Origin of the sequence: Jeotgalibaca sp. MA1X17-3 (assembly GCF_021513155.1) — a bacterium.
GTDB lineage: Bacteria > Bacillota > Bacilli > Lactobacillales > Aerococcaceae > Jeotgalibaca.
Genome location: NZ_CP090983.1, coordinates 205,001 through 262,671 on the forward strand (window position 1 = coordinate 205,001; position 57,671 = coordinate 262,671).

At 34.8% G+C, this 57,671-nt stretch carries 53 protein-coding genes, 1 tRNA gene and 3 pseudogenes (1 of these 57 cut by a window edge); 25 read left to right on the top strand and 32 right to left on the bottom strand.

Translation table 11 applies throughout. The annotated features are described in order from the left end of the window. A protein-coding gene (locus tag LZ578_RS01055) for a sulfite exporter TauE/SafE family protein (protein WP_235145529.1) crosses the window boundary here: on the top strand, positions 1-748 show its 3' portion. The gene continues 32 nt to the left of window position 1, outside the view; only the last 748 of its 780 coding nucleotides appear in the window; its start codon lies beyond the left edge, outside the window; it ends in the stop codon at positions 746-748. 83 nt (positions 749-831) lie between these two features. Here the strand turns inward: LZ578_RS01055 and LZ578_RS01060 are convergent. The 14 genes and pseudogenes from LZ578_RS01060 to dnaA form a co-directional block, all read right to left on the bottom strand. After that, positions 832-904 (bottom strand) — tRNA-Lys (locus LZ578_RS01060). A 225-nt stretch (positions 905-1,129) separates the two neighbouring features. Next, positions 1,130-2,497 (bottom strand): replicative DNA helicase, encoded by a 1,368-nt coding sequence (gene dnaB / locus LZ578_RS01065; RefSeq protein WP_235145530.1) that lies wholly within the window; start codon positions 2,495-2,497, stop codon positions 1,130-1,132. A gap of 190 nt (positions 2,498-2,687) precedes the next feature. Continuing rightward, the gene (rplI, locus tag LZ578_RS01070; RefSeq protein WP_235145531.1) at positions 2,688-3,140 is read right to left on the bottom strand and encodes a 50S ribosomal protein L9; all 453 of its coding nucleotides are present in this window, start codon (positions 3,138-3,140) and stop codon (positions 2,688-2,690) included. Continuing rightward, entirely contained in the window at positions 3,137-4,732 is a 1,596-nt protein-coding gene (locus LZ578_RS01075) for a DHH family phosphoesterase (protein WP_396326696.1), read from the bottom strand. The genes rplI and LZ578_RS01075 overlap by 4 nt, the downstream gene beginning before the upstream one ends. After that, positions 4,715-5,166: pseudogene (locus tag LZ578_RS12650) on the bottom strand (hypothetical protein); the annotation flags it as partial. The pseudogene LZ578_RS12650 and the gene LZ578_RS01075, both read right to left, overlap by 18 nt. 394 nt (positions 5,167-5,560) lie before the next feature. Continuing rightward, a complete protein-coding gene (rpsR, locus tag LZ578_RS01080; protein WP_235145532.1) occupies positions 5,561-5,806 on the bottom strand; it encodes a 30S ribosomal protein S18 in 246 nt (81 codons plus the stop codon). Positions 5,807-5,846: 40 nt separating this feature from the next. Continuing rightward, positions 5,847-6,373: pseudogene (gene ssb, locus LZ578_RS01085) on the bottom strand (single-stranded DNA-binding protein). A 38-nt stretch (positions 6,374-6,411) separates the two neighbouring features. Beyond that, positions 6,412-6,702 carry a 30S ribosomal protein S6 gene (rpsF, locus tag LZ578_RS01090; protein WP_235145534.1) on the bottom strand — a complete coding sequence of 97 codons (291 nt, stop codon included), beginning with the start codon at positions 6,700-6,702 and terminating at the stop codon, positions 6,412-6,414. 220 nt (positions 6,703-6,922) lie between these two features. After that, positions 6,923-9,526: a DNA gyrase subunit A gene (gene gyrA, locus LZ578_RS01095; protein WP_235145535.1), complete on the bottom strand. Its 2,604-nt coding sequence runs from the start codon at positions 9,524-9,526 to the stop codon at positions 6,923-6,925. A 19-nt stretch (positions 9,527-9,545) separates the two neighbouring features. Further along, complete coding sequence (gyrB, locus tag LZ578_RS01100) at positions 9,546-11,483, bottom strand: DNA topoisomerase (ATP-hydrolyzing) subunit B (RefSeq protein WP_235145536.1); 1,938 nt, start codon at positions 11,481-11,483, stop codon at positions 9,546-9,548. Between the two features lie 99 nt (positions 11,484-11,582). Beyond that, complete coding sequence (gene recF / locus LZ578_RS01105) at positions 11,583-12,608, bottom strand: DNA replication/repair protein RecF (RefSeq protein ID WP_311198584.1); 1,026 nt, start codon at positions 12,606-12,608, stop codon at positions 11,583-11,585. Continuing rightward, positions 12,605-12,847: a S4 domain-containing protein YaaA gene (gene yaaA / locus LZ578_RS01110; protein ID WP_235145537.1), complete on the bottom strand. Its 243-nt coding sequence runs from the start codon at positions 12,845-12,847 to the stop codon at positions 12,605-12,607. Before yaaA ends, recF begins: the two co-directional genes overlap by 4 nt. A gap of 294 nt (positions 12,848-13,141) precedes the next feature. Next, entirely contained in the window at positions 13,142-14,293 is a 1,152-nt protein-coding gene (gene dnaN / locus LZ578_RS01115; protein WP_235145538.1) for a DNA polymerase III subunit beta, read from the bottom strand. A 171-nt stretch (positions 14,294-14,464) separates the two neighbouring features. Further along, entirely contained in the window at positions 14,465-15,796 is a 1,332-nt protein-coding gene (gene dnaA / locus LZ578_RS01120) for a chromosomal replication initiator protein DnaA (RefSeq protein WP_235145539.1), read from the bottom strand. A gap of 626 nt (positions 15,797-16,422) precedes the next feature. Between dnaA and rpmH the strand changes: the two genes are divergently transcribed. The 10 genes and pseudogenes from rpmH (at position 16,423) to LZ578_RS01165 (ending at position 23,994) form a co-directional block, all read left to right on the top strand. Then, a complete protein-coding gene (gene rpmH / locus LZ578_RS01125) occupies positions 16,423-16,557 on the top strand; it encodes a 50S ribosomal protein L34 (RefSeq protein ID WP_235145540.1) in 135 nt (44 codons plus the stop codon). A 114-nt stretch (positions 16,558-16,671) separates the two neighbouring features. Then, positions 16,672-17,025 (top strand): ribonuclease P protein component, encoded by a 354-nt coding sequence (gene rnpA, locus LZ578_RS01130; RefSeq protein WP_235145541.1) that lies wholly within the window; start codon positions 16,672-16,674, stop codon positions 17,023-17,025. 13 nt (positions 17,026-17,038) lie between these two features. Then, positions 17,039-17,842, top strand: a pseudogene (gene yidC / locus LZ578_RS01135) (membrane protein insertase YidC); the annotation flags it as partial. Positions 17,843-17,932: 90 nt separating this feature from the next. After that, positions 17,933-18,067 carry a Jag N-terminal domain-containing protein gene (locus LZ578_RS01140; protein ID WP_235146371.1) on the top strand — a complete coding sequence of 45 codons (135 nt, stop codon included), beginning with the start codon at positions 17,933-17,935 and terminating at the stop codon, positions 18,065-18,067. Then, positions 18,058-18,750: an RNA-binding cell elongation regulator Jag/EloR gene (gene jag, locus LZ578_RS01145; protein ID WP_235145542.1), complete on the top strand. Its 693-nt coding sequence runs from the start codon at positions 18,058-18,060 to the stop codon at positions 18,748-18,750. The genes LZ578_RS01140 and jag overlap by 10 nt, the downstream gene beginning before the upstream one ends. 665 nt (positions 18,751-19,415) lie before the next feature. Continuing rightward, the gene (locus tag LZ578_RS12375) at positions 19,416-20,210 is read left to right on the top strand and encodes an ABC transporter substrate-binding protein (RefSeq protein ID WP_255763900.1); all 795 of its coding nucleotides are present in this window, start codon (positions 19,416-19,418) and stop codon (positions 20,208-20,210) included. Then, on the top strand, positions 20,198-20,707 hold the full coding sequence (locus LZ578_RS12380) for an extracellular solute-binding protein (RefSeq protein WP_255763965.1): 510 nt from the start codon (positions 20,198-20,200) through the stop codon (positions 20,705-20,707). Before LZ578_RS12375 ends, LZ578_RS12380 begins: the two co-directional genes overlap by 13 nt. A gap of 38 nt (positions 20,708-20,745) precedes the next feature. After that, positions 20,746-21,654: a carbohydrate ABC transporter permease gene (locus LZ578_RS01155; RefSeq protein WP_235145543.1), complete on the top strand. Its 909-nt coding sequence runs from the start codon at positions 20,746-20,748 to the stop codon at positions 21,652-21,654. Between the two features lie 14 nt (positions 21,655-21,668). Beyond that, a complete protein-coding gene (locus LZ578_RS01160; protein WP_235145544.1) occupies positions 21,669-22,532 on the top strand; it encodes a carbohydrate ABC transporter permease in 864 nt (287 codons plus the stop codon). Between the two features lie 40 nt (positions 22,533-22,572). Continuing rightward, positions 22,573-23,994 carry a sulfatase gene (locus LZ578_RS01165; RefSeq protein WP_235145545.1) on the top strand — a complete coding sequence of 474 codons (1,422 nt, stop codon included), beginning with the start codon at positions 22,573-22,575 and terminating at the stop codon, positions 23,992-23,994. A 55-nt stretch (positions 23,995-24,049) separates the two neighbouring features. On the opposite strand, the gene gpmA is transcribed toward LZ578_RS01165, so the two are convergent. The 4 genes from gpmA to LZ578_RS01185 all read right to left on the bottom strand — a co-directional run bounded on the left by gpmA (position 24,050) and on the right by LZ578_RS01185 (position 26,757). After that, on the bottom strand, positions 24,050-24,736 hold the full coding sequence (gpmA, locus tag LZ578_RS01170) for a 2,3-diphosphoglycerate-dependent phosphoglycerate mutase (protein WP_235145546.1): 687 nt from the start codon (positions 24,734-24,736) through the stop codon (positions 24,050-24,052). 518 nt (positions 24,737-25,254) lie between these two features. Then, positions 25,255-25,662 carry an OsmC family protein gene (locus LZ578_RS01175; protein ID WP_235145547.1) on the bottom strand — a complete coding sequence of 136 codons (408 nt, stop codon included), beginning with the start codon at positions 25,660-25,662 and terminating at the stop codon, positions 25,255-25,257. A 193-nt stretch (positions 25,663-25,855) separates the two neighbouring features. Continuing rightward, positions 25,856-26,392: a TraX family protein gene (locus LZ578_RS01180; RefSeq protein ID WP_311198585.1), complete on the bottom strand. Its 537-nt coding sequence runs from the start codon at positions 26,390-26,392 to the stop codon at positions 25,856-25,858. Then, positions 26,311-26,757 (bottom strand): TraX family protein, encoded by a 447-nt coding sequence (locus LZ578_RS01185; protein WP_235145549.1) that lies wholly within the window; start codon positions 26,755-26,757, stop codon positions 26,311-26,313. Before LZ578_RS01185 ends, LZ578_RS01180 begins: the two co-directional genes overlap by 82 nt. 242 nt (positions 26,758-26,999) lie before the next feature. Here LZ578_RS01185 and treP point away from each other — a divergent pair, with 242 nt between their 5' ends. The 3 genes from treP (at position 27,000) to LZ578_RS01200 (ending at position 31,320) form a co-directional block, all read left to right on the top strand. Then, complete coding sequence (gene treP / locus LZ578_RS01190) at positions 27,000-28,445, top strand: PTS system trehalose-specific EIIBC component (protein WP_235145550.1); 1,446 nt, start codon at positions 27,000-27,002, stop codon at positions 28,443-28,445. Between the two features lie 88 nt (positions 28,446-28,533). Further along, positions 28,534-30,186 (top strand): alpha,alpha-phosphotrehalase, encoded by a 1,653-nt coding sequence (gene treC / locus LZ578_RS01195; protein WP_235145551.1) that lies wholly within the window; start codon positions 28,534-28,536, stop codon positions 30,184-30,186. Between the two features lie 315 nt (positions 30,187-30,501). Next, positions 30,502-31,320 carry a ZIP family metal transporter gene (locus LZ578_RS01200; protein WP_235146372.1) on the top strand — a complete coding sequence of 273 codons (819 nt, stop codon included), beginning with the start codon at positions 30,502-30,504 and terminating at the stop codon, positions 31,318-31,320. Positions 31,321-31,437: 117 nt separating this feature from the next. Here the strand turns inward: LZ578_RS01200 and LZ578_RS01205 are convergent, their stop codons facing one another. Beyond that, on the bottom strand, positions 31,438-32,013 hold the full coding sequence (locus LZ578_RS01205; RefSeq protein ID WP_235145552.1) for a MerR family transcriptional regulator: 576 nt from the start codon (positions 32,011-32,013) through the stop codon (positions 31,438-31,440). A gap of 184 nt (positions 32,014-32,197) precedes the next feature. On the opposite strand from LZ578_RS01205, the gene LZ578_RS01210 reads away from it, so the two are divergent. Beyond that, on the top strand, positions 32,198-33,304 hold the full coding sequence (locus tag LZ578_RS01210) for a GerMN domain-containing protein (protein ID WP_235145553.1): 1,107 nt from the start codon (positions 32,198-32,200) through the stop codon (positions 33,302-33,304). 68 nt (positions 33,305-33,372) lie between these two features. Here the strand turns inward: LZ578_RS01210 and treR are convergent, their stop codons facing one another. Continuing rightward, positions 33,373-34,092: a trehalose operon repressor gene (gene treR, locus LZ578_RS01215; RefSeq protein ID WP_235145554.1), complete on the bottom strand. Its 720-nt coding sequence runs from the start codon at positions 34,090-34,092 to the stop codon at positions 33,373-33,375. A gap of 430 nt (positions 34,093-34,522) precedes the next feature. On the opposite strand from treR, the gene mnmE reads away from it, so the two are divergent. The 3 genes from mnmE to LZ578_RS01230 all read left to right on the top strand — a co-directional run bounded on the left by mnmE (position 34,523) and on the right by LZ578_RS01230 (position 38,868). Beyond that, complete coding sequence (gene mnmE, locus LZ578_RS01220; RefSeq protein ID WP_235145555.1) at positions 34,523-35,914, top strand: tRNA uridine-5-carboxymethylaminomethyl(34) synthesis GTPase MnmE; 1,392 nt, start codon at positions 34,523-34,525, stop codon at positions 35,912-35,914. Between the two features lie 38 nt (positions 35,915-35,952). Continuing rightward, on the top strand, positions 35,953-37,854 hold the full coding sequence (gene mnmG, locus LZ578_RS01225; protein WP_235145556.1) for a tRNA uridine-5-carboxymethylaminomethyl(34) synthesis enzyme MnmG: 1,902 nt from the start codon (positions 35,953-35,955) through the stop codon (positions 37,852-37,854). A gap of 183 nt (positions 37,855-38,037) precedes the next feature. Further along, positions 38,038-38,868 (top strand): aldo/keto reductase, encoded by an 831-nt coding sequence (locus LZ578_RS01230; RefSeq protein ID WP_235145557.1) that lies wholly within the window; start codon positions 38,038-38,040, stop codon positions 38,866-38,868. A 45-nt stretch (positions 38,869-38,913) separates the two neighbouring features. Here LZ578_RS01230 and LZ578_RS01235 read toward each other — a convergent pair whose 3' ends face one another. Both LZ578_RS01235 and LZ578_RS01240 read right to left on the bottom strand, forming a co-directional pair. Next, on the bottom strand, positions 38,914-39,489 hold the full coding sequence (locus LZ578_RS01235; protein WP_235145558.1) for an NADPH-dependent FMN reductase: 576 nt from the start codon (positions 39,487-39,489) through the stop codon (positions 38,914-38,916). Positions 39,490-39,654: 165 nt separating this feature from the next. After that, positions 39,655-41,370: an ABC transporter ATP-binding protein gene (locus LZ578_RS01240; protein WP_235145559.1), complete on the bottom strand. Its 1,716-nt coding sequence runs from the start codon at positions 41,368-41,370 to the stop codon at positions 39,655-39,657. A 270-nt stretch (positions 41,371-41,640) separates the two neighbouring features. On the opposite strand from LZ578_RS01240, the gene nrdH reads away from it, so the two are divergent. From nrdH to LZ578_RS12385, 7 genes are all read left to right on the top strand, one after another. Further along, complete coding sequence (gene nrdH / locus LZ578_RS01245) at positions 41,641-41,874, top strand: glutaredoxin-like protein NrdH (protein WP_235145560.1); 234 nt, start codon at positions 41,641-41,643, stop codon at positions 41,872-41,874. Next, positions 41,871-42,248 carry a class Ib ribonucleoside-diphosphate reductase assembly flavoprotein NrdI gene (gene nrdI, locus LZ578_RS01250; protein ID WP_235145561.1) on the top strand — a complete coding sequence of 126 codons (378 nt, stop codon included), beginning with the start codon at positions 41,871-41,873 and terminating at the stop codon, positions 42,246-42,248. The genes nrdH and nrdI overlap by 4 nt, the downstream gene beginning before the upstream one ends. Further along, the gene (gene nrdE / locus LZ578_RS01255; RefSeq protein ID WP_235146373.1) at positions 42,235-44,406 is read left to right on the top strand and encodes a class 1b ribonucleoside-diphosphate reductase subunit alpha; all 2,172 of its coding nucleotides are present in this window, start codon (positions 42,235-42,237) and stop codon (positions 44,404-44,406) included. The genes nrdI and nrdE overlap by 14 nt, the downstream gene beginning before the upstream one ends. Positions 44,407-44,448: 42 nt before the next feature. Beyond that, on the top strand, positions 44,449-45,411 hold the full coding sequence (gene nrdF / locus LZ578_RS01260) for a class 1b ribonucleoside-diphosphate reductase subunit beta (protein ID WP_235145562.1): 963 nt from the start codon (positions 44,449-44,451) through the stop codon (positions 45,409-45,411). An 81-nt stretch (positions 45,412-45,492) separates the two neighbouring features. Further along, the gene (gene nrdD / locus LZ578_RS01265) at positions 45,493-47,682 is read left to right on the top strand and encodes an anaerobic ribonucleoside-triphosphate reductase (protein WP_235145563.1); all 2,190 of its coding nucleotides are present in this window, start codon (positions 45,493-45,495) and stop codon (positions 47,680-47,682) included. 1 nt (position 47,683) lies between these two features. Beyond that, positions 47,684-48,238, top strand: coding sequence for an anaerobic ribonucleoside-triphosphate reductase activating protein (gene nrdG, locus LZ578_RS01270; RefSeq protein ID WP_235145564.1), 555 nt, complete (start codon positions 47,684-47,686; stop codon positions 48,236-48,238). A 208-nt stretch (positions 48,239-48,446) separates the two neighbouring features. Then, positions 48,447-48,578: a hypothetical protein gene (locus tag LZ578_RS12385; RefSeq protein ID WP_255763901.1), complete on the top strand. Its 132-nt coding sequence runs from the start codon at positions 48,447-48,449 to the stop codon at positions 48,576-48,578. Between the two features lie 141 nt (positions 48,579-48,719). On the opposite strand, the gene LZ578_RS01275 is transcribed toward LZ578_RS12385, so the two are convergent. The 10 genes from LZ578_RS01275 to LZ578_RS01320 form a co-directional block, all read right to left on the bottom strand. After that, positions 48,720-48,992, bottom strand: coding sequence for a type II toxin-antitoxin system RelE/ParE family toxin (locus LZ578_RS01275; RefSeq protein ID WP_235145565.1), 273 nt, complete (start codon positions 48,990-48,992; stop codon positions 48,720-48,722). A 1-nt stretch (position 48,993) separates the two neighbouring features. Beyond that, positions 48,994-49,215, bottom strand: a complete 222-nt coding sequence (gene relB / locus LZ578_RS01280) for a type II toxin-antitoxin system RelB family antitoxin (protein WP_235145566.1) — start codon at positions 49,213-49,215, stop codon at positions 48,994-48,996. 237 nt (positions 49,216-49,452) lie between these two features. Further along, positions 49,453-49,863, bottom strand: coding sequence for a hypothetical protein (locus LZ578_RS01285; protein ID WP_235145567.1), 411 nt, complete (start codon positions 49,861-49,863; stop codon positions 49,453-49,455). A 22-nt stretch (positions 49,864-49,885) separates the two neighbouring features. Then, a complete protein-coding gene (locus LZ578_RS01290) occupies positions 49,886-50,215 on the bottom strand; it encodes a hypothetical protein (RefSeq protein WP_235145568.1) in 330 nt (109 codons plus the stop codon). A gap of 36 nt (positions 50,216-50,251) precedes the next feature. After that, entirely contained in the window at positions 50,252-50,623 is a 372-nt protein-coding gene (locus tag LZ578_RS01295; protein ID WP_235145569.1) for a hypothetical protein, read from the bottom strand. A 615-nt stretch (positions 50,624-51,238) separates the two neighbouring features. Next, the gene (locus tag LZ578_RS01300) at positions 51,239-51,610 is read right to left on the bottom strand and encodes a YbaN family protein (RefSeq protein WP_235145570.1); all 372 of its coding nucleotides are present in this window, start codon (positions 51,608-51,610) and stop codon (positions 51,239-51,241) included. Between the two features lie 462 nt (positions 51,611-52,072). Further along, on the bottom strand, positions 52,073-53,344 hold the full coding sequence (locus LZ578_RS01305; RefSeq protein ID WP_235145571.1) for an amidohydrolase family protein: 1,272 nt from the start codon (positions 53,342-53,344) through the stop codon (positions 52,073-52,075). A 116-nt stretch (positions 53,345-53,460) separates the two neighbouring features. Further along, positions 53,461-54,801 (bottom strand): amidohydrolase, encoded by a 1,341-nt coding sequence (locus LZ578_RS01310; protein WP_235145572.1) that lies wholly within the window; start codon positions 54,799-54,801, stop codon positions 53,461-53,463. Beyond that, entirely contained in the window at positions 54,798-56,510 is a 1,713-nt protein-coding gene (locus LZ578_RS01315; RefSeq protein ID WP_235145573.1) for an adenine deaminase C-terminal domain-containing protein, read from the bottom strand. Before LZ578_RS01315 ends, LZ578_RS01310 begins: the two co-directional genes overlap by 4 nt. A gap of 86 nt (positions 56,511-56,596) precedes the next feature. Then, on the bottom strand, positions 56,597-57,664 hold the full coding sequence (locus LZ578_RS01320) for a PotD/PotF family extracellular solute-binding protein (protein WP_235145574.1): 1,068 nt from the start codon (positions 57,662-57,664) through the stop codon (positions 56,597-56,599). Positions 57,665-57,671 lie beyond the last annotated feature (7 nt).

Genomic DNA, 57,671 nt, shown 5'->3' on the forward strand with positions numbered 1-57,671 from the left:
TTTAGCAAATAGTGTAGGTTCAGTTTCAGGTATGGGAGGTGGGGTGATCATCAAACCCATTCTTGACTTGGTTGGTGCACACGATGTTACCTCTGTTTCATTTTATTCAGCAGTGGCAGTTTTTACTATGTCCATTGTATCTACAACAAGACAATTAAAAAAAGGTGCCAAATTCGATTGGAAATTGCTTCTTTTGGTTTCTATTGGAGCAATCATCGGTGGATTTTCTGGAAATATAGCTTTTAATTCTTTTTTAACATTTTTTAATGATGAACGTATTGTTAATTTGATTCAAATTGTATTAACGATTATAACTTTACTATTTGCTTTCCTATATGCTAAGTACAATTGGAAGAACTTCCAATTTAAAAGCTTTTTATGGTATCTAGGTTGTGGTTTTATTTTAGGGTTTTTAGCTAGTCTGTTGGGGATTGGCGGAGGGCCAATAAACGTTTCTCTTTTAATGCTATTATTTGCAATGCCAATCAAACAAGCTACTTTCTATTCTATCGCTACGATTTTCTTTTCACAGTTTTCAAAATTAATAACCATCGCCAGTACTACTGGATTTGCACAGTATGACTTAACGATCCTCTACTATGTTATTCCAGCCGCGATTATTGGTGGTCTTGTTGGTGCACGTTTGAGTAATGTGTTATCAGAAGATAAAGTATTAATTGTTTTTCAATCTATTATTATTATTGTCTTAATGATTAATATTTTCAATGGCGTTATGTTATTTACTTAAAAATTTAATAGAAATAAAAAAACAGTATAATCATTAGTGCAAAAGCACTTTAAATGATTATACTGTTTAAGTTTTTAAACGAATGGGCTGTGAGGGGATCGAACCCACGACCCGATGATTAAGAGTCATCTGCTCTACCAACTGAGCTAACAGCCCGTTCCTTAATACTTTGTTATTTTAGCACCCGCTATTGTAAAGTGCAAGTATTTTCTATTGTTTTTCACTTTTGAAGAATAAAAAAAGAAGAAGGAATTCCTATTATTTAGGAGTTCCTTCTTCTTTCCTCTTTTATACACTTTAACAGAGAAATTAAACTCGTTACATACGTTCTATATCCTATTAAAAATATAGGATTTCCTAGAACCCTTCATTAATCTATCTCTACATTGGTTCTGGCATGTAAGACATCGATGAAAATTTATTAAACTCTTTTTTGAATAGAAGCTTAACGGTCCCACGAGCTCCACTTCTATTCTTTTCAATAATTACTTCGACAATGTTATTATCAAGCTCTTCCCCACTATTTTCTTCCGAACCTTCTCGGTCATAATAATCTTCTCGATATAAAAAAGCTACAATATCTGCATCTTGTTCAATTGATCCTGATTCACGAATATCACTCAAGACAGGGCGTTTATCCTGTCTTTGTTCTACGCCACGAGATAATTGAGAGAGAGCGATGACTGGTACTTTTAGCTCTTTTGCTAATTTTTTTAACTGACGGGATATTTCTGAAACTTCTTGCTGCCGATTTTCTTTACTATTTCCTTCTATTAATTGAAGATAGTCGATAACGATTAAGCCAATTTCACCTTGTTCTTGTTTTAATCGACGACTTTTTGCTCTTATTTCTGCTATTCGGATTCCTGGAGTATCGTCAATAAAAATTTTAGACTGCCCTAATGCCCCCATTGCCATAATCAAACTAGACCATTCTTCTTCCGTCAACTGCCCTGTTCGTAAGTTACTAGCATCAATATTTCCTTCTGCGCATAACATTCTGTTGACTAATGATTCTGCTCCCATTTCTAAACTGAAAATGGCTACCACTTGATTAGACTTTGTGGCTACATTCTGTGCGATGTTCAAAGCAAATGCCGTCTTCCCTACGGCAGGTCTAGCCGCAAGAATAATAAGTTCTTCTTTTTGCAATCCTGCTGTCATTTTATCTAAAGCAATATATCCCGTTGGAACTCCGGTAATGTCTCCTGTTTGTTGAGCTAGTAGTTCAATGTTCTGTAGTGAAGTAGCAACAACATCAGAGATACGAATAAATCCTGAACGGTTCCTTCTTTCGGAAACTTGAAGAATATTATGTTCCGCACTATCTAATATAGTAGAGAGTTCGTCTCCTTCTTCATATCCAATTTTCACTATATCAGTCGCAGAACGAATTAAATTTCTTAGTATTGATTTTTCTTCTACTATTTTTGAGTAATACTCTACGTTTGCTGCAGTAGGAACGGCAATAGCTAGATCTGCTAAGTATGCTAAACCTCCAACATTTTCTAACTGTCCTTTATTCTCAAGTTCATTTGCCAAAGTAACCACATCAATCGCCTCGTTACGATTATAAAGACGAACGATTGCATCAAAAATAAGCTGGTGACTTTTTTTGTAAAAATCAACTGCTTCTAAATACTCCAATACGTTGACAACAGTTTCTGTATCTAAAAAGATGGATCCTAATACAGACTGCTCTGCTTCTAAACTGTGTGGAGGTATTCGATTTTGGAATACTTCTTCCATAACTACTTCATCCTTCTCATGATTACTGGAGAGAATTACAACTCTCTTGTTTTTTTTATTGTACTCTAAAAAATCTGGTTAAACAATAAGCGTTTTCGAACGCATGTTCTTTCCGTTGTTTCTACTCCATTATTTGTCTAATAAACAATATAAAAAGCTGAGGTATTTTCCTCAGCTTTTTATATATACGTTATTCTTCTGTTATATGAACCGTTAGTGTGGCCATAACATCAGGGTGTAGTCGTACATTCATTCTTGTGAAACCTAAAGCACGAATTGGGTTTTTCAAATCAATTTTTCTTTTATCTAATTTAACTTTATATTGTTTTTTAAGTTCTGCAGCGATTTGTTTACTAGTAATCGATCCGAATAAACGTCCATCTTCACCAGATTTAGCCTTCAGTTCGATTACAGAATCTTCTTTTTCAAGAAAAGCTTTTAAATCTGTTGCTTCTTGTAATTCTTCGGCCATCTTTTTATCTTCAGCCATCTTTTGACCTTTTAAAGCTGATACATTAGATTTATTTGCTTCTTCAGCTAGCCCATTTTTAATCAAAAAATTATGTGCGTATCCATCCGCCACATTTTTTACTTCACCTTTTTTACCTTTACCTTTTACGTCTTCTAAAAAAATTACTTTCATTTTATTTCTCCTTCCATTTCTTCATTCTCTTCTTTTTTTAATACTTTAACTAATTTTTCTTTTGCTTCTGCAACTGTAGAGTCCTCAATTTGAGTGGCCGCATTTGATAAATGTCCTCCACCACCCAATTTTTCCATAATAGTTTGAACGTTAATTTTCCCTAAGCTTCTAGCACTAATTCCAATTCTACCATCACTTCTTTGGGTAATCACAAAAGATGCTTCAACTTTTTCCATAGATAACATCGTATCAGCTGTTTGTGCAGCTACCACGGTATCATATACCTTGTCCTCTTCGCCTGCCACTATAGCCATTCCTGGAATAATAAACTCCATGGTTTCCATCAAATGACTTCTCATTAGAAACGTATCCAAGTCTTCTTTCAATGATTGTTGAATTAGTATTGGGTCTGCTCCATTAGACTGTAAGTAGCTTGCTGCATCAAAAGTACGAGAACCTGTTCGTAGGCTAAAGTTTCGTGTATCTACTATAATACCTGCCAACATAGCCGTTGCTTCTATTTTATTAATGGTATCAATATCATTCGACTGATATTCAAAAAGTTCTGCAATTAATTCTGATGCCGATGATGCATATGGTTCAATATATACTAATACTGGATCCTCTGGAAACTCTTGACCTCTGCGATGGTGATCAATAATTACTAGTTTCTTTGAATAATCCATTAAATTAGGTGCTGGAATCATAGATGGACGGTGCACATCTACCATTACGATCAAAGAATCACTTGTCACCATTTCCTCTGCCTGCTCCGGAGAAATAATATGCTTAGAGATGGTAGCATCTTTATCGATAGTTTCCATCATTCGTTTAATATCCATTGAAAATTCATTTGTATTCATGACAATCCATGCATCTTTATTGTTCATTTGTACAATTCGCCGTATTCCTAAACAAGAACCCAGTACATCCATGTCAGGATAATTATGACCCATTACAAAAACTTTGTCAGAATTTACAATTAATTCTTCGAGTGCTTGACTGATCATACGTGCACGAATCCGCGTACGCTTCTCCATCGGGTTTGTTTTCCCTCCATAGAATCGTGCATCTTCATTTTCAGCACGAACAACCACCTGGTCACCACCTCTTGCTAAAGCTAAATCAATATTGGCTTGAGCCAATTGGCCAATATCTCTCCATTTCATCGGAACTGCACCAGCACCGTAGGAAAAACCCATACTTAACGTCAAGGGAAAGTTTTGTTTATATGTTCGTTCACGAATTTGTTCAATAATCTCAAACTTACTTTTTTCAATTTTACCTAGAGTACGCTTATTCATTAATGCAATAAAACGATCTTCATCTACTCTTTTTAAATACACATTATTTATATTCGCCCAATTTGAAAGTTGATTCGTTATATAATTATTTACATTTGATTTTTTTCTATCATTCATCGATTGAACTGCTTCATCATAATTATCAATAATAATATTTCCAAAAACAATACGCTCACTTTCATACTTTTCTTCAATGTTTGCGTATTCAGTAATATCCATTAAATAAATCACACCGATATCTTTTTGAATAATCATCTCAAAAAAACGATTTCCCCATGTGATTTCCATTTTATTATCGCTATCATACTCTTGAATCCATTTATAGAGTTCTGGATCTACTTCTTCGATTTTCCTACCCAATACTTCTTTTTTTCGAAGTACTTCATCAGGTATGGATTTGTCCATTGAATTTCTTCTTCTTTATTGTATAAAAGAATTCCGATTGGCATTTGTATTAATGCTTCCTGTTCTCCTTTTTTTATACGATAAGACAAATCGGCAATATATTTATTAGTTTCAGCAACAAGTAGTCCGGAAGAGCGATTAAGTATCCATATGATAAATAAAAGAATAACGGATAAAAGTAATCCTATTTTCCAATCTGCAATGAACGTTAATATATTAACCACAATCAAAGCTAGTCCTACTGTTAAGAAGAGGATTTTTATTTTCTCAGAACGTATGAATGGAGGAAGGTTTTTGATTTTTTCCTTTAGTTTCATTATTGCTCCTTTTCCCTCATAATATTGAATTTAGTCTTTATATTTTAACATACTGTTCCTTTAATAGCCACATTCCATAGTGTTACACCTCTCCTATAAATGTTCCACGTGGAACATTTATAGGAACTATCTTTTTATAAAGTATGGTTTAATTTTCAAATACACTCTCCGCTAATTTTTGTTATCCACAAAACGTAAGTTCACCCTGTGCATAACTTTTAAATAAACTCTTGTAACCTATGGTATCAATCGTTTTATTTCAAGTTGTCAACATGTGTGTAACTTTATTTTCATCTGGTTTTTTGATGTATAACACATTAAACTTGTTTTTATTTGTTAGAATTAAATAAAAAAAGAGAACCGAGATTAAAATCTCGGTTCTCCTCTAAATTAATTATTCTGCCATTGTAAAAGGCATCAAAGCCATGATGCGTGAACGTTTAATAGACACTGTCAAAGTTCTTTGATGTTTTGCACATGTACCTGTTACGCGACGTGGTAAAATTTTACCTTTTTCAGAGATATATCGTTTCAATAAATCTGTGTCTTTGTAATCTACATGATCAATGTGATTCGCGCAGAAGTAACAAACTTTTTTACGTTTCTTTCTTCCACCGCGGCCTCCACGTTGTTGAGCCATGTTTTTTTCCTCCTTTTTTGAGATCCTATATCAAGTTATTTTAGAATGGTAAATCATCATCAGAAATATCAATGGATTCGCCACTCGACAAGAAAGGATCATCATTCGATTGATAGTCAGTAAAGCTTTTTTGTTACCAGAAGTAGAGGATTGATTACCATTCTGATTGCTACTTTGATTTGACTGGTATGAATTGCTAGTACTAGAAGTGTTTTGAGAATTATCTCTTGGTCTTTGTTCTGTAACGCTTTTTGATTCCAAGAAAGAAAAAGTATCAACAACTATTTCGGTAACATACACTCGTTGTCCTTGTTGATTTTCATAATTTCTAGTTTGAATTCTACCTTGTAAACCAACTAATGAACCTTTACGAGTAAAATTCGCAAAGTTTTCAGCAGCTTTTCTCCAAATCACACAATTGATGAAATCAGTTTCTTTTTCACCTTGCTGATTCTTAAATGGTCGTTCTACGGCAATTGAAAACGAACCAACTGCAGTACCGTTTGAGGTATAACGTAAATCAACATCTTTTGTTAGCCTTCCAACTAATACAACATTGTTAATCATTTATCTTTACCTCCTCAAAATGTTTCACGTGAAACATTTTATACTTCTTCTTTGATAACAATATGACGAATAATATCGTTATTGATTTTTGAAAGACGATCAAATTCTTCAATCGCTGTAGCATTTTCGCAATTAATTTTCACGATATGGTAAATACCTTCGCGATAATCATTAATTTCGTAAGCTAAACGACGTTTTGACCAGTCTTTTGATTCAATAACTTCTGCACCATTATCAGTTAAAATAGTATCAAAGCGTTGAACCAATTCAGCTTTAGCTGCTTCCTCGATATCTGGACGGATAATATAGTTAATTTCGTATTGAGTCATTATGACTGTCACCTCCTTATGGACTTTGGCTCTTATATTTATAAGAACAAGGAGAGTATCTTTTTAAAATACTCACATCTAAAGATTTTAACATATAACCTTTTGAAATGCAATTTTTTCTAAAAAATTGTTTAGACTCGTAATAAAAATGAATATAGATACTAAATAATTCATAACAGTAAAAAAAGAGTGTATGAAAAATCCACACACTCTTTTTTAATTACTCTTTATCTATTTCTTCATCAGACCCAGACTCTTCAAATAGTTGATCAGCAAATTCTTGTATGTCTGTTTCCATTTTTTCATCTGTTATTTCAGAAGATGTAGGATCAGTAGTTTCTTCACCTTCAGAAAGAAGAGCATTCTCTTCTAATTCTTCATCTTCTGGTTCTACAATTGCCATAGTAGAAACAGTAGACTCATCATCTAATCGAATTAAACGAACTCCTAAAGTTGCACGACCTGTTTGAGAAACTGCTGCAGCGTGGAAGCGAATCATGACACCTTTATCTGTGATAATCATGATATCGTCATCATCTTTCACTGTAGCTAATCCTACAAGGTTTCCATTTTTCTTAGTGATATTGGCTGTTTTCACACCTTTACCACCTCGTCCTTTGATTGCATATTCCTCGATTGAGGTACGTTTCCCATATCCATTTTCAGTAATAACTAAAACTTCAGATTCTGGAGATAAGATATCCATACCTACGATATAATCATCTTTACGCAAACGGGCTCCTCTTACTCCTGTGGCTGTACGTCCCATTGAACGAACATCTTGTTCATTGAAACTCACTGAATAACCTAAATGAGTTCCTAAGATGATATTTTGTTCTCCATCAGTAAGAGTCACTTTGATTAATTCATCATCGTCTCGTAAGTTGATTGCACGTAATCCATTTTGACGGATATTTTGGAAATCAGTAGTTTCTGTACGCTTCACAACTCCTTGACGAGTAGCAAAGAATAAATATTCACCTGTTTTATGTTTTCCATCTTCCAAAGCAATGATTGCCTGGATTTTTTCATTTGCATCCAAGTTAAGGAGATTAATGATTGGCAATCCTTTTGCTTGTCTACCATATTCTGGAATTTCATATCCTTTGGTTTTATAAACTTTACCTTGGTTAGAGAAGTAAAGAAGGGTGTCATGAGTAGAAGTAGAAATAAGAGTTTCAATGAAGTCTTCATCATGCATTCCCATTCCCTGAACACCTCGACCACCACGTTTTTGAGTACGGAATTCACTACTTGCTAAACGTTTGATGTAGCCGTTATGAGTTAGAGTAATCACAACGTCTTCCACCTCTATCAAATCTTCATCTTCAAGTGAAAGAACTTCACCAATTAATAATTCTGTCCGTCTTGCATCACCAAATCGATCTTGAATCTCTAATAATTCAGTTTCAATAATATCAAAAACTCGATATTCATTAGCTAAAATATGAGTCCAATCAGCAATGGCATCCATTAAATTATTATATTCTGTATCAATCTTATCCCGTTCTAACCCTGTCAAGCGAACCATTCGCATATCAAGAATTGCTTGAGATTGCTTATCAGAAAGTCCATATTTTTCTACAAAAGTTTTCTTAGCTACATCTCCACTTGGAGAGCTGCGTAAAATACTTACAATTTCATCAATATGGTCTAATGCTATTTGTAAACCTGCTAAGATATGCGCACGTGCTTCTGCTTTTCTTTTATCATATTCTGTTCTTCGACGAATCACTACTTTTTGGTGTTCCAAATAGTGAACTAAAATTGATTTTAGGCCCAACACTTCTGGTATGCCATCTACAATTGCTAGCATATTGAAACCAAAAGATGACTGTAGAGGGGTTAGTTTGTACAAATTGTTTAAAACAACATTTGCGCTAACATCTCGACGGATATCAATAACAATTCTCATCCCATCGCGATCTGATTCATCTGCTAAATCGGTAATTCCTTCAATTCGTTTATCTCGAGCTAGTTCTGCAATTCTTTCTACTAACTTCGCTTTATTAACAATATATGGTAATTCATTTATTAAAATACGTTCTTTACCATTTTTTTGTGTTTCTATTTCTACTTTTCCACGAATCATTATGGATCCTTTACCGGTTTCATACGCCTTACGAATACCAGATTTTCCTAAAACGATTCCTCCGGTTGGGAAATCCGGACCTGGAAGAACCTCCATCAAATCAGTAGTAGTAACGTCTGGATCTTTCATAAGCATATGTAAAGCTGAAATTACTTCGCCTAGATTATGTGGAGGAATATTAGTAGCCATCCCTACAGCGATACCCGATGTACCATTTACTAGAAGATTAGGGAAGCGGGCTGGTAAAACATTTGGTTCGCTTTCTGTTCCATCATAGTTATCGTGATAATCAACCGTATCTTTATTAATATCACGTAGCATTTCCATCGCTATTTTTGACATTCTAGCTTCGGTATAACGCATGGCAGCTGCACCGTCACCATCAACAGAACCAAAGTTACCATGACCATCTACGAGAGGATAACGATAGCTAAAATCTTGAGCCATCCGTACCATTGTTTCATATATGGCACTGTCTCCATGTGGATGATATTTACCCATAACGTCTCCGACAATACGAGCTGATTTTTTATACGCTTTATCAGATGTAACACCTAATTCATTCATTCCATATAATATACGGCGATGAACAGGCTTCATTCCATCCCTTACGTCAGGAAGAGCACGAGCCACAATTACACTCATAGCATATTCCAAAAAGGATTTCTGCATTTCTTCGCTTAATTCTCTTTGTTCCATTCCTTGATCTAATTCAGGTGTGTTTTCACTCATTGCTTATCTTCCTCCTCTCTTATACATCAATATTTTCAACATATTCAGCATTGTCTTGAATAAAATTACGACGAGGCTCAACACGATCACCCATTAACATACTCAAAACAGTATCTGCTTCAATAGCATCATCAACCGTCACCTGAGCAAAGCGTCTATGTTCTGGATTCATAGTTGTATCCCAGAGCTGCTCTGCATCCATTTCTCCCAAACCTTTATACCTCTGAATAGACGGTTTAGGTGTGGCAGGAATTTTAGCAAGATAATTCGTTAATTCTTCTTCCGTTTGCATATATTCCATCGTTTTCCCTTGTTTTACTTGGAACAAAGGAGGCTGGGCAATATATACATAGCCTGCTTCTACCAATGGACGCATATAGCGATAGAAAAGAGTCAAGAGAAGGGTACGTATATGAGCACCATCCACATCAGCATCGGTCATAATAACTAATTTGTGATAACGTGCTTTGCTAACGTCGAATTCAGCACCAAAACCAGTTCCCATTGCAGTAAACAAAGCTCTAATCTCTTCATTAGCTAATATTTTATCTAATGTTGCTTTTTCTACATTTAAAATTTTACCTCGAATCGGTAAAATCGCTTGGAAAATACGTGAGCGTCCTTGTTTAGCAGAGCCACCCGCAGAATCTCCCTCTACAATAAATATTTCTGATTTTGACGGATCCTTACTAGAACAGTCAGCTAGTTTACCAGGTAAATTACTTATTTCTAATCCACTCTTTTTACGAGTCACTTCTCGAGCACGTTTTGCAGCCATTCGAGCTTTTGCAGCTAGAATACCTTTATCAACAATTAAACGAGCTGTTTGAGGGTTTTCCATTAAAAATTTATCTAGATTAGTAGAAAAAAGACGATCCGTAATCGTTCTTGCTTCTGAGTTACCTAATTTGGTCTTTGTTTGACCTTCAAATTGGGGATCAGGATGTTTGATGGATAGAACAAGCGTCAATCCTTCGCGGACATCCTCTCCTGTTAGGTTCTCTTCATTTTCTTTTAGAATTTTTTGTTTCTTTGCATAGTCATTAATAACACGAGTCAAAGCCGTTTTTAAGCCAGATTCATGAGTCCCACCTTCATATGTATGAATATTATTAGCAAAAGTAAACATACTAGAGTGATATCCGTCCGTATATTGGAAGGCGACCTCTACTTGAATATCATCTTGCATACCTTCTACATAGACTACGTCCTCATATAAAGGCTTTTTATTTTTATTTAAATATTCTACATAACTTTTAATTCCGCCTTCATACATAAATTCATGCACAACAGGTTCTTCTGGGCGGTTATCGGTAATAGAAATATGTAATCCTTTATTCAAGAAAGCTAATTCCCGTACACGAACCATTAATTTTTCAAAATCAAAAATAATCGTCTCATCAAATATTTGTGGATCGGGCCAGAAACGTACTACCGTTCCATGTTTTTCAGTTTTACCCACGATAGAAAGATCGTTGATAATTTTTCCGTATGCAAAATTTAGCTCATAAATATTACCATTTTTATATACCTGAACGGTCAGTTTCTTAGAGAGAGCATTAACTACAGACCCACCTACACCATGAAGGCCTCCAGAAACTTTATATCCTCCACCACCAAACTTACCACCTGCATGTAGTACCGTATAAACCGTTTCTACTGCTGGACGTCCCGTATTCATTTGTATGTCTACCGGAATTCCTCGACCATTATCCGTTACAATCACACTATTGTCTTTTTCTAAAGAAATAGAAATCTCATCAGCAAAACCAGCCAAAGCTTCATCAATAGAATTATCGACAATTTCCCATACTAAGTGATGCAAACCAGTTGAACTGGTAGAACCAATGTACATTCCTGGACGTTTACGAACTGCTTCTAATCCTTCTAGAACCTGTATCTGACTAGCATCATACTCTTGAGCCAATTCGGCTTTATTTTTTATGTGTTCATCCATTAGATGATGCACCTTCCTTTTCTACTTTTCCCGCTTCTACCCGAAAGACGGTTGGCTCTTCAATCTGATTACGTTTAATACCATCCAAACTTGTAGTCGTTAAAAATGTTTGAACTTTTTTTCAATCGTTTTCAAAAGATGCGTTTGACGGTCATCATCCAATTCGGATAAGACATCGTCCAATAAAAGAATAGGATATTCTCCCAAAACTTCTTTCATACACTCAATTTCTGCTAATTTTAAACTCAAAACAGTAGTACGTTGTTGCCCTTGACTGCCATATTGATGGACGTTACGTTTGTTAACATAAAAGACCATATCATCTCGATGAGGACCAAATAGTGTTTGTCCTTGATCTCTTTCTCGGTTTTTGACTCGTTCCTGTTCTTCCATCAACATCTGATAGATCTGTTGGTGATCCATTTCCCTTGTAAAGGCGATTGTGGATTTATAACGAATACTCAATTCTTCCTTATCATTGGAAATTTGATAGTGAAGTGCATACGCCCATTTTTCCAATTTCTCAATAAATTCCAAACGAAATTCGATAATATTAGCACCAGCAGTAACCATTTGTTCCGTTAAAACATCTAAATAAACCTTATCCTTAGCTTTGCCTATCAAAAGATGTTTGAGATATAAGTTTCTTTGTTTAAGAACTCGTTGATACTGAACTAATTCATGTAAATAGACTTGACTCATTTGTCCGAGTTCCATATCTAAAAACTTTCTACGATTTACTGGAGAACCTTTTACTAAATCTAAATCTTCAGGAGCAAATAAAACAACATTTAGCGTTCCAACGTACTGGCTGAGTCTCTTTTGCTCCAAATGATTCACTTTGGCCATCTTTCCTTTTTTGGAAAAATGAAGTTCCAAAGGATATCGAGAATTTTTTTTAACAATATTTCCCGAAACATGTGCATGATCTTCCTGCCATTGAATCATCTCTCGCTCGTTAGAAGTACGCGGGCTTCTTGCCATGGAAAGTGCATAAATTGCTTCCATGAGATTCGTTTTCCCTTGTGCATTTTCACCTAGAAAAACGTTAATACCATCCGAAAAAGAAAGAATTAATTCTTCATAATTTCGAAAATGACGAAGTGTGATGTCTTTTAAAATCATGGAGTACTTCCATTATCTGATTCTTGCTTCTGAATAAAAAAGACTCCCTCGTCTGGTATTTCTACCATTGAACCGGGATATATCTTTTTACCGCGACGATTCTCCTTTTCATGATCAATGAGCACGGTATATTCTGAAAGATACCACTTTGCCATGCCTCCGCTGGAGATCACGTTCACATGTTTTAGTAGCTTTCCTAGTGTTATGAAATCTGTATCAATATAGACAATATTTTTCAATGATTTCACCCTTTTCCAATAAAATAGGCGTGGAACTTTTAAGATCCACGCAGACACGCTTTTCAAGTATTATTATACTCTTTTTTTAGTAATAATTCAAATAGACGCAAAAAAAGCCGTTTCTAACAAATTTTTTACATAAAAGACTAAAATCAAATAAAAGGGCAGAAATAGATTCTAGCGAATATTTAAGTGATTTATGGATGATTCGCATTTTTACTTAAAAAATTAAAAGCTTGAAGAGTTTTGTCAAAATAAAATCTCTTCAAGCTTTTCATTATATTATTCTATTGATTAGTAGGTACGAACTGGGGTAATTAATTGAATGAATGCTTGTTCAATATTTGTATTATTTTCAGTTGGTACAACCGTAAAAGGTCGAATCGCTGAAGTAAAACTTACTGTGACATTTTGATGTCCAAATGTTCTTAATGCATCTTTCAAATAATCTGGGTTGAAAGAAATAACTAATGGATCACCCGTTGCATCTTCATAGTTTAAATCTTCTTCTACTGTTCCAATTTCTGGGGAATTACCAGATAACTCTACATTATCAGGAGAAATCGTTAATTTAATAACATTATTTTTTCCTTCATGAGAAAGCAAAGAAGATCGGTCGGTCGCTTGTAACAACTCTGAAGCGCTCATTACTAATTGAGTAGTAGAATTATTTGGAATTAAACGATTCGTATCTGGATAGTATCCTTCTAATAATCGAGAGTAAAAGTAAAGATTTTCAGCTTTAAAAAGAACTTGATTTTCAGTAACCATCATTTCGATCGTATCTTGATCTTCTACAATTCTTGAAAGTTCAACTAAACTTTTTCCAGGAATAATAACCTTATAGCTATTTTCTTTTAGATTTTCTGGCATCGTAATAGGAATAATTCGTTGACTCAAGCGGTGGCTATCTGTAGCTACTGCTTTTAATGTTCCATTTTCAATTGTAATGTTTACTCCTGTCAAAATAGGACGACTTTCTTGTGTAGAAGTTGCTATTACCGTATGTTGGATAACTTGTTTAAATAAATTTGTTGGTAGGGTGATGACTTCGTTTGAATCAATCACTGGAAAATATGGGTAATTTTCAACATTGATACTATTAATAGTAAAGAAAGCATTAGCAGAAGTAATTTTCGTCTGGAAATTCTCTCCTACTTCAATTGTTAGTTTCTCATCTGACATTTTTTTAACAATTTCACTAAAAATACGCGCAGGTAGAACAATTCCACCTTCTTCTTGTACTTCTAATTGATTTGTATCATCAGATATTGGAATAAAAATTTCGATTGAGATATCTGAGTCACTTCCACTTAACATTAATCCTTGTTTATCAGCAGTAATCTTTACTCCTGTCAATATAGGGATGGTTGTACGACTTGAGATAGCTCTTTGAACATCTGTTAAATATTTTATGAATGCAGGACGATTGATTGTAAACTTCATGTTGTTTCCCTCCGATGGTTATTTAATATAAGTATAAAAAGAATAGTAGTAGTAGTAGGGCATGTTGATAATGTGGATAACTTGAAAACACGTTTAAATACCTAAGTTTTCCACCTGTGGATAACCTGTGCGTAAAAAGCACTTCTTTTTTTATTCATCCACAGGCTCTTTTTATTTATTGGTTAAGGTTTCTTTTATGTTTTCAATTTCTCTTTTTAAAGCTGGATCATTTTTTATGGAAGTTGAAATTTTATCGTGTGCATGTAAAACCGTTGTGTGATCCTTCCCACCAAATTCTACTCCAATCTTAGGAAGAGAGTTATCAGTCATTTCTCGAGAAAGATACATAGCAATTTGACGAGGGACTACAATTCCACGTGTCCTTTTTTTCCCTTTTAATTGTTCTACTGTTACGTGATAGAATTTGGCAACGGTTTGTTGGATTACGTAGATGGACAATGCCATGGGCTTATCAGTAGGTAAGATACTTTTTAAAGCATCTGCTGCTAAACTAGTTGTAATATCTTTTCCTTGAATAGCAGAATAAGCCTGTACACGTACGAGAGCTCCTTCTAATTCACGGATATTGGAGTCAATTTGTCCAGCGATATAACTCAATGTGTCATCTGGTATTTCCAAACGTTCACTATTAGCTTTATTTCTTAGAATTGCAATTCGTGTCTCCAAATCTGGAGGCGTAATATCAACGGAAAGCCCCCAAGCAAAGCGTGATACTAAACGTTCTTGCAGTTTAGGAATTTCATTAGGGAGACGATCACTTGTTAGAACAATTTGCTTTCTTTCATCATACAAAGCATTGAATGTATGGAAAAATTCTTCTTGTGTTCCTTCTTTATCCGCGAAAAATTGAATATCATCTACTAAAAGAAGATCAACACTACGGTATTCATTCCGAAATTGTTCTTGAGTTCGATTTTGGATAGAATTAATAAAATCATTAGCGAAAGTCTCACTACTAACATATTTTATTCGAGCAGTGGGACGTAGTTGGAGCATTTGATGACCGATTGCATGCATCAAATGTGTTTTTCCTAACCCAACTCCTCCATAGAAGAACAGTGGATTATAAATGGTTCCTGGTTCTTCAGCTACAACTAAAGCAGCGGCATGAGCCATTTGGTTTCCTTTTCCAATTACAAAGGTATCAAATGTATATTTAGTATTTAACAAGGCATCCTTAAAGGGACGATTGGGTTTGTTTCTGGGTGTTGGTTGGGCGATATCAGGCATATCTTCATTTTTAATCATAAAAATTGGCGAAATTTCTTTTCCGCTAAATTCATAGATTCCTTCTACTATTCGTGTAGCTAGGTTATTTTGCCAATAATCTTTATGTAAGGAAGAAGGTACTTCAATGATAATATTTGTTTCGGTAAGACGAACAGGTACAGCACTATCAATCCAAGTATCGTAACTAACTTTAGAAAGAGATTCTTTAAATTTATCTTGTAGATAGCGCCAAAGAGAGTAAAGATCATCCAATAGGAGTTGCCTCCTTTCTATTTCATTTATTGATTTAAGAGGATTCATAATTGCAGAAAGAATACTTTTAAACAAGTCTCAACCATTTTATCATTTATTCCAGAAGTTTTCCACAACTGTTTCTATTGTGCATATCCTATCACCATGTGGATAAGAAGTTATCAACAGGCAAATATCACCTGTGTACAAAAATGAAGCAGCAATGTTTTGCACACAGAAAATGTGGATAACTATTCATTTATAAACGTTGATTTCAAAACGTATTTTATACTTATGCACAACCTTTGTGAGTTATCCTATTCACATTGAACACATCCTGTTTGTATGTGCATAAGTAGCTTAAAGAAAGTGTATAAAAGCTTTGATAAAAAAGTATTCCCCAAGAGTTGTGTATAAATATTTTTATTGTGGATAACTATTAAAGAAGAGAATATTAAAAAAAACTCTCATAAACATAAAAAAACATTCCCCTATAGAAGGAAGTGTGCTATTATTATTCAGTGAGTTTGTAATGGACCATTTTTTCTTGACAGATGGAGTAAGTATTCCTATAATATGAAAGACTGTCTAATAAGAATGTCAATAACAACGTCTAATAGAAGAATATACTAGGAGGTGTACGATCAATGAAAAGAACATTCCAACCTAAAAAACGTCATCGTCAATCTGTTCACGGATTCCGTCAACGTATGAGTACAAAAAACGGCCGTAGAGTTTTAGCAAGTAGACGCCGTAAAGGCAGAAAAGTATTGTCTGCATAAGATCACTGATCGTCAGTGGTCTTTTTTTTACAGAACAAGGGGAAAGAAGTATCTTTCTCTTTGGTTTCTTTGAAACGCTACTGTGTGTTATTTCCATTAAAGAGGGCTAAGAAAATGAAAAAATCCTTTCGAGTAAAAAAAGAAAAAGAATTTCAAAAAGTATTTCACAGCGGTTCCTCCAAAGCGAACCGTCAATTTGTGGTGTACGTTTTGGCTAAAGAGGATCAGAGTCATTTTCGTGTAGGTATCTCCGTGGGGAAAAAAGTAGGAAATGCAGTAATGCGAAATTCAGTTAAACGAAAGATTCGTCAAGCATTATTAGAATTAAAACCAACGATTCAATCTGAAATAGACTTTATTATCATTGCTCGTCCTCCGACCGTAAAATTATCTACAGAAGAAATAAAAAAAAGTCTTATACATGTGTTAAAATTGGCTCATGTATTATATGAACAAAAACAGATTTAAGGAGGAATTTCTCTTGTCTAAGCGTAAACGACTACTTTTTACACTAGGGTTGGTTACTGTTATGATGGTATTATCAGCATGTAGCAGTACACCAATTACTTCAGAAAGCACAGGTTTTTGGGACGGAATTGTAATTTATAATTTCTCTCGTGTTATTATTTGGTTTTCTAATTTGTTTTTTGGCAATTATGGGATGGGAATTATTGTTTTCACCATCATCATTCGTTTTATTCTAGCTCCACTAAATCATTTTCAAACACAAAGCACTAGAAAAATGTCAAAGATACAACCAGAAATAAAAGCATTACAAGAGAAATATTCTACTAAAGATACCCAAACACGGGAACTCTTACAGGCAGAAACTTCTAAATTATATGCAGAAAATAGTGTAAATCCTTATATGGGTTGTCTTCCAGCACTTGTACAGATGCCTGTTATGATTGCTTTGTATCAAGCTATTAGCCGAACAGAAGTGTTACGTTCTGGAAACTTTTTATGGATGAACTTAGGTGAACAGGATCCTTACTTTGTTCTACCAATTTTAGCTGCAATTTTAACGTATTTCACATCAAAATTGACCATGATGGCCCAACCAGATGGCGGCGGTCCTGGAAAATCAATGATGTATGCAATGCCAATCATGATTTTATTCATTGGGGTTAGTCTTCCGAGTGCGCTTTCTTTATACTGGGTAATTAGTAATGCCTTCTCAGTGGGGCAAACGATGCTTATGAATAATCCATATAAAATTATTCGTGAGCGTGAAGAAGAAGAGCAAAGACAAAGAGATTTAGCTAAAGCGCTAGAAAAAGCAAAAAATCCGAAAAGGAAAAAAGAAGATAATCATATTTTTGGAGCAGAAGGGATGGAACCTCTAATGGAAAAGGAAAAAATTACTGTGCGTGATATGACTGTTGAAAAGGCCGTGAGCAAAGGTTTGGTACAATTAGGTTTAGATTCTCAGGATGTTGATATTGAAATTATCTCAGAAGGAAAAAAGGCCTCTTTGGTTTTGGTTCAAGAGAAGCAATCGTGGAATTAACTCCTAAGCACGTACCTAAACTGGAAGAAGCAGGAAATATTTCTTTATTCGAAAATAAAGAACGAGCAGATTATATTTCCGATAACCAAGATGAGGAAAATTTAGGTTCTGATCAAAATAACTATGAATATTCGGAAACCATTGAATATGCTGATTTGGATGAGCCGAAACATTCAAATCTAGATCAGACAAAACCAATAATTGAAGATGATGAAACATCCTTATCTTCCCGTCAAGATGCCATTCGACATGTCATTACATACTTAGAAGATGTGGTAGAAGTGTATGGAGCGTCTGCTAAAGTATCTGTAGACGAAAAACATAATCTGATTACTTTTAATATTGATACAAATAAAGCGGGTCTGGTTATTGGGAAGCATGGTAAAATTATTAATTCCTTACAGACTTTAGCCCAGACGATTTTTCAGTATCACCAACAAAGACGTGTTGCGGTCGTCGTGAATGTAGGCGATTATCGTCAACGAAGAGAATCAATTCTACAAAATATTGCAGATCGAACGGCTGAACGTGTTTTACGAACCAAACAGCCTATCTTTCTTGAGCCGTTACCTGCTTTTGAAAGAAAGCAAATACATGCTCGTCTAAGTAAAGATACACGGATTTCTACCCATTCAGAAGGAAAAGAACCACATCGGTATCTAGTAGTAGAAGTGGCTAAATAAAATAAGAAGCAAGCGAGGAGATACTTTAAAAGTGCTTCCTCGCTTTTTCTGTTATTCTTTTAAATTATTATCTATCAAATTTGGATGCACGTTAAAGCGAAGAAAAAGATGGGTTTATATGTGAAAATAAAAGAATATTAACAAAAATGAAAGAATGCGTTTACAATTAAAGGTTTTTAGGCTATTATTAGACATAGGGTTAACACGTTAAGCGATTAGAAATCGTATATTCCTTTAAAAGCCTTTTGTGTTAATCATTTAATATACTTTTCAAAAAGTAAGACTTCATTACGATTTGCTATTTTGATGTTCTTTTGCTAAAAAAATTTAGATAGTTAAGAAGAGTTATTGTTTTATAACTCTTCTTAATCACAAAATTACAAAAAAGAAGAAAGGAACTCTATTAAATATCTACCCGTTTTTGATAACGTATTCAAAACGAATAAAAATAAAAAGTATTAGAAAGTATTAGCTAGTAATGAATGATTACGGACTATTTAGGTAAAAAAATATCTAAATTGAAAAGTATTAATATAAATTATCTGTTTCTCATAATCAGAAGGTAAAATGATATACATTAGATTAGGTGGAAAATGGAAGGATTTATATTTTTGTGAAATGCAAACGCCAACAAAAATAGAATTATAAAATAGGAGGAAAAAGAAATGAATAGAAAGATTAAAGCAATATTAGGAGTAGGTTTGGCTGGATTCGTATTGGCATCATGTGGAGGTAATGAATCAAGCGATGGCGATGTGAGTTCAGATGCATCAGATGTAGCAGTAGAGAGCGGAATTTATGATGGTGTAGAACTCGTATATTGGTCAGGTTGGGAATCATCAGAATCTCAAGGGTTGGTAATTTCAGAGGCTGTCAAAGAGTTTGAAAATGAAACCGGTGCTAAAGTTCAGCTAGAATTTAAAGGAAGAAAAGGAATCAAAGAAGGATTAATTCCAGCGTTGGATGCAAACCAAAAAATTGATATGTTTGATGGAGCCGCAAATAAAGCTAGTTTTGGTGACCGTGTCATTAGCCTGGAAGATCTAGTTAGTCAAAAAGACTACGAAAAAGATACAAATCCAGTTGTGATGGAATTGATGAGAAGTTATCATGATGGAGAGCTAAAAGAAATTCCTTATCAAGAAAAAGCAAATGGGTACTTGTACAATAAACAATTATTTAAAGATGCAGGTATCGATGAAGTACCAGAAACGACAGATGAATTACTTGAAGTTGCAAAAAAATTAAAAGATAGCGATGTTATTCCATTTACAACAGATGATGCTTATGCAATGCAAGCATTCGGAATGCACTTAGGTCGTTTATTAGGAAATGATGGAGCAACAGCTGTTGCAAGCGAGGGCAATTGGGATGCTCCAGAGGTTTTGGAAACTGCAGAGTATTTTGAAAAACTAGCAGCAGAAGGTTATTTCTCTGATAAAGTTGCATCCAATGTTTAGTAACAGGACAAAACACTGAATTTGCAACAGGAAAAGTAGCTATGTATGCATCAGGAACTTGGACTCCAAATGAAGTAAAACCAATTACTGGCGAAGATTTTGAATGGGGATTTTTCAACTATCCTGAAGTAGAAAATGGCGTAAATGGTTTAGAAACAATGGTTATTGGAAGTCAAAGTTTTGCTATTACTTCTATTGCAGAAAATCCAGAAGCAGCATTTGATTTGATTGAAAAACTAACACGTGGTGAATGGGATGAAAAAATAGCTAAAGAAACTCTTGGAATTCCAACAGATATTAATAATACTGAATGGCCAGAAGAACTAACAGATGTTCGATCATATTTTGAAAATGCTACTGGTATCTTCTCAAAATCTGCTGGAATAGAAGATAATCCAGAAATTGTTCCTGCTTTGAAAGAAAACTTGTTGAATTTATATGGTGGTAGACTAACAGCTCAAGAATTTGTAGATAACATGGAAAAAGCAGCTAAATAATTAATTAAAGTAAGTTCTTTTAGTTAGGAGAAAATAAAATGAAACGAAATAGAAATATGATTCTTGCTTTTACTGTACCTGCAACCGCTTTGTTCCTCATCATCTTTATCTATCCTATTATTAGGACAACTTTGATGAGTTTCTTCACAATTCAAGAAATTACTGATGTGTTCAGTAAATGGACATTCGTTGGCGTAAAGAATTATGTTGATTTAATGAAAAGCAGTTTGTTTGTACAATCCTGGATAAATTTATTCAAGATATTTGTACTAGGTGGGGTACTTACATTAGGAACATCACTTATATTAGCGGTGATTGTAGAAAGTGGTGTTAAGGGTAAGAGCTTTTTTAGAGCAGCAATTTATTTACCAAATGTTATCAGTTCTGTAGCAATGGCGACAATGTGGATCCAGTATGTATTCAATTCATCTTATGGCCTCCTCACTAACTTGTTTTCAGCTTTGGGCTTAGATTCTTTGGCAAGTATTCAATGGCTAGACAGTGAACATAAGTTCACTGCCTTACTGGTTTCCTATTGTTTTGGAATGATTGGACACTTCATGTTAATTTGGATTAGTGGGATTACACGTATTCCTACTGAATTATATGAAGCAGCGAGTATTGATGGCGCTAGTAAATTAAACCAGTTCATAAATATAACAGTACCTTTGTTAAAAGGGATTTTTAGAACAAACCTTATCATGTGGTCAATTAGTGTTTCGGGATTCTTTCTTTGGGCTAAACTTTTCTCACCATTAGTAGCTGACACACAAACAGTTGTACCAATGATCTATATGTATCAGCAACTATTTGGAACAGAAGATTTAGGTAAAGTTGCACGAGATGCTGGTAGTGGTGCTGCGGTGGGAGTCTTGTTGACTCTATTCGTTGTAACGGTATTTATTGTCGTTAATAAAACTCTCAAACATGATGATTTAGAGTTCTAAGGAGGGAAATCTAAGTGAAAAAAAATAAAAGTAAATTTGCAAAACAGTTAGAGCTTGTACCAGGCTATTTAGTGTTAATAGCCTGGGTCGGCTTTACAGCAGTGATTCTGTTCTGGGTAATCGCGGCTAGTTTATCTACTACAGGACAAATTTTTTCAGGTACTATTTTTCAATTTGAAACAGGGCTTCATTGGGAAAATTACGCTAAAGCATGGACTGCAGGAAATGTTTCTGTATTCTTTAAGAACTCGTTAATTTATGCAATTACATCTTGTATCTTATTAATTGTCATTTGTGCTCCGTATGCTTATGCATTACAGCGCTTTGACTTTAAAGGAAAAGATACAATCAAAAGATTGTTATCTGCTGCATCAGGTGTACCAGTAATTATGATTATTATCCCACTTTATATGTACGTAGCACGTATGGGACTTTTACAATATGAATGGTCGAACCGGATTGTTTTGATAACATTATTTGTGGCAACTAAAATTCCATATACTACCATATTCTTGATGGCTTACTATGAAAATATTTCTAGAACATATGAAGAAGCTGCTGCAATTGATGGTTGTCCGCCAGTCAAAACATTTTGGCAGATTATCTTTCCCCTTGTACAAGGGGGAATTGCTACTGTAACGATTTTTAATTTCATTGGTATTTGGAATGAATATTTCCTATCCTTATTATTCGTCAATTCAGATGCTTTACGTCCAGTAGCTCTAGGGTTGTTCTCTTTGATTAATGGAATGCAATATAGCGGTGACTGGGCTGGGTTGTTTGCATCCGTTATCATCGTATTCATGCCTACCTTCATCATTTATGTTTTCTTATCGAAGAAAATTATTGGTGGCCTTGTCGGTGGTGTGAAAGGTTAATTATTTATGAATGAGTACAAAGGAAAGGATTGAATGGCGAATGAAACAAAAAAACTTAATTTATATTTTTGCTGATCAATGGCGAAGTAGTTCAGTAGGTTTTGTAGGTGAAGAAGCAGTTGATACACCAAATATTGATCAATTTCGAGAGGAAGCAACAAATTGTGATCAAGTATTTAGTTCGTTCCCTCTATGCTCTCCTCATCGAGCTAGCTTAATGACAGGGAAATATCCTTTGTCTGCTGGATTTTTTACAAATGCTAAACCAGGATTAAAGGTTCGTCTCCAAGACCACGAGGTTGGTGTGGGAGATACCTTGAAAAAAGCTGGATATCAAACTGCTTATATTGGTAAGTGGCACCTAGATGAACCAGAAGTTAATCATGAGGAAGAGCCGGTTTCGGGTGCTAGAAATTGGGATGCATTTACCCCACCAGGACCTAGAAGACATGGATTTGATTATTGGTATTCTTATGGTACATATGATGAACATCTTCATCCGCATTACTGGCAAGACACTCCAGAAATGATTCAGGTGGATGAATGGTCTGTGGCACATGAAACAGAAAAAGCAATTGAGTATCTAGAAGAAAAACGTCAACCAGATCAGCCTTTTGCAATGTATTTATCTTGGAATCCACCGCATAGTCCTTATGAGAAAGTACCAGAAAAGTATTTGGATCTCTATAAAGACAAAGATATTTCCCTACGTAAGAACGTAAAGGTTGAAAATCTTCATCATCATACTGGCGAACAAGAACCCTATGATAAAGAAGAATTAACTTTAGCTACGAAAAGATATTATGCAGCGATTTCGGGAATTGATGATCATTTTAGTAAATTGATGGATTACCTGAAAGAAACAGGTCTTTATGAGGACACGGTTATCGTTCTATCTTCCGATCACGGTGATATGTTAGGTTCTCAAGGGCTAATGGGGAAACATGTTTGGTATGAAGAAGCGATTCATATCCCGTGTATTTTCAGAGTTCCTGGTAACAATAAAGAAACATGTCATACGATTATGGCGAGTCAAGATATGATGCCTACTGTACTCGGATTATTGGATATAGCGATACCTGAAACGGTAGAAGGTGAAGATTGTTCTAGTTATATTCTTACAGACCAAGAAGATTACGACCGTGTCAGCTTTATTGTTGCCTGTCCAGGAAAAGCAACGCTTGTTGAAAAATATAAAGAACATAACTTAGATTCCAAAGACTTTGGTTGGAGAGCCGTTCGAACACAAACGTATACGTATGTCATGTCACTTGGCTATGATATTGTCGCAGATAAACAGCGACATTTGTATAACATTGCGGAAGATCCTTATCAAATGAATCCATTAGATGTAGAAAAAGCTGAAAATCAGGAAATAATTAAAAATCTTGAAGGAAAACTTACTAATTGGATGAAGGAACAAAAAGATGGGTTTATAGAAAATTGGCTTGCTCAAGACTAAAATATAATAAAAAACGGTTGAAATGGTATGTTTTTATGCCATTTCAACCGTTTTTTTATAGATAATATTTTTTAATAACATTTAACTCTTTATCCAACTCGTAAACAAGAGGTTGTCCAGTAGGTATCTCTAAATCCACAATGTCTTTATCAGATATATTTTCCATATACTTTGCTAATGCTCGTAATGAATTACCGTGTGCAGCTACTAGTACTGTTTTTTTGTCTAAAATAGCAGGTGCAATTTGATCTTCCCACAAAGGAATAACTCGATGTAAGGTAGTTTGTAGATTCTCTCCCATCGGAACCACACGTTTTTGTAAGTGATCATATCGGCGATCATTTAAGGCTGAATCTGGGTCGTCAGGTTTCAAAAGAGGAGGAAGAGTATGATAAGAACGACGCCAAATATGAACTTGTTTTTCACCAAATTCTTTGGCCACTTCTTCTTTATTAAGACCTTGTAAGGCTCCATAGTGGCGCTCATTTAATCGCCAAGATTTGATTTCTGGTATCCATAATTGATCTGATTCTTCCAAAATAATATGACAAGTTCTAATAGCTCGTTTCAGTACAGAAGTAAAAGCCATATCCAATTCAATGCCTGCTTCTTTTATTTTTTGTCCTGCTTGATGAGCTTCATCTATTCCTTGTTGAGTTAACCCAACATCAACCCAACCGGTAAATTTATTTAGGGCATTCCATTCACTTTGTCCATGACGTACAAAAATAACTCGACTCATATTTGTCCCTACTTTCTTTTATAGTTCTTACGCTTATTATACACCTTAATTGAGGGAAAAATCACAGATTTCATTTCTATAAAAAAGGATGATCCTCATTGTTAATTTTTGCTATGCTAGAACAAGAGTAGATAAAGATAATATAAACACCTAATAGAACCATCCAGCGTAGCTTAAGAGCCTTTAAAAGAGTTTAAAAGATAGGTATTCTCGATCATCTTTACTTTATTTCATATTTGTATACTAAAAAAACAGATGAATAGGAGAAAGGACCGTTTCAAAAGATGGTTATTTATAGAACGCGATGCGTTCTAAAGTCATAACGACAAGAGGGGAATCGCTAGCAAGAAGGAGATAAAAGTCTTTACAGAGGCGTTCTGTTTTTTATAGGCGTTACAGAACGATAAAGAACGCCTCGTTTTACAAAGTTAGAAATTTATAATAGAAAAGGGCTACGAAAATACAAAAAAAGCTGAGGGTTTGCCTCAACTTTTTTGTATATTATTTTTATTTTGATTCTAGGATACAGTTACGATTGTTTCGATAGTATTTTTGTCACTATCCATTAGGTTTGCTACTGGACAACCAGTTGCAACAATCGTTTGTAGTTGGCGGAGTTCTGTTTCATCTACTGTTGCGCCAACAACATTTAATCGAACAGTCATACTTACTGTTATATTTTTGTTTGGTCCATTAAATTCATAGTCAATTTCTGTATTAACACGCTGATACTCAATTTCTTTAGAATCTAAAAAGCTTTTTGCAACCATCGTTTTACAAGCTGCAACAGCTGCAATCAGCATATCACTTGGATTTGCACCCGTTCCTTTTCCACCGTTTTCTTTCGATTGATCAATTAGGTATTCGTGACCATCTACATCCAACGTTACTTGATACGTATCCATCATTTCAGCAGTTAATTTCATTATATACCTTCTTTCTCTTTTTTATATAGTAACATGAAAAAATAAGACTACCAATTAATTAGCAGTATAGAATTTTATTTTAATATACATTATTAGCAAATAGGTATGCTTTATTATTATAATGGAGAAGAATACTAGATACTTACTAATCTTAGTTATTTTTGATTTCTTATCAGCACTTGATACATACCAATTAACTAAAACGAAATACAATATTGATGATTCCTAAAATTAATAAATGTGCCGGATAAAAGATATAAAATAAATATTTTAAATTTGTCCCTTTTTTACCGTTATATAAAATAATCAAGATAGATGCAACTACTACACCCCAAGCACTGTACCAATTATTGTACTGAATTCCATAGAAGTACATTCCCCATGCGGCGATAACGCTCGCTTGTGCAAAACGATTTTCACGAGTGAGATACAATCCAAAAACTAAAACAATTCCAAGAAACCCATAATCTGAATAATTTCCGATTGTTCTCACAGCTACAAAAAGGGTAAACAAGAGAAGGATATATTCATACCATTTTGAATGTCTCTCAATGAATACTTTCTCATAACAGTATATGGCAAACATTCCAATAGCAAGTGTGTATAGAACGTTTAACTCATAATACGAATACCAGACATAATTCCATTTCAGTGGGAGCGCAAAAAGAAGGGGGCAATCGCGATCCAAATCATAGAGTAAGAAAACTTCTTCTTTAAAGCGAAATACCAATAGGTGAAAACAAAAAGAGCGCTAATTGCTAAATATAAATAGAAAGTAGATGAATCTGGGAAATAATTAGGTCCTTCATTGGTCACTTTTTCTAAGTTTACAGAATGAGAGGAAAGAGTATAGGGAACGTGAGAAATGATTGCAAAGAGGATAAGGTTAGAAAAGTATCGAGGTTTATTTCTAGTATAGTGCCAACCATTAACAATTAAAAATGCAAATACAGGGAATACAAAGCGTCCAATGATCCGCAGTAGTTCAGTTGTATTCGGAGAAAGAAGCTCCCAACCTTGCCAGCCAAAGACACTCCCGATGTGATCAATCAGCATCCCTAAAGATGCAATCAGTTTTAATAATGATACAGACATAATTAACCTCCTCTAAGATTATTAAAAGATAGTTTTATTATACTATATATAGAATCAAAATACTTTTTAAAACTATTTTCTTAAGGTTGTCTGCTTAAGAATCAATGAGAAGTGATAAAAAAAGGAAACTTGTCTATACAAGTTTTAAAAAAAGACGAGAAACCGGTTGCATTCCAAAAATGAAAGCGGTAGAATATGGATAACAAGTCGCTTGTCTATACAAGTAAAAGGAGGAAAAAGCTATGCCGGATTTTAAGAAAGATGCAGCAGATCTACTGAAATTTATTGGTGGACCTGAAAATATCTCAGCAGTCAGTCACTGTGCCACTCGTATGCGCTTTGTTTTAAATGATAACGATGCAGCAGATATTAAAAAAATTGAGGATATCCCAGCAGTCAAAGGAACGTTTACACAGGCAGGACAGTTTCAAGTAATTATTGGAAATGAAGTACCTCAATTCTATAATGAATTCACTAAAATTTCTGGTAAAGAAGGCGTATCGAAAGAAGATACGAAAACAGCAGCTAAACAAAACCAAAACTGGATTCAACGTGCAATGTCTGTTCTAGCAGAGATTTTTACACCACTTATTCCTGCAATTGTAGTTGGAGGACTTATCTTAGGATTTAGAAACGTTTTAGGAGATATTGAATTTGCAAATGGAACGATAGTTTCTAACTCTCAATTCTGGACTGGGGTAAATGACTTCCTATGGTTGATAGGAGAGGCCATTTTCCACTTCTTACCAGTAGGAATTACATGGAGTGTTACTAAGAAAATGGGGACTACTCAAATTCTAGGTATTGTTTTAGGACTAACTCTCGTTTCTCCTCAGTTATTAAATGCGTATGGAGTAGCGGGCGCAACCGAAATTCCTTTCTGGGATTTTGGATTCTTTACAATTGATAAAGTAGGGTATCAAGCTCAAGTTCTACCTGCTATGTTAACAGGATTTACTTTAGCTTACTTAGAAATTTGGTTGCGTAAATGGATTCCACAGGCAATTTCTATGATCTTCGTACCACTATTTGCACTCATACCAACCGTAATTATTGCTCATACTATTTTGGGACCAATCGGCTGGACAATTGGTCAAGCAATTTCCAATGTGGTTTACACTGGAATTACGAGTAGCTTTAGTTGGGTGTTTGGATTATTATTTGGAGCTTTCTATTCTCCACTAGTCATTACAGGACTCCATCATATGTCCAATGCAATTGATCTTCAGTTGATTGCCGATTTTGATGGTACAAAATTATGGCCAATGATTGCTCTTTCTAATATTGCCCAAGGTTCTGCAGTACTAGCAATCATTTTCTTACACAGAGGAAACAAAAAAGAAGAACAAGTATCTATTCCATCCATGATTTCTTGTTACTTAGGAGTAACAGAACCAGCTATGTTTGGGATTAACATAAAGTATATTTATCCTTTCGTAGCCGCTATGATTGGTTCTGGTATTGCTGGAATGGTGTCTGTTGCAACTGGAGTAGAAGCAGCTTCCATCGGAGTAGGTGGAATTCCTGGATTCTTGTCCATCAAAATTGAACACTGGCCAATGTTCTTCGTTAGCATGGCTATTGCGATTGTAGTGCCATTCATCCTAACGGCATTCTTTGAGAAGAAACAACTCTTTGTAGCAAATAAAGATACTGACCATACACCAATCATTGAAACAACTAAATAAAATAGTATCTGTACACACAATAAATATAGCAGGAGCGAAAAGGATAAGTGAATCTTTTGCTCCTGTTTCATTTTAGAAGGAGGACGACATGGAACATTTTAAAAATAAAGTCATTTACCAATTATATCCAAAGTCATTTAAAGATTCAGACGGAGATGGAATAGGCGATTTAAAAGGAATTATTGAAAAACTTCCGTATTTACACCAATTAGGAATTGAAATGATTTGGATGAATCCAATTTTTGTTTCACCACAAAAAGATAATGGGTACGACATCACAGATTATTGTTCCATTGATCCTTTATTTGGAACAATGGAAGAATTGGAAGAACTGATTCAAAAAGCAAAACAATTAAATATAGAGCTGATGTTTGATATGGTACTAAACCATACTTCTATTACTCATGAGTGGTTCCAAAAAGCTTTAAAAGGTGATAAAAAATACCAAGACTATTACATTCTCCGACCAGCTAAAGAAGATGGTAGCTTACCGACTAATTGGCAATCTAAATTTGGTGGAGATGCATGGGAACCCTTTGGTGATACAGAAAACTATTATTTACATTTATATGACGTAAGTCAAGCAGATCTAAATTGGCGAAATCCTGATGTTCGTCAAGAACTTTATAAAGTTGTTAATTTTTGGCTTGAAAAAGGAATCACCGGATTTCGCTTTGATGTATTGAATGTTATTGGAAAAGAAGAAGTATTAGTAGATAGTTTAGGTGAAAATGAAAAAAGTTTATATACCGATACACCAATTGTTCATGAATATGTGAAAGAATTAAATCAAGAAAGTTTTGGAAAAAAAGAAGGTATGATAACCGTAGGGGAAATGTCTTCTACAACTGTTGAGAATGGAATCTTATATTCTAATCCAGACCGTAAAGAACTTTCTATGATTTTTAGTTTCCATCATCTCAAAGTAGATTATGATGAAGGGGAAAAATGGTCAGATATCCCATTCGATTTTCTAGAATTAAAACAAATATTGAATGAATGGCAAACGGGAATGTCAGATGGCAATGGTTGGAACGCTCTCTTTTGGAATAACCATGATCAACCGCGTGCGAATAGCCGATTTGGTGATCCAATCAAATACCCTTATGAAACAGCTACGATGCTTGCACAAAGTATTCATTTACTACGAGGAACACCTTATATCTATCAAGGTGAAGAGATTGGAATGACTAACCCTGATTACTCAGAGATTGATGAATACGTAGATATAGAAACTCATAATGCTTATAAATCAATGCGATTGAACGGCGTTCCACATGAAAAAGCAATGAAAATTATTAAAGAAAAATCGCGAGATAACAGTAGAACGCCGATGCAATGGGATGGAAGTTCTCATGCAGGATTTACTACAGGAACCCCGTGGTTAAATGTGGCTGGTAATTATCAAGAGATTAATGTGGAGAAAGAATTAAGCGATGGAAAAGTCTTTCCGTACTATCAAAAATTAATTAAGCTTCGTAAGAAAATGCCAGTGATCTCTGATGGAGATTATCAAGGTATTCTATTAGATGATCCAGAAGTATTCGCATATATCCGAGAAAAAGATAATCAGAAGTTGCTTGTTCTGAATCACTTTTATGGAACAGAATATTCTTTCCAGCTACCTAAAGAAATAAATGATATAGATGCTGAACATTTAATTGGTAATTATCCAGATATAAAATTGGAAAAAGAAATGAAACTTCGTCCATATGAAACAGTAGCCTTCTTATTAAAATAAAAATAACCCTTCTTCCTAAATAAGATAGGAAGAAGGGTTATTTTGATTATTGGGAAACTATTTTAGTGGAAAAGCTGCTGTATCGTAAAATTAATTATAAAGGATACCCATCCTATTTTGATGGGAATTTTTGTAGTTGTTTTCATCACAGTCTTCAAACTAAATACTTTTCCTATCACATTTCTAATAGGGTATTGATTTTTTTATAAAAACTCTTTATTGTAATTTATGTAGATATAAATTTCTTATTCATCTTAACAAAGATATAAAATATTTCTTGTTTTAAATTAATTGAAAAAAGGAGAGGATATTATTATAAGTGTGTTTGCTTCCTATCATCCAGTCTTACAAGCTCTAATAGCGGGTCTATTTACATGGGGGTGTACAATTCTAGGGTCTTCATTCGTTTTTCTTTTTAAAGAAGTGAACCGTAAATTTTTGGATATTATGAATGGATTTGCAGCTGGGGTTATGATTGCAGCTTCTTTTTGGTCATTACTAGCCCCATCTATTACTTATGCAGAACGGAATGGCTATGGCGTATGGTCGTGGGTTCCTGCAGCAGTTGGTTTCATAGCTGGTGGACTGTTCTTAAGGTTAATCGATGTTATCATTCCTCATTTACATTTAAATGAACCGATTGAAAACCGTGAAGGACCTAATACGAAGGCTTCAAAAAATTTACTTCTATTTCTTGCTATTACCATTCATAATATACCTGAAGGCTTGTCTGTAGGTGTAGCCTTTGGAGCAACAATAGCTGGTGTAGCAAACGGTGATGCATTTTTGAGTGCAGTTGGACTGGCTTTAGGAATCGGAATTCAGAATATTCCAGAAGGATCCGCCTTGTCTATGCCAATTAGAGCTGCTGGAAGTAGCCGATGGAGAGCTTTTAACATTGGTCAGCTTTCTGCTATTGTAGAACCTATAGCAGCAGTAATCGGAGCCGTAACCGTTATTTCCATAGTAGCTATTTTGCCTTATGCACTAGCATTTGCTGCAGGAGCAATGATATTTGTAGTTGTAGAAGAACTCGTTCCTGAATCTCAGACAAATGGGAATAATGATAGTGCCACTCTTGCTTTAATGGTTGGCTTTGTAATCATGATGATTTTAGATGTATCATTAGGATAATTTATTTATATTTTAAGCTAAAAAAAAGCTACTGTGTATTTTGACAAAATACACAGTAGCTTTTTTTAAAATAAGAATTAATTAAAAAAATTAGAATGAAAGATGTCAACTACTAAATTATTTACCAAACATACGTGCAAAAAATCCTTTTTTAACTGGTTCATTTTCTTTTTGAATTCGTTCTAACTCTTCTTTATATTTCTTTTCTCGATCACTTTCTTTCTTCGCAAGTTCTTCCATTTGCGCTTTTTGATTTTCCATTAATTCTTTCATACCTTCTTTTAACTCTTTATTATCTTCTAGGACTTGATCAATTAAGCTCTTATATTCACCAAGCATGTTACTTTGAAGTAAAGCTAATTGTTGAAATACTTCAGAGTCCTCGTTCTGTTTGCTGTCGATTTCTAGAACGTTGGGCGTTTCAATCGTTGCGTTGCTTTCATCTACTAGTTTTTGTACGGCACTTTCTACCGTTTCAGAAGGCATTTCTTTTAGCTCGATAAATCGTTTTAAAAGAACCTTATCTTCTGCTGTATAAATACGTGCATTTTGATTATCTCGTTTAAAAAAGTCCTTTTCCGATAACTTATCAAATAAGTTTACATACTTTCGCAACGTTTCGGGCGCTACTTCTAATTCTTTAGCCATTTCCTTTGGCGTAATGAATTCAATTACATCAGTTAGTTCTTTCAATATTAATACCCACTTTCTAAAAATGTTCTTAGCGTTATTATGCCGTTATAACGTAAAAAATGCAAATGAATTTTTTAAAAGGATTAAAATAGTGAAGAAAGGTTTAATGTTGTTCATGATATATTCCTAGAAATTCGTATGTTATAATATTAATAAGAAGGAAAAGTGTAGGAGGTAGAAAGAGATGAAAAAATATAAGATAGTATCAGGTTTAGCTTTAGTAACTCTTTTGGCAACAGGCTGTGTAAATACGGATCCAAACTCAGATTCATCGAGTTCAACGGGCTCATTAGAGAGTTCTGAAGAAAGCTCTTTGGTTAGCTCAGAATCATCTATCGAAAGTAGCTCTATAGATGAAAATGAAATGACTATTGAAAATTATTTTCCATTTGATGAGAGTGTTCAATATTCTTATTTAGGAGAAGGAAATGAATTCGCTCCTTTTGATCGGTACCCACAGTATATTGAAGGAAATCGAATTCAATATACAGAAAAAAATCCTGGAACTACCCATACTTTCGTATTAGAATACAAAGATGGAAAACTCACTGAATTATTTTCTCGTCCAGAAACGTATTTTCGAGAAAATATGCTAGAGAAAACCAGTGATGGTGCAGGAGAAATCCTTTTGAAAGAACCTTTAGAAGTAGGAAATAATTGGGAAAACCCTTCTGGGGTAACTTCTGAAATTACTTCGGTTGATTTTTCTGTAGAAACTCCTCTAGGGGTCTTTTCAGCAATTGAGGTTACGAAAACACAAGAGGATTCCGTTACTAAAAGCTACTATACAAAAAATATGGGCTTAATCAAACAAGAATTCACTGCAAATGATGATAGCTATGTCGTTTCTTCTACATTGGAAACAAGAAGTGAAGAAGCACCAGAAGTGGTCGTCATAACAGCCTATTACCCAGATGCTAATGCAATGGGACTTGAGACTTCTGATGTAAATGTATCGTTCTATACGAATGATGTCACACGGAAAACGATGGCAGACTTATTGAAACAAGTTCCAGGTGTTGAGTATGGAAAACTAATTAGTGATAACACAGAAATTAACAGTCTGTATTTAAATGAAGACGGACGTGTTTATGTGGACTTTTCAAAAGAATTAGTAGAAGATATGAATGCTGGTTCATCGGGAGAATCCCTTATTCTTCAAGGGATTGTTAATACAATTGGAAACTACTACAGTGTCGAAGAGGTTGTTTTAACAGTGGAGAACCAACCTTATGAATCGGGTCACTATTCGATGATGGAAGATGAATCATTCCGAGTAGAAATGGAATAGATAAAAAATAATGAAAATTAAAAAAGGAAGAGCAAACCCGATAAGAGGGTGTTCTTCCTTTTTTTAATTTACGATAAAGAATGTTTTCTACGAGCAAACTCAGTGAATTTGAAACGGTCTAATCGATGTCGTGATTCAGTATATTGGAACAATCGTGTATCTTCTAAATATACTTCACTCTTCACTACTACTACATGTGTATCATTTTTGAGGTTCATTAATTTACGATCTTCTCTGGTTACAGGTTCTACAACTATTTCTTTCTTAGCATAGGCAATATTGAGACCACATTCACCTTCTAAATATTCATAAAGAGAATTCTCAGCAGCTGCTGAAGGGACTCTACTTACCACATCACGAAGTAGAAAATCCTTATCGATAATAATGACTTCTCCTGAAATATTTCGCAGACGTACTAGAGAAATGACTTCTTCATCATGAGATATTTTTAGTGAATCTGCTAAAAAACTAGGTATTTTTTCTACTTTATTTTTAACAACAATCGTTTTATTTTTGATGTGTTGTAAATCTTGAATTTCTTTAAAACTAGTCAATCCTGATATCGGGAAATTAAATCGTTGAATATCTAACACGATAGAACCTTTTCCTTGTTTCTTTTGGATATAACCGTCTTCCATTAATAAAGTTAGGGCTTTACGAATAGTTTCTCTTGAAACCTCATATACTTCTGCTAATGATTTTTCACTAGGTAAAAGTGAACCAGAACTGTATTCTTCCAATTCAATTTTTCTTTTTAAATCCTGGTATATATCATAAAACTTATTCACAATATCCCGCTCCTACTATTGTTGCGTCTATTTTTAATAAGATTGATTAATAATGATCAAAAGGCTTTTTATACTCTTATGTTATCATATCTTGACTCAAATATTCATTGTAAAGTTAGAAAATCAATATAAGTTTAACATCCATAAATGGTTATCATTAGGATATTTATTATATAAAAATTAAATAAGAAAAATCTACATAAATTCTCTATGTCTGTAATAAAGGTTTTTTTTAATAATAAAAGAAGGAGAAAAACAAAAAACTTGCATTTAGTAAGTAAAACTTGTATAATTTCTTGGAATTGAAGAACGATATGAATGACTAAATATATAATGTGTTACGCAGTCAAAGTGCTTAACCACCCGTGTATAAAAAGGGGTGGAGTGGGCACTTTTTTCGTGCGCAAAAATAGGTGGAAGGAGAATAAATATGAACATTACTGAATTTGATACGATAGCAGCTATTTCTACACCTCCAGGAGAAGGAGCAATCGGAATTGTTCGATTGAGTGGAGAAGATGCAATAGCTATTGCAGATTCCATATACAAATCGGGTTCAAAACGTCTAGAAATTGTACCTAGCCATACTCTTCATTATGGACATATTGTTAATCCGAAGACAGAAGAAGTGATTGATGAGGTCATGGTGACCGTTATGCGCGCTCCAAAGACCTTTACTCGAGAAGATGTAGTCGAAATTAATTGTCATGGTGGAATCATTAGTGTCAATCGATTATTACAAACGGTTCTTCAAAATGGAGCAAGGATGGCAGAGCCAGGAGAATTCACAAAACGAGCATTTTTGAATGGTAGAATTGACCTTTCTCAAGCTGAAGCAGTTATGGATCTCATCCGTGCAAAGACAGATAAAGCAATGGATGTAGCTTTGAGTCAATTAGATGGAGACTTGTCCAACCTTATCCGTAATATACGACAAATTATTTTAAATACACTCGCTGAAGTAGAAGTGAATATCGATTATCCTGAATATGATGACGTGGAAGAAGTTACGACACGTTTATTAAAAGAAAAGACTGTAGAAGTAAAAGGTCACGTAGAACAATTATTGCGTACTGCTCAACAAGGGAAAATTTTACGTGATGGGTTGGAAACAGCAATTATAGGACGTCCCAATGTAGGGAAGTCCAGTTTACTAAATCGTTTGATTCGTGAAGAAAAGGCAATTGTTACTGAAATTGCAGGTACAACGCGCGATACAATAGAAGAATATGTAAATGTGAACGGTGTTCCTTTGAAATTAATTGATACCGCTGGAATCCGTGAAACGGATGATATTGTGGAACGGATTGGAGTAGAACGTAGTCGAAAGGCGCTACTAGATGCGGATTTAATTTTATTGTTAATCAATCAAAGTGAATCACTTAATGATGAAGATAAGGTACTCTTGGATGCTACACAAATGATGAATCGAATTATTCTTTTAAATAAGAGTGATTTGGAAACACGGTTGTCACTAGAGGAACTGGCAGAATGGAGTAGTGAGGACAAAATTATTCAAACCTCCATGCTGACTCAATCTGGTCTAGATCAATTGGAAACACAAATTGCAGCACTATTTTTCTCTGGAGAAACGGGAGAAAGAGATGCTACATATATTTCTAATGTACGTCATATCGCTCTACTACATGATACGGTAGAAGCTTTAGATGAGGTATTAACTGGAATTGAGAGTGGTATGCCTGTTGATTTAGTCCAAATTGATTTCACACGTGCATGGGAATTATTAGGAGAGATAACTGGGGACACCGTACAGGATGAATTGCTGACCCAATTATTCAGTCAATTCTGCTTAGGAAAATAAATGCTGATAAAGTTGTATAAATAGAAGGGAAAGAACAGATGAAAAGATTTGAAGCAGGTACATTTGATGTCATTGTAGTAGGTGCAGGACACGCAGGTTCAGAGGCGGCCTTAGCCTCAGCCCGTATGGGAAGCTCTACTTTATTAGTTACGATCGATTTAGACATGATTGCTTTTATGCCTTGTAATCCATCAATTGGTGGACCTGCAAAAGGTGTGGTTGTTCGTGAGATTGATGCATTGGGTGGCGAAATGGGCCGAAATATTGATAAAACCTATATTCAAATGCGAATGTTGAACACTGGTAAAGGACCCGCAGTCCAGGCGTTACGTGCACAAGCAGATAAAAATGAATATGCTCATGAAATGAAACGTACGTTGGAACAACAAGAAAATTTGTTATTACGTCAAGGAATTATAGAAGAAATAATTGTAGAAGACGATATGGTAAAAGGGGTCGTTAGCCATACGGGTGCTGTCTATCGTGCCGATGCAGTTATACTAACAGCTGGAACATCTTCACGAGGAAAGATTATCATTGGAGAATTAACCTATTCCTCTGGTCCGAATAACTCTCAACCGTCCATTAAATTATCTGAAAATTTATTGGATTTAGGATTTGATCTAGCCCGTTTCAAAACTGGAACGCCTCCCCGTGTGCTATCTTCCTCCATTGATTACTCTAAAACAGAGGAGCAGCCTGGGGACAAAGAACCGAATCATTTTAGTTTTACTTCTAAAGATGAAGACTACTTAGAAGATCAGTTGTCTTGCTGGTTAGGGTATACCGGTCCAGAAACACATCAAATTATTCGTGATAATTTGCACCGGGCTCCCATGTTTACTGGAATTGTTGAAGGTGTAGGTGCTCGTTATTGCCCTTCAATCGAAGACAAGATTGTTCGTTTTAGTGATAAACCAAGACACCAACTTTTCTTAGAACCAGAAGGACGTCATACAGAAGAAGTATATGTTCAAGGGTTATCTTCTTCGATGCCAGAAGAAGTTCAATTGAAAGTATTGCATTCAATTGCAGGCATGGAAAATGCTCAAATGATGCGTACAGGTTATGCGATTGAGTATGATGTAATTAAGCCTTATCAACTACGATTATCTTTAGAAACGAAACTGGTGAAAAATTTATTTACTGCAGGACAAATGAACGGTACCTCTGGTTATGAAGAAGCAGCAGGACAAGGAATCATTGCAGGAATTAATGCAGCACTTGCTGTTCAAGGGAAAGAACCATTGGTATTGAAGCGAAGTGATGGATACATCGGTGTTATGATTGATGACCTTGTTACGAAGGGAACGCTAGAGCCATACCGCTTATTGACTTCACGAGCAGAATATCGTTTGTTATTAAGACATGATAATGCAGATTTCCGTTTGACAGAAATTGGACATCAAGTTGGACTACTTTCTGACGAACGTTATCAGTTATTCTTAACTAAGAAAAAAATGGTAGAAGAAGAAACTCTTCGATTGAAAAAAGTTCGTTTGAAACCTACAGAAGAACTACAAAATTATCTTGCTAGTCAAAATTCTGCTTTATTGAAAGATGGTTTCCTATTTAGTGATTTACTAAAACGTCCAGAATTGAAATATAATGGTCTGTACCATTTTGCACAACTGGAAGAAAAACTACCTCGTGATGTAATTAATCAGGTAGAAATTCAAATTAAATATGAAGGTTATATCAGAAAAGCTTCTGAAAAAGTTGTCAAATTAAAGAAAATGGAAGAAAAGAGAATTCCAGAACACATCAATTACGATGCAATAAATGGGATTGCTACAGAAGCAAAAGAAAAACTGAAAAAAATACTACCAGAAACGATTGCTCAAGCAAGTCGAATCAGTGGAGTAAACCCTGCTGATATTTCAGTACTGATGGTATATGTACAAAATGGAAGAATTTCTAAGGTTCATACAGAAGGATAAAAAGATCTATTTAAAAACAGCCACTCTTCTTACAAAGAGTAGCTGTTTTTTTGAATATACGAATAGAAATGCTGACTAAAAAGATTCTTTATAGGTTATTTTCGAGTTTCAAACTCTTTGAAAAGCAAATATAAGAAAAGTACGTTACAATATAGGAGAAACTAAAAAAAGAGGTGTTAGAAAATGAATATAAACAATACGATAACATTAACAAATGGTACTGAAATTCCGGTACTAGGATATGGAACGTGGCAGACCACTGATTTTGAAGAATGTGTAAACGGTGTAAAATCAGCATTAACAGCTGGTTATCGACATATTGATACAGCACAGATGTATGGAAATGAACATCTAGTCGGAGAAGGAATCCGACAAAGTGAGGTCCCACGCGAAGAAATTTTCTTGACTAGCAAACTAGATAATACAAATCATGGATTTGTAAAAACAAAAAAAGCAATAGATGAGTCACTAAATTGCTTAGGAGTAAAATATCTAGATCTCTTTCTCATTCACTGGCCAGTTGTAGAAGGACATGAACATAATTGGCGCGAAGAAAATATTGAAACTTGGAGAGCGATTGAAAATGCTTATGATGCAGGTAAATTAAAAGCAATTGGATTGAGTAACTTTAAAGTAGAACATTTAGAAAATCTACTTCCACATTGTCGAATCAAACCTATGGTCAATCAACTTCGTCTTCATCCTGGTGTAATGCAAGAAGAAACGGTAGCTTTAAGTCGAGAGCACGGTATGGCGATTCAAGCTTGGTCCCCGTTATCACCAATTTCACGTATGCAAGATAACGAACGGATTAATGATATGACTGATAAATATAAAAAATCAATTGCGCAATTACTTTTACGTTACTCTCTACAAAAAGATTATATTTCTTTAACCAAGTCCGTACATGAAGATCGTATCAAAGAAAATTTTGAAATTTTTAATTTTACAATCGATCAAAGTGATATGGAATATTTAGACCTTTGGAAATGGGAAGGCGACGTATTTCTATAAAAAAATACCCTTTTGCTGTTTTTATAGCAAAAGGGTATTTTATTTTTATGTTGTTTTTTTATGAATACGGACAGTTTTTAAGGCATTTCCCCAGGAAAGTAATTGATCAAGCTGATTTTTGAATGTGTCTTCATGTAAAGTAGCAGGCGTAAACTCATTTTCAGCATTGAAGTCAGTAAAAATAGACATTGCTATGTGCGTTCGAACCGAAGCTATTTGTAACTCAGCAAGAACCGTTCGTAAAGCTTCTGCAGCACGAACACCACCTGAGGAACCATAACTAACGATTGCTGCAGCCTTGTCATTGAATTCAGGATAAAGATAATCAATTGCATTTTTTAGGGCGGAAGTAATTCCGTGGTTATATTCTGGAACAATAAAGACAAAACCATCTAGAGAAGCAATTTTTTCGGACCAAGGTTTGGCTTCAGGAGTTACATAATCTTGACTGGCACCAGCAGAAACAGGTTCATTGTACATGGGAAGATTATAATCAGCGATATCTACTACTTCGTATTCAGCATCTCCTCGTTTGTCAGCCCACTTTTTAAGTGTGTGGGCAACTTTTAAACTTTTACGATTCGGACGAGTACTTCCAGTAATAATTCCAATCTTTAACATAGTTATTCCCTCCTATAATTTAAAACCGTAAGAAAACCTGCCTATCCTATATAGATTAAGCTTACTTTAAGTATGTGAATAAAGCAAAATTTTAGCATATTCAAAAACTTAAAATTAAATTTTATAAAAAAATATCCTAGGAATATAATCCTAGGATATTTTTGATTATTGTAAGAACTGGGCTTCATAGAGTCGTTTATAGGTACCTTCATTTTTCATTAATTCAGTATGTGTTCCTTGTTCTGAAACGCCGTTCTCATCGACAACAACAATACGGGTTGCATGTTTGATAGTAGCGAGACGGTGCGCAATGATGAATGTCGTTCTACCAGCAGCTAACGTGTGTAGGGACTCTTGAATAACTTGTTCTGTTTCAGTATCTAATGCAGATGTAGCTTCATCTAAAATTAGAATGGGAGGATTTTTTAAGAACATACGGGCAATAGACAAACGTTGCTTTTGTCCTCCAGACAATTTAACTCCACGTTCTCCGATGATCGTATCAAACCCTTTAGGCATTGCTGAAATAACGTGATCCAAATTAGCCATTTTTGCAGCGGCGACTACCTCTTCTTCTGTAGCATCTAATCTTCCATACAAAATGTTTTCTCGAATAGTTCCTGGGAACAAGTAAACATCTTGTTGGACTACTCCAATTTCATTTCGTAGAGATTCCAATTTCATATCTTGAATATCCATACCATCAATAGTAATTTGACCACTTTTGATTTCATAAAAACGAGGTAATAGATTACAAAGAGTTGTTTTTCCCGCGCCACTTGGGCCAACAAAGGCAATCGTTTCTCCAGCATGGACAGATAGATTGATCCCATCTAAGACTGGCTCAGACTCTTCATACCAGAAAGAGACATCCTTATATTCAATATCCCCTTTTAGATCTTGTACATGTCTTGCATTGGCTTTATTTTGGATAGAAGGGGTACGATCCATTTCTTCAGTAAAACGTCGGAAACCAGCAATTCCCTTTGGATACATTTCAATCATATTATTCACTTTTTCAATCGGCCGTACAAAAATATTTACTAATAGAATAAAACCAACAAAATCTCCATTGGTTAATTCTCCGCGGATTGTATAGTACGAACCAAAGAAAAGTGCAAATAAATTCATTAAACGAATCATAAAGTAATTGTAAGAAGAGCTAAACCCCATCATCTTATAAAATAATAGCTTCGATTTTCGGTAGAATTGGTTTAAATTTTTAAAACGTTCCGCTTCATGTTCTTCATTTGCAAAAGCTTGAACAACACGGATCCCACTAACAGATGCTTCAATTCCAGCATTGAATTCTCCTAAGCTTTCAAATATTTTAGTATTTACTTTCGTCATTCTTTTATTGAAGAAAGAAATAGCAAATATAATAAATGGAACCATACAGACAGTTGCGATTGCTAATTTCACATGTACGGTTGTCATTAAAGCAAAAGCACCTAGTAAGGTAATAATGGTAATGAAAATATCTTCAGGACCATGATGAGCTACTTCAGAGATTTCAAATAAATCTGTAGTCAACCGAGTCATTAATTTTCCAGTTTTATTGTTATCGTAATAACTAAAAGGTTGTTTTTGCATATGTGTAAATAATTCCTGACGCATATCGGTTTCAATGTTTACGCCTAACATGTGTCCAAAATAGGTTACGATAAATTGAAAAACAGTGTTTAATGCATACAAAGAAAAAAGTGCTATGGATGCAAAAATAATTAAATTCCAATTACCAACAGGTAAAATCGTATCAATTACTTCTTTAACAGCTACAGGAAAGGCTAATTCTAAAACTGCGGCAATAACGGCACAAGTAAAGTCCAACATGAATAATTTTTTATATGGTTTATAGTAATAAAAAAAACGCTTGAGCATAATTGCCCCCCTTTAGAATCTCTCTAAAAAAATACACCTCATCATTATGCCATACAAAAAAAGAAGAGACAACTACCATCGAAACGAATTAAAGTTGACAATATATTACAAACTTTGATTTAAAAGTGGGATGTGGTCCAATCCAACTGAACACAACATATAGTGTTATTTATATTTCCAGGCACATATATGGTGTTTTTAGTTGCTTATATATATTTCTCTTGTAAAATAGGACTATAAAACAAACAGACAGAAAAAAGGAGAATTGATATGGCAGAACAAATGATTACAGTCTATTCAAAACCGGCATGCATGCAATGTAACTTTACTAAAAAATATTTAGATCAAAAAGGTTTAGTCTATGAAGTAAAGGATATTATGGAATCTGAAGAAGCTTTAGAAGAAGTTCGAAAATTAGGATTTCAGTCTCTACCTGTAATCCTTGCAGAAGGTATGGCAGCATTTAATGGCTTCCGTCCCGATTTGTTGGATCAATTGGCATGAAAATCGTTTTTATTAGCTTAACGGGTCAAACGCGTAAATTTGTTAAAAAGCTGAATATGGATTCACTCGAACTTTCTGCTGCCAACCCGTTTCAGGTAGTAGAGGAGCCTTATATCATTGTGACACCTACCTATGATAAAGAAGTTACCGAGATTTTGAATGACTTCATAGAAACCGCTAATAATCAGCACTTTTTGAAAGGTGTAGCGGGTGGAGGAAATCTAAATTTCGGTAAACTTTTTGTTTTTACAGCCAAAGATTTGGCTCATGACTACAACGTTCCCTTCTTACATTCATTTGAATTCCAAGGAAATGAAGAAGACGTTAACTTAATAAAGAAAGCGGTCGATCAAATTGACAATTACACTTCCTAAAACACAACCTAATGAAATTACTTATTTTAAACTAAATAATGAAGTAAATCGTCCTGTTAATCAAACAATTCCTTTACATAAAGATAAGGAAGCTGTGAAAGCTTTCTTCAAAGAACATGTGATTCCTCATACTGTTTTATTTGATTCTTTAGATGAAAAATTGGACTATTTGATTGCAGAAAATTTTATTGAAGAAGAGTTTGTAGCTAAATATCCTAGAACATTCATAAATGATTTGGCAAATTTTTTAAAAAATGAAAAATTTCGTTTCCGATCTTTTATGGGAGCATATAAATTTTACACGCAGTACGCTATGCGCACTAATGATGGAGAATATTATTTAGAAAACTATGAAGAAAGAATATTATTCAATGCTCTTTACCTAGCAAATGGTGACCAAAAATTAGCTTGGAATATAGCAGATGAAATGATTCACCAACGTTACCAACCAGCTACTCCAACTTTTTTAAATGCCGGACGTAAGAGAAGAGGAGAATTCGTTTCTTGCTTCTTGATACAAGCAACGGATGATATGAATAGCATTGGACGTACCATTAATAGTGCGTTGCAACTATCTCGTATCGGGGGAGGAGTAGGTGTAAATCTTAGTAATTTACGTGCTGCAGGTGACCCAATTAAAAAAATTGAGAACGCCTCTAGTGGAGTGTTACCTGTAATGAAGTTATTGGAAGATAGTTTCAGTTACTCCAACCAACTAGGTCAACGGAACGGTGCTGGAGCGGTCTACTTAAATGTTTTCCATCTAGATGTTTTATCCTTCTTATCTACTAAGAAAGAAAATGCAGATGAAAAAGTTCGTGTAAAAACACTTTCTCTAGGTCTAGTTGTTCCAGATAAATTTTATGAATTAGCTGCAGAGAATAAAGATATGTACTTGTTTAGTCCATACGATGTGGAACGGATTTATGGTAAACCATTTGCATATGTAGATATAAGTAAAGAATATGATTCTATGATTAATAATGATGAAATCCGTAAAACAAAAGTAAATGCTCGTGAAATAGAAAATGAAATTTCTAAGTTGCAACAAGAATCAGGTTATCCGTATATTATTAATATTGATACAGCGAATCGTGAGAATCCAATAGATGGAACTATCACGATGAGTAATTTATGTAGTGAGATTCTACAAATCCAAGAACCCTCTGTTATAAAAGATGATCAAACATATGAAATATTGGGAACCGATATTAGCTGTAATCTTGGCTCTACAAATATTGTTCAATTGATGCAATCAATAGACTTTGGAAAATCTATCGATACAATGGTACGAGCTCTGACATTTGTAACCGATCAGTCTAGTATCGATGCCGTTCCAACCATTCGCAACGGTAATGATCAATATCATACTATTGGGTTGGGTGCTATGGGTTTACATACGTTCCTTGCTCTTCAAGAAATGCAGTACGGATCTCCTGAATCAATTGAATTTACAGATAAATACTTTATGCTTTTGAATTATTATACACTTCAAGCAAGCAATCAAATGGCCAAAGAACGAAAAGAAACGTTCTACCGTTTTGAAGAGTCTGACTATGCAAATGGATCATACTTTGATGGGTATATAGAAAACGAATTAAGATTTGAGCATCCAGAAGTAGAAGCTTTATTCCAATCGATTGAAGTACCTACTGCGTCTGACTGGGTAGCGCTGAAAGAGTCGATACAGCAACATGGCTTGTATCACCAAAATCGTCTTGCTGTAGCTCCAACAGGGTCTATCAGCTATGTAAATGAAACATCCGCAAGTATTCACCCAATCACTCGTTTGATTGAGGAAAGACAAGAGAAAAAGACTGGGAAAACATATTATCCAGCTCCTTATTTATCAAATGAAACTTTACCGTATTATCAATCTGCCTATGACATGGACATGCGCAAGGTAATCGATGTGTATGCAGCAGCTCAAAAGCATGTGGACCAAGGAATGAGCTTAACTTTATTCCTCCGTTCAGAAATTCCAGAAGGTCTTTACGATTGGAAGGAAGGACGAACTACAAAACAAACCACTCGTGATTTGAATATTCTAAGGCATTACGCATGGAAAAAAGGAGTCAAATCTATTTATTATGTACGTACCTTTACCGAAGATGAAGAAGAAATCGGTTCAAATTCATGTGAAAGTTGTACGATCTAGTAAAATTTTGAAAGAGTCATAGTAAGAAGGAGTATGTCATCTATGGAAAAACAACAATATAAAGCAATTAACTGGAATCAGATTGAAGATGTAGTTGATAAATTAACTTGGGAAAAATTAGTAGAGCAATTTTGGACGGATACTCGCATTCCTATTTCAAATGACTTACAAGACTGGGCAAAACTTTCTGCAGCAGAGAAAGATATGATGGCAAAGGTATTCGGAGGACTAACCCTCCTGGATACTCTCCAGTCTGAAGATGGTGTAGACTCACTAAAACGAGCCATCCGAACGCAACATGAAGAAGCGGTTTACAACAATATACAATTCATGGAATCCATGCACGCTAAAAGCTATAGTGCAATTTTTAGTACATTAAACACAAAAAAAGAAATTGACGATATCTTTACTTGGACAGCAGAAAATCCAATGTTACAAAAGAAAGCTCAAATGATTTTGGATGTCTATCAAAATGGTACTGATCTTCAACGAAAAGCAGCTAGTGTCTTTCTAGAATCATTTTTATTTTATTCTGGTTTCTATGCACCTCTGTATTACTTAGGAAACAGCAAACTAACAAATGTCGCAGAAATTATTAAATTAATTTTACGAGATGAATCTGTACATGGTACGTACATCGGATATAAATTTCAAATTGGATATAACCAATTGCCAGAAGAAGAGCAATCTGTTTTAAAAGATTGGGTTTATGAGCTGATGTTTACCTTGTTTCAAAATGAATCAGATTATACACATTACTTGTATGATGATATTGGATGGACAGAAGATGTGCTGACATTCTTGCGTTATAACGCTAATAAAGCACTACAAAACTTAGGATTTGATCCGCTTTTCCCTGATACAGCAAATGATGTAAATCCGATTATTATGAATGGAATTTCTACGGGAACATCGAATCACGATTTTTTCTCACAAGTAGGAAATGGGTACTTGTTAGGAATGGTTGAGTCGATGGAAAATGAAGATTATTCAAAATGGCTTTAATTTCTTAAAATTAAAAAGTAGAGGGCAGCTTCTCAGAAGGCTGTCCTACATTGTAAGGAAAAAGAAGGCGAGGATGAAGTGATGTTACAAGAAGAGACAATCATTACAACACAAGAAGGACACTTACCAACAAGGCTACAAATTCAAAAAAAAGATGGTCACCTTGAACCCTATCAAACAAATAAGCTACAAAGAGCATTGGCAAAAGCACTAAAAAGTGTAAAACCAGAGGCAGAAGCAATTCAAGTAGCGAAGTATTTAGCTGCAGAAACAGAAGAGGAAAATTATCTACCTGTAGAAGGAATTTTAACTGGTTTTGATATGGATAGGATTGTGAAAAAAGTACTGACTGCTCATGGATATTTCTCAGCATGGGGAATGTATCAAGAATATCAAGCTCGCAAGGAAGCTATGCGAGAAAAAAATCGTGATATGGACAGTATGATTCAAAAACTACTGAATAAGGATAAATCCATTGTCAATGAGAACGCTAACAAGGATAGTGAAGTTTTTAACACACAGCGTGATTTAACAGCAGGAACGGTAGCAAAGGCCATTGGTATGCGAATGTTGCCTCTTCAAGTTGCGAACGCTCATGAAAAAGGAGAGATCCATTATCATGATTTGGACTATACTCCGTATTCCCCACTTAGCAATTGCTGTTTAATTGATTTTGAAAATATGTTTACGAATGGATTTAAAATTGGAAATGCTGACGTGGATAGTCCGCGGTCCATCCAGACTGCAGCGGCGCAAACGGCACAGATTATTGCGAACGTTGCCTCTAGTCAATATGGCGGATGTAGTTTCGATCGAATTGATGAAGTATTGGCTCCTTATGCTGAATTGAATTATCAAAAACATAAAGCAGAAGCAGATAAATGGATAGAAGGTTCAGAACGTCAAGAGGAATATATCATGGAACGCACGAAAAAAGATATTTATGATGCCATGCAAAGTTTGGAATACGAGATCAATACTCTTTACACTTCACAAGGCCAAACTCCGTTTACTAGTTTAGGATTTGGACTAGGGACTAGTTGGTTTGAACGGGAAATTCAAAAAGCTATTTTAGCAATCCGGATCAAAGGTTTAGGTAAAGAGAAGCGAACAGCTATTTTTCCAAAATTAATTTTTACCTTAAAGAAAGGACTAAATTTTTCTCCAAGTGACCCGAACTACGATGTAAAACAACTTGCCTTAGAATGTTCTACAAAACGGATGTATCCGGATATATTAAGTTATGACAAAATTGTCAGTCTAACAGGTAGCTTTAAAGCACCGATGGGGTGTCGTTCTTTTCTACAAGGTTGGAAAGATGCAGAAGGACAAGAGGTAAACGCAGGAAGAATGAACTTGGGTGTAGTAACGCTTAATATTCCACGGATTGCTTTGGAAGCAGATGGAGATAAAGATTTATTCTGGGAAATTTTTCGCATGCGTGTTGCTGTTGCGAAGGAAGCCCTTGTTTATAAAGCAAAGCGTGTAGAAGAAGCTAGTCCAGAAAATGCTCCTATTTTGTACCAGCATGGTGCTTTCGGGAAACGTTTAATTCCAGGAGATTCTGTAAAAGAGACGTTTAAAGAGAGACGTGCGACCGTTTCAATTGGTTATATCGGTCTATATGAAGCTGCAGCAGCTTTTTATGGTGGGAATTGGGAAGAGAACGCCGATGCAAAGAACTTTACCTTGGAAATAATCCAAGCATTAAAATCTTCAGCGGATGAGTGGAGTGATGAATATGGCTATCATTTTAGTGTTTACTCTACACCAAGTGAAAGCCTGACGGATCGTTTTTGTCAATTAGATACGAATAAATTTGGAGCAATCACTGATATTACTGATAAAGGTTATTATACAAATAGCTTTCATTATGATGTTCGCAAAAATCCTACTCCCTTTGAAAAATTAGATTTTGAAAAAGACTATCCGCAATACTGTTCAGGAGGATTCATTCATTATTGTGAATATCCTAAATTAGTTACCAATCCAAAAGCCTTGGAAGCAGTATGGGATTATGCTTATGATAGAGTCGGTTATTTAGGAACGAATACACCTATTGACCACTGTTACGAATGTGATTTTCAAGGAGATTTTATACCTACGGAGAAGGGGTTTAAATGTCCTCAGTGTGGAAACCATGATCCTGCCAAATGTGACGTAGTAAAACGTACATGTGGCTACTTAGGAAATCCACAACAACGCCCGATGGTTTCTGGACGTCATAAAGAAATTAGTTCTCGTGTAAAGCACATGAAAGGATCTGAGTAAGATGGTGGTGAATCCAATTGATTGGCAATCAGCTGATTATAGTCACAACTACATTGCTGACTATAAACCGTATAATTTTGTAGACGGAGAAGGTGTCCGTTGTAGTCTGTATGTTAGTGGCTGCCTCTTTGCTTGCAAGGGTTGCTATAATAAAGTCGCCCAATCTTTTACCTATGGGAAGCCTTACACGAAAGAACTAGAGGATCAAATCATAGAGGATTTACGTGCTGAATACTGTCAAGGACTTACTTTACTAGGAGGGGAACCCTTTTTAAATACAGAAGTTGCTCTTTCTTTATGTAAAAGGGTTCGTGAAGAATTTGGGAGTACTAAAGATATTTGGAGTTGGACAGGTTATACGTGGGAAGAATTACTTTTAGCTAGTGAAGATAAGAAAGATTTATTAAATTATCTGGATGTATTAGTAGATGGTCGTTTTGAGCAAGGTTTGATGGATTTAAGCCTTGCTTTTAAAGGCAGTTCCAATCAGCGTATCCTAGATGTCCCAGCATCTTTAGAGGCAAATGAGGCCTTACTGTGGGAGCCGACTATGTAAAGGTAGCAAAGAAAATTGTGATTAACTTTTACTTCGTACGATATACTTTAATATGATAGCAAGTGAAAGTTCCTTCTTCATACATGATTCTAAGCAATTTCGTGTATCTAGAATGAAGGTGAGTTGTCACAATAAGAATGGAGTAAACTCAGCTAGAATACTTGTTTTACATATGGTATTTTAATTATAAGATAAGGAGGTTCTATTGATGAATTCAGACATCATTTTTATATTACCAGTAATTCAAATGGTATTGGTCTTCATCCTATCATTGCTTGCTGTATACACTTTGATTCTAGCTATAAAAGCACTAAAGCTGTATATTAAAAAGAAATCTTAATAGTATTACATAGGTTGGATTAGTTTAATTGTTTATATGTTTTTCTCTCTCCCTGCATTAGGAACTATTAATTATGATTTCAAAAAAAGAACCTTAGTTTAACAAGGTTCTAGGCACACGTCTGTAAGTATCTTCATACATTCATTGATAAATATCTTTTCTATGCCCAATTTCTAACATTAAAATAGTAACTGTTTCATCGTTAATATCCGCTATTAAGCGATAATCTCCAATTCTATAACGCCATTCTCCTGAACGATTAGCGACTAATCCTTTTCCATGCTGTCTAGGATCTGTACAATTGACTAGATTTTTTTTGATCCATCCCATAATTAAAAGAGATTGGTGTTTATCCATTTTTTTTAACGTTTTTTGAGCTCCTTTTTCAAACTCTACTTGATAACCCGAGCTCATATCAATCAGTCAACTCCTTCAACATATCTTCAAAGGAAATACTTTGAGAATTCTCTTTATGCTCCTTCATAGCCTGGTGATATAAACCTAAATCAATATCATCTTCTATCTTTTCTAAAACAGAGTTTCTAAATAAAGCAGATACGGTGATATTTTTAGATTTGGCATATTCTTTAATTAATTTTTCTTCTTGGGAATCAATTCTTAGTGATATAGTAGTCATTAAAATCAACCTCCTTCTTTTGTATGTACATTGTAATACAAAAGAAAGAGGTTTTCAATTTTTTCACTCTATAAAATCGATTAAATACTCACAAATTGAGTTTGATCAGTAAAAAAATAATCCTTTGGTGAAAGGATTCAGGATACACGATTCTAAGCAATTTCATGTATGAATATAAAAAACATGTATTACTTAGATCATACATGTTTTTTTGACTGGATTTCATGTGCATGATTCTTATGGATTTTCATCGTTAATTAAATACTGCTCGGTTCTATAATCTATATCGTTTTCTTCATCACGAAAAATACGTTCTCCTACAATCGTTAATTTATAACTCAAGTCATTCGCTTTTATCGTTAATTGATCTCCTTTTCGAGTAATCTCATACGTAGGATAAAACACTCCTCTTTCTAATTCCTCAAATGGAAAAGGTCTTTCTAAAAGAGGACCACTAGTCTTTTGTACATATTTTCCCTTCATACCCTCAGGCACAAAAAGAAGAGAAGCACCTTTACTCGATTCCAGAGCCATCCCTCCGGACTCTGCTATACTTACCCATTTGTTTGTTAGATCTTCTTGCTTGGTGCATGCTGCTAAACCAAATAAAAATAATATTGTTAAAATAAAATAAATAGTTTTCCTCATTTTTTAGTTTCCCCCTTACACTTTACTCCTTAATAATGCGTGCTGATGCTGGAATGGGAAGACTGATACCAGGTTTATATAGGTAACCCTCATATATGACATACGCAAGACCATCTGTCCTGTTAGTACGAGTCAACCATCCTCGGTACAGTAGTAGTCCATACTCTGGAGATTCATGGTAACGAACCTCAAGAGGAATGCTTCCTCCAAAGAATCCATTTGAAAACCATACCTTATGCGGATAAACCCATTTTTGTGTCTGAACATCTAATTGGACACTGGCTTCTACTTGTTGCAAGTCGTTATTGGTTGTTTCAGCACCTTTTATATCATTCGAATTTGATATAAACATTATAAAAAAAGCGAAACAAATTAAGAATTTAAAATACTATTTTTCTTGATCAATCATAGTAGGAACGTATGGCCCTTTGTAAATAAAACCTGCATATGTTACTACATATTCAGTAGATGATTCGTACCATTCTCTAATAGGAATATATCCAGCATGACCCCATGGAGATGTAATCCAAAGATGTTGAGGAAAGAATATTTTCCCTTTTACGCAGGAAGCAACACTACTACAATAATATTTTTTATTGTAACGAACTACTCTCCCAACTTCTACAGAATTAGACAGAGTAGTTACTCCATCTACACTAGAATACTCCGAAGCACTAGCCATAGAAGTACCCAAAATAGAAAAAAATAAAAAAGTAATCAACAGTAACTTTGGAATCTTTTTAAACTCATTCTTTTTCATTGAACTCCCTCTTTCTATTTGGTTTTATTTATTAAATTATAACAGCATTAAACGCTTACTTAACTAAATATTCAATATGAATATTTAGTTAAGTAAGCGTTTAAATTTTTTAAAACATCAGTAATGATATTTACATTAGATGTTTGTCAGTTTGTTTCTAAAACTTTTGATTAAAATATAGTTTATTTTTGGTTTTTTTAAAATGCTAATTATGATAAGTCTAAAAAAGATAAAGAATTATAAAAGATTAATTAAGAAAACGAATCAAAATCGATGGCGAACGAGTCATAGAAAAAAAGCAATCTTTTGAGACAGAAAAGCCCCCTCTTTTTGATGTAAAAGAGAGGGCTTTTCATTTATATCAGAATCGAATATTTTTGATATAAACTTACGTACTCATTGCATCTATCTTCTTAAAAAATAAAAGGATGGATAGGCTACACTTGGTTGGAAAATAAAATTAAAGTCTTGTAAAATTTGAATGAAGAATAAAAAAGGAGAATTCCAATGGAACGGAATAAAAATATTGATATAAGTGTTTGAATCTTTCCCTTTTATTTGTATGAGTTGGGATTGTCATACGCAGCAATAGGGACTCTTTATTATGAAGGATAATCATTTTTTACCATTCTCAGTAGGGATTATAAAAAACAAGAAAAAGGTTATAAACATCGTTAGGATGATCAGTAGAATTTTAACCATTTGTATCGGAACAAAGTAAATCGAAATTCCCATTAACAAATAGATGTTCGCTGCTATCTTCCATTTACGTTTGAAAGGAATAGTTCCCGTCTCTACATAATCAGCAACATATATTTTATATAACGTTGTTTCCTTTAACCAAACATCAAATCGCTTAGAGCCTCTTGCAAAACAATAGGCGCTGAGTAGCAGAAAGGGAGTCGTTGGTAAAATAGGAAGGATTACTCCAATTGAACCTAAGCCAAAAGATAGAAATCCTACTGTTATCAAAAGACCTTTTTTCAATATCTCATCCTTCTTTCTGGATTATTTTTCTTCACAATCGTATCGTATCTTTCTCCTATTCTCAAGGAAACATTTTAATATTGAAGAGATTTATTTTATTATACAAAACATTATTTTTATTAAAAGATAAATAAAAACGGCACTCCACAAGTGAAAATACTTGTAGAGTGCCGTTTTTGAAATGATTGATACAAAATTCTCAATAGAGTTATTTTATAAAGTAGATAAAAAAGATGAAGAAATACCATCTAGGATTATAGGGTGGAATGATTTTGTGAAACGGCCCGCTACCAACCTTTTATAAAAATAACGTCACATACTTTTTTTCTTTCATCAATTACGGTTGGTATTTCTTGAAAAATAATGAAAGAAATAGGGAAACTAGATAAAGAGGTTGATAGTAATTAGCGGACTCATATGTAGCTAATCATTAATTGATAGGTGGTATTTTCTTCAATCAGCTTATTTTGTTTGACGATTAATATCTAATTCTGTTTCATAAGCGGGTGATTTTTTATGAAATAGATACTCTCCGTTGCGAATAGAAGCCAAACACTCAACACGGCGACGTTGTGCTTCAAAAGGATTAGGAGCATCTAAGACAATAAAGTTTGCAGGTTTTCCTTCATCTAAACCGTAACGATCTTCTATTTGCATTAATTTTGCTCCGTTGTAAGTAATCAAGTCAAAATTACGAGGGAAGTCTTGTTCTCGCATGAGTTGTGTTGCATGTAATCCGTTATCTAAAATATTCATCAAGTTTCCCGATCCAGCCGGATACCACAAATCAACGATCGAGTCTTGACCGAAAGCAACGTTAATATCATGATCAACAAACTCTTTTACTCGAGTCAACCCACGTCGTTTTGGATAAGTATCTTGACGTCCCTGTAAGAATAAATTTTCAGTTGGACAGGCAACAAAATTGATTCCTGACTTGCGGAATAAACCCATCATTCGAAAAGCGTATGAATCGTCTACAGATCCAAATGAACAGGTATGAGAAGCGGTAGTTGATTTTCCATACCCTTGTTTCATTACTTCCGCGTTTAGTATTTCTACAAATCGAGATTGGACATCATCTGTCTCGTCACAATGTACATCAATTAACTTGTTATATTTAATAGCAAGACGAACGATTTCTTTAACAGATTCTTTTCCTTCTTCGGAACTCCATTCATTATGAGGAATACCACCCACACAATCTGCTCCTAATTGTAAGGCTTCTTCAACTAGGTCACGACCGGACTTCCCTTCTTCATTATAAGAATACATACCATTTTGTGGGAAAGCGACTACTTGAATGGTGATATTATCTTTTAATTCATCTCGTACCTCCAATGCAGCTTTGATTCCTGTTAAGTTAGGGTCCGTACAATCTGTTTGTGCTCGAATGAATTGTGTACCATAAGAAGCTACATCATGAACGGCTCGGCGAATACGTTCTTTCATTTCTTCTTTCGTAGTTCCTTTTTTATAGTCATTCCACAAATCAATCGCTTCAAATAAAGTTCCGGATTCATTTTTAATTTTATCGTCTTGACCAGTAAAGTAGTAGTCTAAGTGTAAATGAGAGTCTACGTAAGGAGGTAATACTAAACGTCCCTGTAAGTCGATTGTCTCATCTGCTTCACCTACATTATTTCCGATTGCTACAAATTTTCCATCTTCTACTAAAATTTCAGAAGCATGGTCATGTTTGTAGATTGTAGCGTTGATAAACTTTTTCTTCATTTTTTTGACCTCCACATTTTTCTAAATCAACTTTACACCGTTTGTTATGTTATTTCAAATGATTAGTGAAAAGTCTCTATTGAACATTTTTTTAAAAGAACTTTAAAGGGCGTCTTTTAAACAGAACGATCTGAATCATTTTTATATTTTTTCAAATCTAAAGCAACTTCTCGAAAATGAGTCATTTGATTATTTATATTAGTACGTAATACAGTTAATTCCTGTTGGGTCAATTGTTTCTCTTTTACCACCTGTTTCCCGTCAATTATTACATCTCGTACGTTGCCAGAATTTGCTGAATAAACTAATGCAGAATAGGCATCAAAAATGGGGAACATATTAACTGAATCGGTTTCTACTAACACAAAATCGGCTTTTTTCCCTTTTTCTAATGATCCAATTTGATGGTCTAAACCAATAGCTTCAGCACCACCGATGGTTGCTAATCGAACAATATCGCGTGCTGGAAAAGCAGAGCGATCTTTCAGCGTTGTTTTATGAAAATTAGCAAACATTCTCATCTGAGTAAATAAATCTAAGGTGTTACCGCTACTAGGACCATCCGTTCCTAAGCCCAGTCTTAGTCCAGCCTCTAGCATTTTTTGAACGGGTGCTACTCCTTTAGCTGATTTAGTATTAGCACCGATACAGTGAGCAACTGCAACTTTGTTATTTTTAAGAATTTCAATATCCTCATCCGTGAAAAAAATACCATGAGCAGCAATCACTTTTTCATCTAAAACACCTAAATCAGCTAAGTATGCAACGGGCGTTTTACCGTGTTCATCTGCATACTTACGCATTTCAAAGTCCATTTCACTTAAATGAATCGTAAAAGGAACATCATATTTACGAGCGATACGAGAAGCCTCCTTTAAAGAAGAATCTGTATTTGTATAAGGAGCGTGAGGTGCAATTGCGGGAGTAATTCGTTCGTGACCGATCCACTTCGAAATAAATGTTTCTGAATAAGCTAACCCACCAAATGGCTCCGTCACATCGCAGGCGTTCTCTAAAATTGTCTCTCCTAAAATGGCACGAGAGCCCATTTCATCTGTAGCCTTCGCAAGTTCATCTTCAAAATAATACATATCTAGAAAGGTAGTTATACCTGCTAATTGCATTTCAGCAATGGCATATTTCCCGCTATGATAAGCTAACTCTTTGGTCATACAGGCATTTTCTAATGGAAACAAAAAGCGCGTGAGACGGTCAGGGGTATCATCACCTAGTGAACGGAAAGGAATCATCCCAATATGTGTATGTGTGTTCACCATTCCGGGTAGAGCAATAGCTCCTTCCCCATCTATAACGGTTATATCTAAATCAAGAGGTGCATCTAACATAGAACCGGTTTCCAGAATAAGTTGATCTTCAAAAAGAATATAGCCAGAAGAATACTCATTAAAATCAGCATCCATGGTCAAAACGTGTATATTCGTAACTAATGTCTTCATTCTTTTCCCTCTATCAATGGAACAAGAGCATGTGTATGGACATCCATCATTCCAAAATCGGTAATTTTAAGCTGAGGAGAAACAGGTAAAGAAAGGGTAGAAAAGGACATGATTTCATTCGTATTTCGATAGCCTAAATCAACCATCGCTTGTCGAACGTTTTTCAATTGATTTCCTAGCGTATAGACATTTTCATCGCTCAAAATACCGCCTATGGGTAGGGGACAGCTAGCTGAAAGTTCACCATTTTTGCTAACCACATAGCCACCTTTTAAATCTAAGATCTTGTGTTGTGCAAGTAGAATATCTTCAATAGAAGTTCCCATCACCATTAAGTTATGGTGATCATGAGCCCACGTCGTTGCAACGGCTCCTTTTTCTTTCAAAGAATGTTCTATTAGACCATATCCAATATTCCCATTCTTGCCATATCGTTCCATGACCATAATTAAAGAAAGACCGCTATTTTCCCAATCAAGGATTCCATTTATAACTGGGATTTCTCGTTGAACATGTTCTGTAAATGTCCCGATTTCTTGGATTTGAATGACGTTACAAGTCACAGAATCTTGATTTCCATCTACATGAATTTCTAAATCTTTATTAGTTAATGGTTTGCAATGGATGCTATCATAAAAATAGTCGGGGAATTTTGGTTTCGTTAGAGGATAAACGATTTTATCTTCTCGTTGATGGACACATCTTCCCTTTTTATATACAGAGTCAATCCCTATTGTTTCCAAGTCATCTAAGATGATGAAATCAGCTAAAAATCCAGAAGCAATTGCGCCTCGATCTTGTAACCCCATCCGACGAGCAGGAGTATACGTTGTAGTATAAATAGCTTCTTCAACTGGCATTCCACATGCTACTGCTAAACGTACATTTTCATCGAGATGACCTTTTAATAAATCGTCTGCCATAATATCATCTGTAATAATCGCAATGTGCTCATACAAATCGTAATCTACTACTGTTTGAATATTTTCTGGAGTAATTGATTTTTTTTGTAGTTCTAAAAAGACGCCACTACTTACCTTTTCTAAGATTGATTCCGGTGTTTGTTGTGTATGATCTGCCGTAAGACCTGCATGCATGAATTTAGCTAGTGTTTCTCCTGACACTCGAGGAATATGTCCTTCTAATGGCATTAACGGCTTTAATTCTTGAACTTTTTTCAAAATTTGACGGATAAGAGAATTTGGTTCATCTGTTATTCCTTTAAAGTTCATTGCTTCCCCTAAAGCAATCACTTTAGGGTGTTCTAAAAGTGAAGCTACTTCATTTAAACCAATTAATCCGCCGGTTGTTTCAAGTTCAGGTGTGGTGGAAGGAACGGATGAAGGAATGGCATAAAAGATATCTAAATCTGTTTTTTCTTGCATAAACGCTTCTATTCCTGCTTGTCCGAATACATTAGCAATTTCATGGGAATCAGCTACAACGGTAGTAATTCCATAGGAAAGAGCTACTCCTGAAAAAATAGAAGGAGGAATCATAGAACTTTCAATGTGCATATGAATATCAATGAATCCTGGAACAATAAACTTTCCTTCCACATCCAAAATTTCTGTGGGCTCGAGCTCACGCAAGCTTGCTTCGCTCACGTAATAGAATTTCTCATTAGCAATGGCTATGTTTTTCTTTTCAAATGTTTTTCTAAAAACATTAAATACAAAAGCATTTTCTAGTAATAAATCAATTTTCATCGTATTCTCCTTTTTTTAACAAAATTAAAAATAAAAGCCGGAACAGGAGTCCCGGCAAAAGCTGCTAGTTGAGACAGCAGAAATTTTTATTGGTTTAAAGTTTGATTCCATTGTGAAATCCACTGTTCTAAATTAGTATTTACGAAAGTATAGTCAATTGCTTTAGCGCGTTGAGCGATATCACCATACGTTTTGTTTTCAGCCACTTCATCATCTAACTCTACATCTTTATTCGTTGGTGCTTCGTTTAAAGAAGCAGCGGTTGTCGTTTGAAGTTCTTGACTTAATTTCCAATTGATAAATTCATAAGCTAACTCTTTGTTCTCAGAAGACACTGCGACGTTTAGTGTGTTGAAGTTTGCATAGGTACCAGATTCAGGAACCAAGTACTCTACGTCAGGGTTTGCTCCTGAAATGATTGGGTAGGCAAAGTCACCAACTACAGCAGCAACTATTTCACCAGATTGGAATAAATTAGCTAAATCAGAAGATTTTGTATATGTTTTTGTAATGTTCGGTTTCAATTCATTTAGTGCTTCGAATGCTGCAGCACCATCATCAGTAGTGATGTCCACACCTTTAAAGTCACTTGCCACGTGGAGCATAGCAGGACCAAATGTAGTAGTGATATCAGGAATAGAAATTTTTCCAGCTAAAGAAGGATCCCATAAGTCAGACCATTCATTGATTTCCATGCCAGCAGCTTCCTCATTGTAGATAATTCCAATACTATTCATGGTGTAAGGTGCCCCAGATGTTGCTACTGCATCCATGGCGCCATCTACTAAGTTTGCTAGGTTGGGTACTTTTGTTTCATCTAACGTTTCAAATAAACCTTCTTCTACACCAGTAGCTGCATTGGCTTGGGAAAGCTCAATCACATCGATAGTAGAATTTGGATTATTTTGTAGTTTTGTAAAACGTTCTCCGGAATTACCTACTTCATAAACAAGTTCTATTCCTTTATCTTTTTTAAATGGTTGAAAAATATCACGGTCAATAATGTCTTCGCTTAATGCAAAGGTAGAAACAACTAAGTTCCCATCATTGTTTGCTGTACTTGAATCAGAACCTTCGTTTGAATTCGTACTTCCACAAGCTGCTAATAACGCAACGGTTGCAAGAGATAGAGTAGCTGTTTTCCAATTTTTCATGATGAAT

Bases quoted from the DNA above. Each gene is read 5' to 3' on its own strand.
- dnaB (WP_235145530.1), bottom strand. From the start codon at position 2,497: ATGGAAGAAGTATTCCAAAATCGAATACCTCCACACAGTTTAGAAGCA.
- rplI (WP_235145531.1), bottom strand. From the start codon at position 3,140: ATGAAAGTAATTTTTTTAGAAGACGTAAAAGGTAAAGGTAAAAAAGGT.
- LZ578_RS01075 (WP_396326696.1), bottom strand. From the start codon at position 4,732: ATGGAAATCACATGGGGAAATCGTTTTTTTGAGATGATTATTCAAAAA.
- rpsR (WP_235145532.1), bottom strand. From the start codon at position 5,806: ATGGCTCAACAACGTGGAGGCCGCGGTGGAAGAAAGAAACGTAAAAAA.
- rpsF (WP_235145534.1), bottom strand. From the start codon at position 6,702: ATGACTCAATACGAAATTAACTATATTATCCGTCCAGATATCGAGGAA.
- gyrA (WP_235145535.1), bottom strand. From the start codon at position 9,526: ATGAGTGAAAACACACCTGAATTAGATCAAGGAATGGAACAAAGAGAA.
- gyrB (WP_235145536.1), bottom strand. From the start codon at position 11,483: ATGGATGAACACATAAAAAATAAAGCCGAATTGGCTCAAGAGTATGAT.
- recF (WP_311198584.1), bottom strand. From the start codon at position 12,608: ATGATTTTAAAAGACATCACACTTCGTCATTTTCGAAATTATGAAGAA.
- dnaN (WP_235145538.1), bottom strand. From the start codon at position 14,293: ATGAAGTTTACAATCAATCGTCCTGCATTCATAAAATATTTAACAGAT.
- rpmH (WP_235145540.1), top strand. From the start codon at position 16,423: ATGAAAAGAACATTCCAACCTAAAAAACGTCATCGTCAATCTGTTCAC.
- rnpA (WP_235145541.1), top strand. From the start codon at position 16,672: ATGAAAAAATCCTTTCGAGTAAAAAAAGAAAAAGAATTTCAAAAAGTA.
- LZ578_RS01140 (WP_235146371.1), top strand. From the start codon at position 17,933: ATGACTGTTGAAAAGGCCGTGAGCAAAGGTTTGGTACAATTAGGTTTA.
- LZ578_RS12375 (WP_255763900.1), top strand. From the start codon at position 19,416: ATGAATAGAAAGATTAAAGCAATATTAGGAGTAGGTTTGGCTGGATTC.
- LZ578_RS01155 (WP_235145543.1), top strand. From the start codon at position 20,746: ATGAAACGAAATAGAAATATGATTCTTGCTTTTACTGTACCTGCAACC.
- LZ578_RS01165 (WP_235145545.1), top strand. From the start codon at position 22,573: ATGAAACAAAAAAACTTAATTTATATTTTTGCTGATCAATGGCGAAGT.
- gpmA (WP_235145546.1), bottom strand. From the start codon at position 24,736: ATGAGTCGAGTTATTTTTGTACGTCATGGACAAAGTGAATGGAATGCC.
- LZ578_RS01175 (WP_235145547.1), bottom strand. From the start codon at position 25,662: ATGAAATTAACTGCTGAAATGATGGATACGTATCAAGTAACGTTGGAT.
- LZ578_RS01185 (WP_235145549.1), bottom strand. From the start codon at position 26,757: ATGTCTGTATCATTATTAAAACTGATTGCATCTTTAGGGATGCTGATT.
- treP (WP_235145550.1), top strand. From the start codon at position 27,000: ATGCCGGATTTTAAGAAAGATGCAGCAGATCTACTGAAATTTATTGGT.
- treC (WP_235145551.1), top strand. From the start codon at position 28,534: ATGGAACATTTTAAAAATAAAGTCATTTACCAATTATATCCAAAGTCA.
- LZ578_RS01210 (WP_235145553.1), top strand. From the start codon at position 32,198: ATGAAAAAATATAAGATAGTATCAGGTTTAGCTTTAGTAACTCTTTTG.
- mnmE (WP_235145555.1), top strand. From the start codon at position 34,523: ATGAACATTACTGAATTTGATACGATAGCAGCTATTTCTACACCTCCA.
- mnmG (WP_235145556.1), top strand. From the start codon at position 35,953: ATGAAAAGATTTGAAGCAGGTACATTTGATGTCATTGTAGTAGGTGCA.
- LZ578_RS01230 (WP_235145557.1), top strand. From the start codon at position 38,038: ATGAATATAAACAATACGATAACATTAACAAATGGTACTGAAATTCCG.
- LZ578_RS01235 (WP_235145558.1), bottom strand. From the start codon at position 39,489: ATGTTAAAGATTGGAATTATTACTGGAAGTACTCGTCCGAATCGTAAA.
- LZ578_RS01240 (WP_235145559.1), bottom strand. From the start codon at position 41,370: ATGCTCAAGCGTTTTTTTTATTACTATAAACCATATAAAAAATTATTC.
- nrdH (WP_235145560.1), top strand. From the start codon at position 41,641: ATGGCAGAACAAATGATTACAGTCTATTCAAAACCGGCATGCATGCAA.
- nrdI (WP_235145561.1), top strand. From the start codon at position 41,871: ATGAAAATCGTTTTTATTAGCTTAACGGGTCAAACGCGTAAATTTGTT.
- nrdF (WP_235145562.1), top strand. From the start codon at position 44,449: ATGGAAAAACAACAATATAAAGCAATTAACTGGAATCAGATTGAAGAT.
- nrdD (WP_235145563.1), top strand. From the start codon at position 45,493: ATGTTACAAGAAGAGACAATCATTACAACACAAGAAGGACACTTACCA.
- nrdG (WP_235145564.1), top strand. From the start codon at position 47,684: ATGGTGGTGAATCCAATTGATTGGCAATCAGCTGATTATAGTCACAAC.
- LZ578_RS12385 (WP_255763901.1), top strand. From the start codon at position 48,447: ATGAATTCAGACATCATTTTTATATTACCAGTAATTCAAATGGTATTG.
- LZ578_RS01275 (WP_235145565.1), bottom strand. From the start codon at position 48,992: ATGAGCTCGGGTTATCAAGTAGAGTTTGAAAAAGGAGCTCAAAAAACG.
- relB (WP_235145566.1), bottom strand. From the start codon at position 49,215: ATGACTACTATATCACTAAGAATTGATTCCCAAGAAGAAAAATTAATT.
- LZ578_RS01285 (WP_235145567.1), bottom strand. From the start codon at position 49,863: ATGAGGAAAACTATTTATTTTATTTTAACAATATTATTTTTATTTGGT.
- LZ578_RS01290 (WP_235145568.1), bottom strand. From the start codon at position 50,215: ATGTTTATATCAAATTCGAATGATATAAAAGGTGCTGAAACAACCAAT.
- LZ578_RS01295 (WP_235145569.1), bottom strand. From the start codon at position 50,623: ATGAAAAAGAATGAGTTTAAAAAGATTCCAAAGTTACTGTTGATTACT.
- LZ578_RS01305 (WP_235145571.1), bottom strand. From the start codon at position 53,344: ATGAAGAAAAAGTTTATCAACGCTACAATCTACAAACATGACCATGCT.
- LZ578_RS01310 (WP_235145572.1), bottom strand. From the start codon at position 54,801: ATGAAGACATTAGTTACGAATATACACGTTTTGACCATGGATGCTGAT.
- LZ578_RS01315 (WP_235145573.1), bottom strand. From the start codon at position 56,510: ATGAAAATTGATTTATTACTAGAAAATGCTTTTGTATTTAATGTTTTT.
- LZ578_RS01320 (WP_235145574.1), bottom strand. From the start codon at position 57,664: ATGAAAAATTGGAAAACAGCTACTCTATCTCTTGCAACCGTTGCGTTA.